This is a genomic window from Shewanella fidelis ATCC BAA-318 (genome assembly GCF_000518605.1).
Lineage (GTDB): Bacteria > Pseudomonadota > Gammaproteobacteria > Enterobacterales > Shewanellaceae > Shewanella > Shewanella fidelis.
Map to the genome: position 1 here is coordinate 1 of NZ_JADX01000026.1, position 41,043 is coordinate 41,043.

At 43.9% G+C, this 41,043-nt stretch carries 33 protein-coding genes; 19 read left to right on the forward strand and 14 right to left on the reverse strand.

Going from position 1 to position 41,043, the window contains the following annotated elements; translation table 11 throughout:
- The 5 genes from L884_RS22070 to hemC form a co-directional block, all read right to left on the reverse strand.
- Positions 1 to 1,808 (reverse strand): retention module-containing protein (locus L884_RS22070; protein WP_037410902.1); only part of this gene is annotated, 1,808 nt, incomplete at its 3' end.
- A gap of 278 nt (positions 1,809 to 2,086) precedes the next feature.
- Positions 2,087 to 3,256 carry a heme biosynthesis HemY N-terminal domain-containing protein gene (locus tag L884_RS0112900; RefSeq protein ID WP_028767898.1) on the reverse strand — a complete coding sequence of 390 codons (1,170 nt, stop codon included), beginning with the start codon at positions 3,254 to 3,256 and terminating at the stop codon, positions 2,087 to 2,089.
- Positions 3,256 to 4,404, reverse strand: coding sequence for a uroporphyrinogen-III C-methyltransferase (locus L884_RS0112905; protein ID WP_028767899.1), 1,149 nt, complete (start codon positions 4,402 to 4,404; stop codon positions 3,256 to 3,258). The genes L884_RS0112900 and L884_RS0112905 overlap by 1 nt, the downstream gene beginning before the upstream one ends.
- A 66-nt stretch (positions 4,405 to 4,470) precedes the next feature.
- Positions 4,471 to 5,202, reverse strand: coding sequence for a uroporphyrinogen-III synthase (locus tag L884_RS0112910; RefSeq protein ID WP_028767900.1), 732 nt, complete (start codon positions 5,200 to 5,202; stop codon positions 4,471 to 4,473).
- Positions 5,203 to 6,135 (reverse strand): hydroxymethylbilane synthase, encoded by a 933-nt coding sequence (gene hemC / locus L884_RS0112915; protein WP_028767901.1) that lies wholly within the window; start codon positions 6,133 to 6,135, stop codon positions 5,203 to 5,205.
- Between the two features lie 198 nt (positions 6,136 to 6,333).
- Between hemC and L884_RS0112920 the strand changes: the two genes are divergently transcribed.
- Entirely contained in the window at positions 6,334 to 8,757 is a 2,424-nt protein-coding gene (locus L884_RS0112920) for a class I adenylate cyclase (protein ID WP_028767902.1), read from the forward strand.
- 77 nt (positions 8,758 to 8,834) lie between these two features.
- Here the strand turns inward: L884_RS0112920 and cyaY are convergent, their stop codons facing one another.
- Entirely contained in the window at positions 8,835 to 9,164 is a 330-nt protein-coding gene (gene cyaY / locus L884_RS0112925) for an iron donor protein CyaY (RefSeq protein ID WP_028767903.1), read from the reverse strand.
- A 409-nt stretch (positions 9,165 to 9,573) separates the two neighbouring features.
- Between cyaY and lptM the strand changes: the two genes are divergently transcribed.
- The 7 genes from lptM (at position 9,574) to L884_RS0112965 (ending at position 14,732) form a co-directional block, all read left to right on the forward strand.
- The gene (lptM, locus tag L884_RS23175) at positions 9,574 to 9,750 is read left to right on the forward strand and encodes an LPS translocon maturation chaperone LptM (RefSeq protein WP_169731789.1); all 177 of its coding nucleotides are present in this window, start codon (positions 9,574 to 9,576) and stop codon (positions 9,748 to 9,750) included.
- 5 nt (positions 9,751 to 9,755) lie between these two features.
- Complete coding sequence (gene lysA / locus L884_RS0112940) at positions 9,756 to 11,000, forward strand: diaminopimelate decarboxylase (RefSeq protein ID WP_028767904.1); 1,245 nt, start codon at positions 9,756 to 9,758, stop codon at positions 10,998 to 11,000.
- A gap of 64 nt (positions 11,001 to 11,064) precedes the next feature.
- Positions 11,065 to 11,892 carry a diaminopimelate epimerase gene (gene dapF, locus L884_RS0112945; RefSeq protein ID WP_028767905.1) on the forward strand — a complete coding sequence of 276 codons (828 nt, stop codon included), beginning with the start codon at positions 11,065 to 11,067 and terminating at the stop codon, positions 11,890 to 11,892.
- Entirely contained in the window at positions 11,889 to 12,521 is a 633-nt protein-coding gene (locus tag L884_RS0112950; protein WP_028767906.1) for a DUF484 family protein, read from the forward strand. Before dapF ends, L884_RS0112950 begins: the two co-directional genes overlap by 4 nt.
- 12 nt (positions 12,522 to 12,533) lie before the next feature.
- A complete protein-coding gene (gene xerC / locus L884_RS0112955; RefSeq protein WP_037410905.1) occupies positions 12,534 to 13,448 on the forward strand; it encodes a tyrosine recombinase XerC in 915 nt (304 codons plus the stop codon).
- Positions 13,445 to 14,161, forward strand: coding sequence for an HAD-IA family hydrolase (locus L884_RS0112960; RefSeq protein ID WP_028767908.1), 717 nt, complete (start codon positions 13,445 to 13,447; stop codon positions 14,159 to 14,161). The genes xerC and L884_RS0112960 overlap by 4 nt, the downstream gene beginning before the upstream one ends.
- Before the next feature lie 106 nt (positions 14,162 to 14,267).
- Positions 14,268 to 14,732 (forward strand): Sbal_3080 family lipoprotein, encoded by a 465-nt coding sequence (locus tag L884_RS0112965; RefSeq protein ID WP_028767909.1) that lies wholly within the window; start codon positions 14,268 to 14,270, stop codon positions 14,730 to 14,732.
- Positions 14,733 to 14,783: 51 nt separating this feature from the next.
- Here the strand turns inward: L884_RS0112965 and ric are convergent, their stop codons facing one another.
- Positions 14,784 to 15,512 carry an iron-sulfur cluster repair di-iron protein gene (gene ric, locus L884_RS0112970; RefSeq protein ID WP_028767910.1) on the reverse strand — a complete coding sequence of 243 codons (729 nt, stop codon included), beginning with the start codon at positions 15,510 to 15,512 and terminating at the stop codon, positions 14,784 to 14,786.
- 343 nt (positions 15,513 to 15,855) lie between these two features.
- On the opposite strand from ric, the gene L884_RS0112975 reads away from it, so the two are divergent.
- From L884_RS0112975 to L884_RS0112990, 4 genes are all read left to right on the forward strand, one after another.
- Positions 15,856 to 16,266: a hypothetical protein gene (locus L884_RS0112975; RefSeq protein WP_028767911.1), complete on the forward strand. Its 411-nt coding sequence runs from the start codon at positions 15,856 to 15,858 to the stop codon at positions 16,264 to 16,266.
- Positions 16,267 to 16,378: 112 nt separating this feature from the next.
- Positions 16,379 to 17,761, forward strand: coding sequence for a TolC family protein (locus L884_RS0112980; protein WP_028767912.1), 1,383 nt, complete (start codon positions 16,379 to 16,381; stop codon positions 17,759 to 17,761).
- Positions 17,758 to 18,822, forward strand: a complete 1,065-nt coding sequence (locus L884_RS0112985; protein WP_028767913.1) for a biotin/lipoyl-containing protein — start codon at positions 17,758 to 17,760, stop codon at positions 18,820 to 18,822. The genes L884_RS0112980 and L884_RS0112985 overlap by 4 nt, the downstream gene beginning before the upstream one ends.
- 12 nt (positions 18,823 to 18,834) lie before the next feature.
- Positions 18,835 to 21,981 carry an efflux RND transporter permease subunit gene (locus L884_RS0112990; RefSeq protein ID WP_028767914.1) on the forward strand — a complete coding sequence of 1,049 codons (3,147 nt, stop codon included), beginning with the start codon at positions 18,835 to 18,837 and terminating at the stop codon, positions 21,979 to 21,981.
- A gap of 443 nt (positions 21,982 to 22,424) precedes the next feature.
- Here L884_RS0112990 and L884_RS0112995 read toward each other — a convergent pair whose 3' ends face one another.
- The 4 genes from L884_RS0112995 to prmA form a co-directional block, all read right to left on the reverse strand.
- A complete protein-coding gene (locus L884_RS0112995; RefSeq protein WP_028767915.1) occupies positions 22,425 to 23,957 on the reverse strand; it encodes a leucyl aminopeptidase in 1,533 nt (510 codons plus the stop codon).
- Between the two features lie 393 nt (positions 23,958 to 24,350).
- Positions 24,351 to 24,656: a DNA-binding transcriptional regulator Fis gene (gene fis / locus L884_RS0113000; protein ID WP_012153658.1), complete on the reverse strand. Its 306-nt coding sequence runs from the start codon at positions 24,654 to 24,656 to the stop codon at positions 24,351 to 24,353.
- 17 nt (positions 24,657 to 24,673) lie between these two features.
- Complete coding sequence (dusB, locus tag L884_RS0113005; protein ID WP_028767916.1) at positions 24,674 to 25,642, reverse strand: tRNA dihydrouridine synthase DusB; 969 nt, start codon at positions 25,640 to 25,642, stop codon at positions 24,674 to 24,676.
- Between the two features lie 151 nt (positions 25,643 to 25,793).
- A complete protein-coding gene (prmA, locus tag L884_RS0113010; protein WP_028767917.1) occupies positions 25,794 to 26,675 on the reverse strand; it encodes a 50S ribosomal protein L11 methyltransferase in 882 nt (293 codons plus the stop codon).
- 408 nt (positions 26,676 to 27,083) lie between these two features.
- Between prmA and L884_RS0113015 the strand changes: the two genes are divergently transcribed.
- The 4 genes from L884_RS0113015 to L884_RS0113030 all read left to right on the forward strand — a co-directional run bounded on the left by L884_RS0113015 (position 27,084) and on the right by L884_RS0113030 (position 31,720).
- Positions 27,084 to 27,803 (forward strand): fumarate reductase cytochrome b subunit, encoded by a 720-nt coding sequence (locus L884_RS0113015; RefSeq protein WP_028767918.1) that lies wholly within the window; start codon positions 27,084 to 27,086, stop codon positions 27,801 to 27,803.
- A gap of 133 nt (positions 27,804 to 27,936) precedes the next feature.
- Positions 27,937 to 29,934 carry a fumarate reductase flavoprotein subunit gene (locus L884_RS0113020; RefSeq protein ID WP_028767919.1) on the forward strand — a complete coding sequence of 666 codons (1,998 nt, stop codon included), beginning with the start codon at positions 27,937 to 27,939 and terminating at the stop codon, positions 29,932 to 29,934.
- Positions 29,935 to 29,942: 8 nt separating this feature from the next.
- On the forward strand, positions 29,943 to 30,674 hold the full coding sequence (locus tag L884_RS0113025) for a fumarate reductase iron-sulfur subunit (RefSeq protein WP_028767920.1): 732 nt from the start codon (positions 29,943 to 29,945) through the stop codon (positions 30,672 to 30,674).
- Between the two features lie 131 nt (positions 30,675 to 30,805).
- A complete protein-coding gene (locus L884_RS0113030) occupies positions 30,806 to 31,720 on the forward strand; it encodes a LysR family transcriptional regulator (RefSeq protein ID WP_028767921.1) in 915 nt (304 codons plus the stop codon).
- 63 nt (positions 31,721 to 31,783) lie between these two features.
- On the opposite strand, the gene rho is transcribed toward L884_RS0113030, so the two are convergent.
- Both rho and trxA read right to left on the reverse strand, forming a co-directional pair.
- The gene (gene rho / locus L884_RS0113035) at positions 31,784 to 33,049 is read right to left on the reverse strand and encodes a transcription termination factor Rho (RefSeq protein ID WP_028767922.1); all 1,266 of its coding nucleotides are present in this window, start codon (positions 33,047 to 33,049) and stop codon (positions 31,784 to 31,786) included.
- Positions 33,050 to 33,289: 240 nt separating this feature from the next.
- A complete protein-coding gene (trxA, locus tag L884_RS0113040; protein WP_012278950.1) occupies positions 33,290 to 33,616 on the reverse strand; it encodes a thioredoxin TrxA in 327 nt (108 codons plus the stop codon).
- Between the two features lie 406 nt (positions 33,617 to 34,022).
- Here trxA and rhlB point away from each other — a divergent pair, with 406 nt between their 5' ends.
- From rhlB to L884_RS0113055, 3 genes are all read left to right on the forward strand, one after another.
- Positions 34,023 to 35,333 (forward strand): ATP-dependent RNA helicase RhlB, encoded by a 1,311-nt coding sequence (rhlB, locus tag L884_RS0113045; protein WP_028767923.1) that lies wholly within the window; start codon positions 34,023 to 34,025, stop codon positions 35,331 to 35,333.
- A 13-nt stretch (positions 35,334 to 35,346) separates the two neighbouring features.
- Positions 35,347 to 36,258, forward strand: coding sequence for a Ppx/GppA phosphatase family protein (locus tag L884_RS0113050; RefSeq protein WP_028767924.1), 912 nt, complete (start codon positions 35,347 to 35,349; stop codon positions 36,256 to 36,258).
- A 449-nt stretch (positions 36,259 to 36,707) separates the two neighbouring features.
- Positions 36,708 to 39,701 (forward strand): TonB-dependent receptor, encoded by a 2,994-nt coding sequence (locus L884_RS0113055; protein WP_028767925.1) that lies wholly within the window; start codon positions 36,708 to 36,710, stop codon positions 39,699 to 39,701.
- 55 nt (positions 39,702 to 39,756) lie between these two features.
- Here L884_RS0113055 and L884_RS0113060 read toward each other — a convergent pair whose 3' ends face one another.
- Positions 39,757 to 40,290: a thioredoxin family protein gene (locus L884_RS0113060; RefSeq protein ID WP_028767926.1), complete on the reverse strand. Its 534-nt coding sequence runs from the start codon at positions 40,288 to 40,290 to the stop codon at positions 39,757 to 39,759.
- Positions 40,291 to 41,043: the final 753 nt, after the last annotated feature.

Below are 41,043 nucleotides of genomic sequence, written 5' to 3' on the forward strand. Positions count from 1 at the left end.
AGACTAAAGCCGGCCAATAAGTCTGAGACTTGCTGGGCGGTGAGCGCGACCATGGCTGGGTTCTGCCAAGCAATATCACCGTTATAGCTGGCGCTTAGGGTGAGTACATCATTGTTATCGACATCAAAGGTGGTGATGTCACCGGTGGCAACAAGGCGGTCTGGTGCCACATCAATACTGTTTTCGGTGACGCTACCAGTGTTGGTTACCGTTAGCTCTGGGATGTCATTGGTACCGACAATTGTGATAGTGACTTCTTGTGTGTCTGACAAGCCAAATTGATCTGTTACTGTTATGGTAAATGTTTCAATTGTCGTTTCACCAAAGGCTAGATTATTAGCGAGATCGTTATCTAAGCTAAAGCTCCATTGGCCAGTTACTTCATTTAACGAAAACACACCAAATGGCGTCATTGGGTCGCTAATAAGCTGCCAAGTTAATACTGCGCCGTTGTCTATATCACTCGCGGTGAGTGTGCCTGAGACTTCTGGTGTTCCAGCGGTTTCAATATTGCCGCCAACGAGTACACCTGCCTCTATAACTGTGCCTGAGGCATCTTCTAAAGATGAGGTGATCTGTGGCGCATCATTATCGCCGGTTAAGGTGATTGTCAGAGTTTGGGTGACGGCGTCACCATCGGCGTCGGTTAACACATAATTAAATGTTTCAACTGCTTGCTCTCCGAGCGCGAGCATTTGAACTTCGGGGAGCTGATTATTAAGTAAATAAGTATAACTACCATCGGCAGCAATAATGAGTGAACCATATACACCTGAGATCACTGTATTACCATCTATATCGGTAGTTGTTTGGCTATTAGCTATTTGTGTGACAGTTGCAGAATCGGCGCCTAAGACATCATTAGTTAGGACGTTGCCCGAGACTCCTACCTCATTGCCTTGAGTGATTTCATTGCTATCATCCAAGCCGCTTGGCGCATCATCAATAACGTTGGCATTGACAACTGAAGTGACACTTCGACCGTCATTATCGGTAAGCTCCAATAGGAAGATTTCAGTTAACGTATCTGAATCAGTATGATTAAAATTGGCAGATAAAGTATAGCTATAGGTCAAAGTAGAGGTGGCTGGATCGTAGTCACTGAATGTCAGTACACCTAGCTCAGTTGTTATGCTAACAGGGCCAATAAACTCACCATTAACGAATATGGTTTGGCCATTAATTGTTAGGGAGTTAATGCCAGCAGGAACCGTTACTGAAACGCTCTCGGCTTGTGATAGCAGGGTTGTTTCAGGAGCGCTACCTTGCGCTAAATGTTGTTCGTAAAGGGTTACAGTACTTGATGTGATAGTCGGCAGAGGGAATTGAGCCAAAAAGCTTTGTTGCTCTTCGATAATCGGTGTCGTAGTTTGCTCAAATCCCACAGTATCATGACCTGCAGCGGCAATGGTTTCGTCACCTATACGGCTAACCGCAATATAACCGCCACCTTCATTACCCGTTTGTGAGGCTTCACCTGCTGCGGTATCTGGTAGGTTTTCACTCGGATCTTCGCCCGCTTCAATGAGAGATTGTAATGCGCTAATTTCAGCGTCTATCGCTGTTTGACTCTCATTGGGAGACTGGTTTTGATTATTAGCTGTTGCAATATCGTCTTGGTTAACTAGGCTACCGTCACTGTATTGCAAAAGGAATGTTGCACCCACGGTAATACTATAAACACTGTTTGGCGTTAGCGTATCACCGACTTTAAGCGATGTTTCTACACCTTGGCCATTGACTGTGTTTATTACACCAGAAAGCTCAAGAACTTTGGCATCCTGCTTTGGAATAAATTTATCCATCATAAAATACTCTAACTAGCTCATCCATGAGTTAAATGAAGGATTATTAGCACTTAATCATTTTTTATTTTTGCGCTAACAGTACAAATTCTGTACTGCATTGGAGCGTTGTCAAATTAGGGGAAGTCAAGCTTTAGGGGGGAGTTAAACCACAGTTTAATTTGATTGGATTTTACGAATTAGTTATCAACTACTTAAGTTAGCCTTAGTGATTACATTCTTGCCTGTAAATAACTAAAGGCCGTTTTGATAACGGCCTTTAGTTGAAAAAGGTATAAGAGTTAACTGAGCTTAGCCGCGTTGCGTCGGGTTTGTAGAGCTCGGTTCAGTTCCCCTAGATGCTCTTGAGCATCAGCTAAAGCATGCAGGTTATCGTGATCATCTTTTAAATAGCAGGCTTTTTGCCACCAAATCTTGGCTTGATGAAAGTCATGATTTTTTTGATATAGCTTAGCTAAGCAAACTTGGTAATCGAGATTGTCTTGATATTGGGTTTCTAACGCTAATAACTGCTTTTTAGCTTCTACGTCTGCAGGAGTTAGCACTTCTGCTAAGGCGTGTAATATCGCAGCAGACGGTGTGGATTTAACTTGCTTTAGTAAGAGCTTTTTCGCTTCATCTCGACGTTCAAATCGATTTAAACCCGTGGCATAAAGTGCAATATACTCAGGTTGTTTTCGCTCTGCTCGAGTTAGCCAATGCCAGCATTTTTCCAACTCTTGCTCGTTAGCTAAGATCGCCTGGTTTAATAGGGCGGTGTTAGTTGTGAGTGATAGTGCTTGTAGCTGCTCATCGGCCAACACTCGTTTTTTAGCTAATATTGGCAATAGTAATTTAAGTGCTTGCCAGTCTTGTTGTGCTTGATACAACTCGATAGCCAGCTTAAGTACCGGAAACTTACTTTTGCTAGTTGGATTGAGTTTATCTAGCTCCGCTCTCGCTGCGGTTAGCTCACCTTGCTGAAGTAAGTAACGGGTTCTCGTCGTACTAACGGCCTTAACCGCTTGCGGTTCTAGTTCAGCTTTTGCAAGGTATTCATCACGATTTTCAAAGTTATTTTGGTGATGTGCTGCACGAGCTGCTGCAAGTAGGTTAAGTGCAGGGATCTCGCCTTTTTCTGCACCTTTAGCCATGGCTTTTTCTGCTGCGGGCCAGTTTTCTTCTGCTAACGCGAGTGCACCAAGTAAAGTGTGTTTACGTGCTGCATTTCTGCGCCAGCGCTCTGGTAAATAGCGACTGTTTAACACTAAATTAAATAGCCATACCAATACAAACTCAACGAGTTGTAGCAAGCTATAGAAAATAATGAGACCAATAACAGCAAAAAAGATACTGGTTTCAATTTGGTAGTCACCAATTGCTAGGTATAGGTAACCAGTATTACCAACGAGAAAAGGACTAAGACATAGTCCAATTAAGATGATGACTAGATAGACTAAGGCGCGGATCATTATTGCGCCTCCTCAGTCATTAAATTACCGTAAGTGACTAACTGATTAAGCATATTTGATGCAGCAAAACGTTCGATACTTACTGATTGAATTTTCAATGTTTCTAACGCATCTAATGTGGCTAGTGTGTCTATTGTTTGCTGATCTTTTAAGTCGAAATACTCAAAAATCCACTTTCTAGCAAGCTTAATTGAATTACGGTAATTGACTTGATCTTGGCGGTACAAAGCTAATTGGGCTTGTAGCAATTTATTTTTAGTATTTTCCACTAAATACCATTGCTGATCTGGCTCTAGCAGCGGTGCTGCATCGGTTGTACGTTTTCTGATAATAACGAAGTCATCAATTAAAGCTTGCCAAGATTTCGCTAGGTTAGACTGCCAATCATCCAAAGATTCTGAAACTTGATTATCAGCCAGTTCTTCAGCTGAAAAATGGGTTTCTGCACGGTTAAGTGGCAGCTTATCTAGATTGTCGATAATGGCATCTAACGTTAAAACGGTACCTGAAATATCAGTATTCTTAACTGAGGCTACAGCTGCGATATCTTTTGATAAGGCTTTTCGCAATGGCATAAGTGAAGGATCACGCATGGATTTGATACGTTCATCAGCTGCTTTTAGAAGACTCGTTGCGGTGTTTGGATCTTTCTCTAACCATAATTTTTGGCCAGCTAGTCGTACTAAATACTTAGCTTCTTCAGCACGCCAATGATTAGGGTTACGTTGAGCAATGATAGATACGCGCTCTTCTAGCTGAGTTTGTTGCTCAAGTGATTGCGCCATTGCACTTTCAACACTCGCGGCGAATTGCCCTTGCTGTTGCTCAAGTGACGCAATACGCTGATTTGGCTCGACTAGTGCGGCTTGAAGCTTTTGATTTAATTTTGCCGCCTCAGCTTGCTGAGCTTGTAATTGTTGGTAAAGATAATAACCACCGGCCATTGAGGCAAAAGCAACAATGAGTAGTAAAAAGAGGGTGATAATCACTCCCCAAGGAGTTGAATTTGGCTGTGAAGCTTGTGGCTGAACTGTACTTTCATTTTGGGGAGCTTCTGCTTCTGACGGAGTGTCGATAACAGGCTGAGCTAACGTTGTTGACTCAGTTGTTGCTTCTGAAGCGTTAGCGTCAGTATTTTTGGTTTCCATTAAACAGTCCTTGAAAGCGATGATGCTGCAGTACGTTGCGAGTATGAGCGTAAACTTAGCTGCGGACTATTTTAGTGATAACGCAGCCAACATGGCATTAGTATTGGCAGCGGTTGCATTGCTTACATGCGCAAGTCCATATGCCTTAGCTTTTTCAAATACTCGGGAGCTTGGGACTATAATATGACAAGTTTGCAGCCAAGCAAATAGCTCTTTTGGTACTGTTTTGACTAGGTTATCGAGTATTCCGCCACTGGTAATGATAATAGTGTCAATGCCAAAGCTTTGCCATTGTTGGCAAATATCGCTGGCATCAATTGCTGGGCAGCCACGTTTATAGACCTCCCAATAATTGAGTTTTGCGCCTCGATTAATAAGCTCGTTAGCTAAATCTTCGCGACCGCCTCGACCACGTACAATAACAATCTGCTTATTATTGACTTTGGATAAAGATTCGAGAGTCAGTAAGCCTTCAGTTTGTTGGCAATCTTCAGGGGCTTTTTCGGCATCAATACCTAAACCTATCAACGCGTCATGTGTGGCATCGCCTACAGCAAGGTAGTGGGCGTTTTGCGGCCATTGATTAGTGATAATCTGTGAGGCAAAGCTAACAGCATTGGTGCTGATAAAAATGATGATATCAGCTTGTTTGAGCGTCTGTTCAATTTCAGCACTGTTAAGGTTTGAAGTAGATTGAACATTAAGTAGAGGGGTAACAAAGTAAGAGACGTTACGCTGAGTTAACGCCTCTATCATTGACTGATTGCGCCCTTCTGGGCGCGTCAGCAACACTTTCATTTACGCGTTCGCGTAAACTGCATCAAGAATGGTTTTTGCGCCTTTCTCAAGCAGTTCTTCAGCTAGTGCGATACCTAATTTTTCAGCGTCGGCTGTGCTACCAGATTTGGTACCAGTGATGATTTGGCTACCATCTGGGTTGCCCACTAAACCACGTAGATTGATAGTGTCACCATCGATTTCGGCATATGCACCAATTGGTACCTGACAACCACCTTCAAGGCGGGTGTTCATTGCACGTTCTGCGATAACACGCATGCGTGTTTCGGCATGCTCAAGTGGAGCTAAAAGTGCTTTAACACGAGCATCGTCAGTGCGGCATTCAATACCTACAGCGCCTTGGCCGTTTGCTGGCAGTGATTGCTCTGCTGAGATAAAGCTAGCGATTCTTTCTTCAAGCTTTAGACGCTTAAGGCCTGCTGCTGCAAGAATAATTGCATCGTAATTGCCTGCATCAAGCTTAGCTAGACGAGTACCAACGTTACCGCGAAGATCTTTAATTACTAGATCTGGGCGAGCAGCACGGATTTGGCATTGACGACGTAAGCTCGAAGTACCAACAACTGCGCCTTGTGGTAGCTCTTCAATGCACTTATAAGTATTTGAAACAAATGCATCACGTGGATCTTCACGTTCACAAATTACTTCAAGACCTAACCCTTCAGGAAACTCAACTGGAACGTCTTTCATTGAGTGAACAGCGATGTCAGCTTCGCCTTCTAGCATAGCGACTTCAAGTTCTTTAACGAATAATCCTTTACCACCCACTTTGGCAAGTGGTGTGTCTAAGATGATGTCACCTTTAGTGCTCATCGGTAGCAATTCAACAGTGAGGCCTTCATGGATTTTTTCCAGTTCTGCTTTCACAAATTCGGCTTGCCACATGGCAAGAGGGCTCTTACGTGTTGCGATACGGATCAGATTTTGAGACATGAACGATATTCCATCTTAGAACTTAGTTGCGCTAATGCTAACATCGCCAGAATATAGATGTAACATTATGCTGCTGATTCTTTGAAGTCTACCCACTTATAATCCCATAAAAACAGTGATCTTGATCACATTTGCTTGCCGCTATCAAGTTTGCCATATACATTAGGTAGGCAGTAATTTTTTTAAAGGTCGAATCATTTGCCTCATGAGCTTGGTAAACAAGAGCAAGCAGCTCAGCGATTAGATGTTATCAGGTTTGCTAGAGCGATAGCCTTGCTGTCGCCATTAAAGCGTCACCTGTTGCGGTTGATTGCGGTCTTTTTACATCACCACTCTGCAAAATTGCCTGGTTACAACGGCCCTTTAACGCCATCTGGCGTGATTGATTTTGAACTCGACTTTGATACCCAAGATGCCTGCGAAACGCTCAATATCGATATAAGTAGTTTCGAGTCGGTAACAACACCCCGTATCGAGGGGGTATACAGTATGGGCAGTACGGCGAGTTTTGGGCAAAACCCTCAAAGTGATATTGACGTTTGGCTTGTTCATAGTGCAGAACTAAGTCAAAGTGGCTGTCAATTGCTTGCTGAAAAAGCTTTATTATTAACAGCTTGGTTTGCTCAATTTGATTTTGAAGTTAATTTTTATTTAGTTCATCCGCAGCAGTTTATTCAGGAGCAAAGCCGTCCGGCTGATCTATATAACAGCATGGGGCAAGAGCATAGCGGTAGTGCTCAGCATTGGTTGCTATTAGAAGAGTTTTACCGCAGTCAGTTTCGTCTTGCTGGAAAGCCTATTGCTTGGTGGCCAAATGCTAAGCCAAATCCGTCACTGTTATCTTTGGGGGATACTAACGCCTTACCGGCTAGCGAATATTTTGGTGCATCGCTATGGCAGTTATATAAAGGAGTTGAAAAGCCGCATAAGGCATTACTTAAGGTGCTTTTATTAGAGGCTTATGCAAGTGAATACCCTCACACTCATCTTGTTAGTGAGCATATTTGGCAGCACACTTTAGATGGTGACTTTTCTGCAGCCAATGATGCGTATTTTTTGCTTTATGAATCAATAGAAGCCTATTTGCTTAAGCGTGGTGATGTTAGACGGCTCGAAATTACTCGGCGCTGTTTTTATTTAAAGTGCGGCGTAAAGTTGAGCCAACAAGATCGGGCTGTGGATTGGCGTCATTTTAAAATGCAAAAATTGGTAGCAGACTGGCATTGGTCTGACAGTTTACTGCGTACGCTAGATAACTGTGAAAATTGGCATTGCGGCCAATTACAATGGTTTAACGAGCAGCTTAATGAGTTGATGTTAGGCAGTTATCGAACATTACTGCAGTTTGCTTCAACTCACCAATTGAGTGAAAGCTTACGCATCTCAGAACTCGGATTATTAACCCGTAAGCTGCATACCTATTTCAATGAAGATGCTCATCAGATCATGCGTTTAAACCCGTTATGGAGTCGCTCTATCTTGGAGCCCCATTTATCGGTGATCTACAGTTCAACTGATCAGTGCTATTACCTATATCGCTGTGGTCCAAATCCAAGAAATTTTCTTGAGCACAGCTCAGTGTTTCACTCTAAAAGCAAAGCCAAATTGTTGATTTGGGCCTGTTTAAATGGTGTTGCTAATAATCAAACCCGTTGGCATGAAATTAGACAAAGTAAGCGCAAGTCTAACTATTTAACTCAGGCAGCAAGTCGCGTAGATGGTTTAATTGTTAATGAATCTATTAGAGTGTCAAAAATGGCGCTATATCAGCCATGGCATTTCCGTAAGTTGGTGTTCTTGCTAAATTTCAATAGCGATCCTACCGAAAGCTGGCCTGGGCAAGACATTATGGTTGATTATATGAATAGCAATGTTTTCTCGATTGGACGTGGCTATCTGAATATGGTCGACTCGATAGATGTTATTAGCTTAAATAGCTGGGGCGAATGGCATTGCCATCATTTTGAAGGCGATAAAAGTATTTTGGATGCATTGTCATTTGTAACCCCGGGTATGAAGCGCGCAAATGTAGCTGTGAGTGTAGATGTTATTAGTTGTTCGCTGAAGTTACGTTCGCAAACTGAGCGTACAGTAAAAGATCTGCTTTACCGTGCCGTGCGTTTAAGCCGGCAAGCACAAAGTTCTGCGACGTTAGCGCATGCACTGCAAGTCGGTAAGGTACGCTATGGTCTTTTCTTCAATAATCGTGGCATGCATTACGAGAATTTGAGCGATGCTAAATCTTTCTATCAGCAACTGTCTCAACGCAAATTGCTAGAGTTGCCTCGACCGAGTTTGGGTGATGAGCCTTTTGCTAAACTACCGGCAATTATTCAAGATTATGCAGCTAAAGGCGCAATTCAGTATTTCTTACGTCAGCGCAAGCAAGGTCTGGATGTGTTTATTTTAGATGAAGCCAATGAGCTTAATCACTACGTACAACAAGGGATAGATGTGAATACATTAGTGAATAAACTCAGTCACTACCATACTTTTGAAGACCCACATTTGACCAAAGAAAATTTTAATTTACCGCAGTTTTTTAAATTAGATCGGGTAAGAGGTGAGTTGATGGCGGTGCCGTTTGGCGTCACTCATGAGTCGATTGAAGCGGACTTTTAAAACATCTTAAAACAATAAAGGGAAGTGACTCTTCCCTTTATCTGCTCAATATAGAACGCTCAGCGCTATGCTGTAAGTTAAATATCTAGCTTGTAACCGCTTTGCTTGAAGATAGATTCAATGACAAATGGCATAAATTCATTGCCGTTGCGTTCGTCCATCCACTTACCATCGACATAAGCAAAGTGGTAGCCACCAAACTGCGTTGCTAACCAAATCTCATGTAATGGCTCTTGCTTGTTCATTACAATCGTCGATGAACCATTAAACTCTAATTGCAGTACATTGCCTGAACCATCAACATCAATATCTGCATCTTGCTCGTCAATGAGTACTTCTAATGCGTTATCAATTGTTTGAAATATTTCATCAACCAATTGATGAAATTCGAAATCTGTTAGAGCCATGCTAATTATTCCTCAGATTTAGTTAATAACTGCATATTACCAATCGTCACGATGATTACCAATCACATTAATTTTGTGGTTAATAGATTACTAATTAAAAAATTGCTGATAAATAATTGAAAATATATTTATATCAGTGGTTTAGGTTTATGTATCTGTAAGTGTGATGATCATAGTTTAGATCGATTTAGCCGATTTATTTTCTCTTTAGGCGTTTTTTAGCCAACAAGTTGCTATTTCAGTCAATTAACTTAGCTGTTTTAGGCTTAACCAAGGCGATATTAGTTGTAATAAAGCCGCCATATATATGCGTTAGAGGGTTGACGCATAGCGGGCTGTCTGCAAACATCAGGATTAACAATTTTCGCCACATAGCAAGCCATAGTGCTATTGCTTAAAGGGTCAGCTGATGTTGAATAAAATGAGACTGTTTTTGCTAGTAGGGCTTGGTAGCCTAGTACTTTTGGGCTGTGGGCAAAAAAGTGCGTTATACCGAACGCCACCACAGGAAGTTAATCAGCAGGCAACTGATAAGCAGGTGTCTGACGCAGAGCACAAGCAAAGCGAACAGAGCAAAAAGGACTAAAGACGTTGGATCATTTTTTATATCAAGCAGATGAGCTTTATGCAGAGCAGTGCCAGGTTGCCGAACTCGCAAAACAGCATGGAACACCGCTATATATATATTCGCGAGCAACATTAGAGCGTCATTGGCATGCTTTTGATAATGCCGTGAGTGATCACCCACATCTTATTTGCTATGCAGTAAAAGCGAATTCAAATATTGCCGTTTTGAATGTATTAGCACGTTTAGGCAGTGGTTTTGACATTGTTTCTGGTGGTGAATTATCGCGGGTGATAGAAGCGGGTGGTGATCCTGCAAAAGTCGTGTTTTCCGGCGTAGGAAAAACCGTTGCCGAAATGGAAATGGCACTGAATTTAGGGATTTACTGCTTCAATGTTGAGTCAGCCGCTGAGCTTGAGCTGTTAAACCAAGTCGCTCTGCGCCTAGGTAAAGTTGCCCCTGTATCACTGCGCGTTAATCCAGATGTTGATGCGGGTACTCATCCGTATATCTCAACAGGTTTAAAAGAGAATAAGTTCGGCATCGCAATGGAAGGCGCCGAAGCGATTTTTGCTCGTGCTCATGAGCTAGCTGGGTTGGAAGTTAAAGGGGTTGATTGCCATATTGGATCGCAATTAACTGAAATTAAGCCCTTCCTCGATGCGATGGATCGTATGCTAGCGCTTATCGATCGTTTAGCTGAGCAAGGCATTGAGATCAAACACTTTGATGTGGGTGGTGGTTTAGGTGTTACCTATGACGATGAAGTGCCGCCACAGCCCGATGTGTATGCAGCAGCATTACTTGATCGTTTAGGTGGGCGCGATCTCAAATTGATTTTTGAACCTGGCCGCGCGATTGCTGCAAACGCAGGGATCTTTGTGACTCAAGTGCTCTATCTTAAAGAAAACAGCGACAAGCGTTTTGCATTAGTTGATGGTGCGATGAACGATCTGATCCGCCCGTCACTTTACAGCGCATGGCAAAAGATCATACCTGTGATTGAACGTGCTGGTGCAACTCAAAGTTATGATGTTGTCGGCCCTGTATGTGAAACCGGTGACTTTTTAGGTAAAGATCGTCAGTTAAACGTGCAGGCGGGGGATTACCTCGCAGTACGTTCATCGGGTGCTTACGGTTTTACAATGGCGTCAAATTACAACTCTCGCCCACGCGCAGCAGAGTTAATGGTTGATGCAGATAACGCTTATGTCATCCGCGAGCGAGAAAAAGTGGCTCAGTTGTGGCAAGGTGAGCAGATCCTACCGTAAACTAGAATAATACTAAGGTAGCGGATCATCGATCCGCTATTGATACTTTTTAAGGATATCGAGCTTGATCCAATTCACTAAGATGCATGGCTTGGGCAACGACTTTATGGTCGTGGATGGAGTAACACAAAACGTGTTTTTTTCACCAGATCAAATTAAGCGCTTAGCCGATCGGAACTTTGGCGTGGGATTCGATCAGTTACTACTGGTCGAGCCGCCTTACGATCCCGATTTAGATTTTCATTATCGCATCTTTAATGCTGACGGTAGCGAAGTTGAACAATGCGGCAATGGTGCACGCTGTTTTGCACGATTTGTACGAAACAAAGGCCTTACCTATAAGCACAAGATCCGAGTCAGTACCTCATCAGGCAAAATTACCTTACGTCTTGAGCGTGACGGCAAAGTGACCGTGAATATGGGCGTGCCAGTATTAGAGCCGAGTAAGATCCCTTTTACGGCTAAAAAGCTCGAAAAAACTTATCTACTAATGGCATCGAGTGGCACTTATCTTTGTGGTGCTGTCTCTATGGGTAACCCACACTGCGTGATTGAAGTAGACGATGCCGCAGCAACTGATGTTGATAGCATAGGCGCTGAACTGACCCATCATGAGCGTTTTCCAAAAGGGGTTAACGTTGGCTTTATGCAAGTTGTTAATTCTGGCCATATCAAGTTGCGAGTGTATGAGCGTGGCGCGGCAGAAACCCTTGCTTGTGGTACAGGAGCATGTGCGGCTGTAGTAGTGGGGATCCAGCAAGGTAAGCTAGATCGTAATGTTAGAGTCGATCTTCCTGGTGGCACGCTGATGATCAATTGGGAGGGCGAAGGCAAGCCGTTGTGGATGACCGGCCCTGCAGAACATGTTTATGATGGACAGATCGCGCAATGATAGATAATCCAAATCCCAATGTGCCTTTCGACGAGATCTTGATCCGCGAATATTTGCTAGATAACCCTGATTTCTTCGCTCGTTATCCTGAATTACTGCTGGCGATGCGTATTCCCCATGCAGAGCGTGGCGCAGTATCCTTGGTTGAACGCCAGCAGGAGACATTGCGCCAGCGAGTTAAACAGTTAGAGGAAGAGATCACCGCTTTACTGGCTATGGCATCACGCAATGAGCAGATCTACATGTTTAACAGTGCATTATCTATGCAGCTGCTAAAATGTGAAGATATGGGTGAGTTACGCCAAGTGTTATCTAGTGGCTTGAAGGAGCAGTTTAATTTTACCCATGTGCGGTTGATAACGGTACATGATCTCGATAGTGAGTTATCGCAGATCTGGAGTAAGCGTTTAGACTCTGGTTACTATTTTGGCCGTTTGACCATCGAAGAGTCTAAGCGACTATTTGGTACCGAGGTCGGCTCAGTGGCGTTATCACGTTTATCTAAAGAGTGCGGTCAGGTAATTTTTGCGATCGCTAGCCAAGATCCTATGCATTTCCATCCAGAAATGGATCATTTGCTACTATCACAGCTTAAACAGCTACTTGATCATCAGTTAACCAAAATTTAGTCGTGAGGCTCTATGGTGGCTATAGCGTTATCAGCTCAACAAGTTTGGATCGCTGATTTTGAGCGATACTTGCGTACTGAACGACAAATGTCGGCGTATACGGTACGTAATTACCTGTTTGAGCTTAAGCGGTGTGAGAAGCTTTTTGCTGAAAGCGAAACATGGCTATCGCAGCAGCATGATTCTTTGCAGGCACTATTAGCCAAATTACACCGTAAAGGTTTAGGTCCACGATCACTTTCGTTGACGCTGTCTTCATTAAAGCAGTTTTATGAGTTTTTACTGCGTGAACAGCATATCCAGCTTAATCCGGCAACAGGGCTTAGCGCACCTAAGCAAGCTAAACCGCTTCCTAAGAATATGGATGTTGACTCTGTAACCCATTTGCTAGAGATCGACGCCAACGATCCCTTAAGCTTACGCGATAAAGCCATCATGGAGCTGTTCTACTCATCAGGTTTACGCCTTGCTGAATTAGCAGCGCTCAATGTCGCCGATATTCAGTTTTCACTGGCACAGGTCAAAGTGTTAGGTAAGGGCAGTAAAGAGCGCATAGTTCCAATAGGGAAAATGGCACTGCAAGCGATTAATCAATGGCTGGATCTAAAGCGTAATATAGCTTGTGAAGATGATGCCTTGTTTGTTACCGCCAAAGGCAGACGTTTAGCGCACCGCAGTATTCAAGCTCGCCTAGCCAAATGGGGCCAAGAGCAAGCACTAGGCGTGAAAGTGCACCCGCATAAGCTGCGCCACTCGTTTGCTACTCATATGCTAGAGTCCAGTGCCGACTTACGTGCAGTACAAGAGCTTTTAGGCCACGCCAATTTGTCGACCACGCAGGTTTATACCAGCTTGGATTTTCAGCATCTTGCCAAGGTATATGACGGTGCGCATCCGAGAGCTAAAAAGCGAGGCAACAGATCATGAAGATCTACATTCGTCCACAAGCCTTTCAAGTAATCAGCTTTGATTTAGACGACACCCTTTATGATAATCGGCCGATTATTGTTGCTGCTGAATCTGAGCTGCTGAGCTTTTTACAGCAACACTATCCTAAATCTACAAAGTGGCAGTTTGCTGATTGGCGTAGACTGAAACTAGCTCTATTTAAGGAGTCACCTGAGCTGCGTCATGATACGACCGTTGCGCGATTGACAATGTTGGAGCGTGGTTTGTTGCAATTGGGTTATGACGCTCAAACCGCAAAAGCTGGCGCTAAAGCAGGTCTTGAACACTTTGTGAAGCATCGTAGTCACTTCAAAGTGTCGACAGAGGTTATTGAGTTACTCGCTCAGCTTAAGCAGAAATATCGCTTAATCGGCATCACCAATGGCAATGTCGATCATCAAAGGATTGGCCTAGAGGGATTATTTGAGTTCGTATTGCACCCAGGGCTGGGTCATCCGCAAAAGCCAGCGGCGACCATGTTTGAGCTGGCTGGCAACAAACTGCAGTTACCTTTAAATAAAATTCTGCATGTGGGGGATAGTGCAAAAAGCGATGTCTATGGAGCAAGGCGAGCCGGTTGCCAAGCTATCTGGCTTAACCCTGGCTTTGGTGTGATTGATAAATCGAGCGCCTACGGGGTACTACCTCATATCGAAATATCCTCAGTGCTGCAGTTGAGACAGTTATTGTAATTTATTGAATGAATAGTTGTTTATGACTTGTTCTTTTTCATTGTCTTGATATGCTCTATTCGTTGAAAATTTAACAATAACAAAGTTTTATAGGATAGGGATTATCATGAAAAAACTATTTGTTGCGCTATCAGTTTTATTACTCAGCAGTGGCTGCTCAATTAAGCAGCGTGTTGATCCGGCTCATGTGAACGACAATGCTGAAGTATGTATTCAAAAGAACCCCGACGTGAGGGATGGTTTTTTGCAGGAGATGGAGAAGATCCTTGCAGAGAAACAGATTCAATATCGCATCATCGAAGAGTTAGATGCGAGCCAGCAATGTGAGTGGACCGCTACCTATACCGCGAATTGGCGTTGGGATCTTGCGTTATACATGGTTTACGCAGAGATTAAGGTATTCCACCAAGGGCGTTTAGATGGGGAAGCAATTTATGATGCCCGAAGCGGTGGAGCCAATATGAACAAATTTATTGATGCGGAACCTAAAATTCGTGAGCTAATAGAACAGCTTATCCAGCAAAAGCAAGCTTCAATAGCTTGGTCACCACTGCAGCAAACCGCGATTTAATAGAAAGGCTCACAATGGTGAGCCTTTTTGCTTCTTAGCTATAAAAACTTATCAGGCGGTCAGCGCCAATGCTTTTGGGAACAAGATATGGTTCTCAAGATAGATGTGTTGTTTTAAGTCAGCTTCAAATTCTGCCAAGCTGGCGTAACAAACTCGCCAAGTGGTGCAAGCATGTGCAGGTGGAGTAAAGCCATTAGTGAGTTCACTGATTTTTTCAAAGATTTGCAGTGCGTCATCGTGCTCATATTGCATGGCATTAATCGGATTGCCGATATGACCAAAACAAGTTTGCATTTCCACTTGATTGTATAGGCCTAAGATAGCGGGAAATAGGATCTGTTCCTCTTTCATTAAGTGCGGCACTAAATCATCAACGAGTGCGCGGATCCAACCTGCTAGCGGTTTTATCTCACTATGATTGTCGCCATGGGCGCGAACCATTTTCTGGCTATATTCCAGTAAGAGCGGGGCTTTTTCTCTTACAAAAGTATGGTGTGTCGATTCAATGTAATTGAGTAGATCGGGCAGCGGGAGTTGTTCTAATCCTTGTTGTTTATCGCCTTGTGCTGCCAGTGCTACTAGTGCATTAAGCAGTGCATCTTCATCGGCATTGAAACGTTTAATTGCTCGCGCTAAAGAAATGCCACCGCCACAACAAAAGTCAATTCCATATTGGCTAAAAAGATGGGCACTACGGAAGTCATTGGCAACGAGTTCACCGACGCGAGTGTTGAGTAAGTTGGCTTTTTGTTGAGATTGATCAGCTTGAGACTGAGGCATACGCTGCTCCAATAAACGCAATTTATTTACATGTATATTATTTACACCTTTAAATGGGTTCAATGATTACTTGAGTAAAATGCTCGGGTAATCACATTTTTTGCACCAAATTAACTCAATGTAGGTAGGTCTTACACGGCGGTAGCTGTATGGGGAATTCAAATGGAACTATTGAATTGATCGATTCTGTTGCAGGAAACTGATGTGATTTGAGTCTTGAAACAAGGTTTTAATATAGTGTTTTAATTTCGATTAATTTACACTAACCTGCAGCAAACTAAGATATTAGTCATCATAAATCTATTGATGATTAGTAACATAATAAGGATTGTAGTTAGTCATAATGTTTCACCTAGCTCGTTTTATTCACGCATTTATCTGCTCTCCAGCTAAGTTGGGGCGGGTATTGTTGATCGTGATTTTAACGATGCAATCTATGGTGACTATGGCTGATGATTGCACTTCTGCTCATCAAGATTGTGGAAGCGCTACAAGCCATGTTGTTGAGCAAATTAATACTTTTGCTGACAATACATCCCAATGTGATGAGGTTGGCGATAGCAGCCATGTAGAAGACGATTGTGCAGACTGCAGCAATAACTGTTGCTCATGCTGTATGACGTTAATGCATCCAATGTCTGCGATGCAAACAGCACAGGCTTACCCAAATAGCTTCGTGTTATCTGTTAACTTCACTTCTGTTGAAGCACCTTACTATTCGCTTTTGCGTCCGCCCAAAGCCTTACTCGTTTAATCAAAATATTATTAATTTAGCCAGCTTTTGAAGCTTGCTAAAGATCTGTTGCATCTTTTCAGATTGAGCTAGCAGATCTGTATTTTTGTATTAAATCGAGGCTTATTCTCTGATGTTTTATAATACTTATATCAGCAACGATGCCACAAAAGTGGTTATACGTTGTCTTGGACGAGGACTTTTTAGCACCCTCGCAATCATTACTCTGCTATTTGCCGTCCCGTTTTTGGCAAAGGCTGAAACGCAAGCTGATACGCTGTCGTTAGCTAAGGTCATTGAGCGAGTACAACAGCAACATCCTACTCTGAAGGTGTTTCAGTTTAGAGCCAATGCACTTGACGGCGCGGCACAAACTCAGGCACTTACTCCTGGCTATGAGATTGGATTTGATGTCGATAATGTTATTGGCACTGGCGAGTTCCAAGGCATTGAGAGCGCGGAGTTCAGTGTGTCACTATCATCGGTGATCGAACTCGGTGACAAGTTAGCCGCACGTAAAGGCGTTGTCAGTGAGCAGCGCGCTGTACTTGAAGCGGAAAGAAAAATCACTGCGCTTAATTTATTAGCTGAAACCACTCGTCGCTACATTGATGTATTAGCCGCACAATCTCAGTTACAGTTGGCGATAGATGGCTTAATGCTTGCGGAAGAAACCCAAACTGTTGTGGCAGAGCGAGCGCAGGTTGGAGTGACTTCAGATGCAGAACTTAAGCGCGCTCAAGCAGCCGTGTTTAATGCAAAATTGGTTGCTGAAACTCAGCTACAGCAGCTTGACTACGCGAAATTAGCATTGAGTATGATGTGGGGAGAATCTAAAGTTAGCTTTGACTCTCTGCAGGGCAATTTATTTGCATTTACTGATGATGTAGCGCTTGAGCCGCTATTTGAAAAAGTAAAATATAGCCCGGCAATCACTGCTTTTTTAACTCAAGCACAGCTTAAAGAAGCTGAGCTGCGTTTTGCCAAAACTCAATCGAGTAGCAACATTAGTTGGTCAGTTGGAGTCAAGCAGTTACAACAGACTAACGACATGGCACTCACCGCTGGTTTTAGTATGCCGCTATTTAATAGCGAGCGAAATGCCGGTGAAATCATCTCTGCTCAAGCAGCTAAAGAACAAGTTTTGGCTAATCGTGAAGTGGCATTGCTTGAGCTATATGGTCAGCTATACCGCGCTTATGCCAGCCGTAAGCAAGCGATAATCACAGTAAACCGTTTGCAATCGAGCGTGATCCCTACCTTAACTTCAGCCCTTGAAGACACCAAACGCGCTTATGAGCAAGGCTTGTATAGCTACCTTGATTATTTAACTGCCCGTGAAGAGCTGCTATTTGCCCGCAGAGCCCTGATTGATTCAGCTGCATCTGCATTACGCTATGGCGTTGATATTGAGCAACTGATTGCCGAGCCACTACCTGCTTCACAACATACTTTTTTCAATGACTTTTCAGAGCCAGCAGGCTTTTCTAACGCAGCTAAAGGACACATAAAATGAGCGCTAACACATTAACAAAATTTTCTCTCGTTCATCTTGCTGTCACTGCGGCCATTGCAGCTTGCATGCTTGTTACGCCGGTGAATGCTTCAGATGATCACGCCCATGAGCTTGAACATCAGCATCAAGCAGAGCGTCATGACGAGCACAACCATGATAAGCATGAAGACGACCACGGCCATGATCAGCATGAGGATGAACATGGTCATAAGGATGAGCATGGGCATGATGAACACGGTCACGATGAGCATGAAGAGGGTAAAGTGCATATTAGTCCAGAGCAGATGCAGCGCTCAGGTATTGCGACTCAAATTGCTCAAGCGGGGGATATTAAGCAGACCGTTACCGTGTATGGCCGCACCGTATTGCCAGAAGCCGCCAGCAGCCAAATCAAAGCTCGCTTTGCTGGTTTAATTACGCAAATGAAAGTTAACGTAGGCGACAGGGTTAAAGCTGGACAAGTTATCGCTGAAGTTGAGTCTAACTCAAGCCTAAAACGTTACTCAATCAAAGCACCTATTTCAGGCATGGTGGTTGAACGCAACGCCAATGCAGGTGAAATGGCAAACGATAATGTATTGCTAAGCATTATCGATGACACTCGCCTTTGGGCTGAGTATCAGATCTTTCCTGCACAAATGCGCAGTGTTGCGCTGGGTCAGCAGCTATTGGTCACTGGCACACAGCAGCAAGCTGATTCGAAGCTTGAATATTTATTGAGTGCGCCACAAGGGCAGTTATATCAGCTTGCACGTGCACCGCTTGATAATACTAACGGCCAATGGCCGCTGGGGAGCCTCGTGTCTGGTTACGTCACCTTGAGCAAGCAAGCTGTTGGCTTGATGATCGACAACCTTGCGCTGCAAGAAATGGAAGGTCAGCAAGTGGTATTTGTGCGCACTGCAGAAGGCTTTGAAAAACGTGTGGTTGAACTTGGGTTACGTGATAGCCAAATGACAGAGGTGTTGTCAGGACTTTCAGCCGGCGAAGAGTATGCGGTGCAAAAGAGCTTTTTGTTGAAGGCTGATCTTGAGAAATCAAGCGCTGGCCACGTGCACTAAAAGGAGACGACAATGATTGAATCTATATTGCGTCTCTCGATAAATAGACGCTGGATGATGATGTTCCTTGCCATGCTGCTAGTCGCGGTAGGGCTATGGAGTTATCAAAAGCTGCCAATTGATGCTGTTCCAGATATAACTAATGTGCAGGTACAAATTAGTACTCGCGCTGAGGGATATTCACCGCTAGAAACTGAACAGCGAATTACTTACCCGATCGAAAATGCGTTAATGGGGATCCCTAAGCTCTCTTATACCCGCTCACTATCGCGTTATGGTTTATCGCAAGTGACTGTGGTGTTTGATGAGGGTACAGATCTGTACTTTGCCCGCAACTTGATCAATGAGCGTTTAAACGCGATCAAGGGTAAGTTACCCAGTGATATCGAGCCGGAGATGGGACCGATCTCTACTGGTCTCGGCGAGATCTACATGTACACCATTGAAGCGCTACCGGATGCTAAACAAGCCGATGGCAGCGAGTTTGATGCAACCGCGCTTAGAGAGATCCAAGATTGGATCATTAAACCGCAGTTAGCTCAAGTGCCGGGTGTTACCGAGATCAATACCATTGGTGGCTATGATAAGGAATACCATATCACGCCGTTACCAACGAGCATGCTGCAATACGGTGTGTCTTTGGTCGATATCAAGTTAGCTTTGCAAACCAGTAACAATAATCGTGGTGCAGGCTTTATTGAACGCGAAGGGCAACAGTTAACAGTTCGTTCGGCTGCGCAGCTCAAGACCATTAGTGACATTGAGCAAGTGGTTATTAAGCATATTGATAGCGCGCCTGTCTTTATTAGTGATGTCGCCAAGGTAGGCATAGGTAAAGCACTGCGCACCGGCGCGGCGACTCGTGACGGTAAAGAAACTGTACTGGGTAGCGCCATGATGCTGGTGGGGGAAAACTCACGTCAGGTGTCGCTGGCAGTTGCCGCTAGGCTTGAAGATATTAAAGCCTCATTGCCTGAGGGGATTAAAGTTGAAGCTGTGTACGATCGCACCACTTTGGTTGATAAGGCGGTATATACAGTACAGAAAAACCTAGTTGAAGGCGCGCTACTGGTTATTGTGGTGTTGTTTATTCTATTGGGTAACGCACGAGCAGCACTTATCACCGCAGCGGTAATTCCGCTAGCAATGCTAGCGACTATGACAGGCATGGTGCAAGCTGGGGTTTCGGCGAATTTAATGAGTTTAGGCGCACTCGATTTCGGTTTGATCGTCGATGGCGCGGTGATTATTGTTGAAAATGCCATTCGCAGACTCGGCCATGCACAAGTGCAAAATGGTGGGCAGTTGTTATCACGCAAGCAACGTTTGCAGGTGGTGTTTGCTGCCACTAATGAGGTGATCCGCCCAAGCTTATTTGGTGTGCTGATCATTACCGTAGTTTACATTCCGTTATTTAGCTTAACAGGCGTTGAAGGCAAGATGTTCCACCCTATGGCTGCAACCGTAGTGATGGCTCTGCTTGCTGCTCTGGTTATTTCGTTAACGCTAGTTCCAGCTGCCGTTGCCCTGTTTATGACTGGTAAAGTGACTGAAAAAGAGAGCCGCGTGATTACCGCGACTAAATCAGTTTATAAGCCGTTACTTATTGCGGCAATGAAACTGCGTTGGTTAGTACTCGGTGCGGCTATGGCGTTAGTGGGCTTCTCTATCTGGTTGGCAACGACGCTAGGATCTGAGTTTATCCCGCAGCTCAATGAAGAAGATATCTTGCTGCAAGCGATCCGCATTCCGGGAACCGGTCTAGAGCAATCAGTAGATATGCAGATGCAGTTAGAAGATCGCATTAAGCATTTCCCACAGGTGTTAAATGTGTTCTCTAAGATCGGTACGCCAGAAGTGGCTAACGATCCTATGCCACCAAATATTGCCGACACTTTTATTATGCTAAAACCGCGTAATGAGTGGCCTAACCCTAAGATGAGTCACGATGCTCTAGCGGCTGATATTGTTGACGCTGTATCAGGTCAGCCTGGTAATAACTTTGAGCTGACACAACCAATTGAGATGCGCTTTAATGAGCTGATCTCAGGTGTGCGCGCCGATCTGGGTATTAAGGTTGTGGGTGATGATCTCGATCAGTTGTTAGCGTCAGCTAATGCGATCCATGAAGTGCTAGAAAAGATCGATGGTGTTGCGGATCTGCAAGTTGAGCAAGTCACTGGTTTACCAATGCTTACGATCCAGCCTGATCGTATGGCGTTGGCTCGCTTTGGATTAAGCGTCGATCAGTTACAAGACTTTGTCGCAACGGCCATTGGCGGTGAACAAGCTGGCATTATCTTTGAGGGCGATCGCCGCTTTAAAATGGTCGTACGTTTGCCAGAAGCTATTCGTCAAGACGTTGAGCGCTTACATGAGTTGCCAATCGTGTTGCCATCAGGCGAGTATGTGCCGCTATCTGAAGTAGCAACACTTGATATAGCGCCGTCACCTAATCAGATTGGTCGCGAAAACGGTAAGCGTCGAATAGTGGTAACCGCTAACGTGCGTGGTCGTGATTTAGGGACTTTTGTCCGTGAAGCTAAACAGCAAATTGCTGCGCAGGTGGATATGCCTGCGGGTTACTGGCTTGAGTATGGTGGCACCTTTGAGCAACTTGAATCGGCAAGCCAGCGCTTATCGATTGTGGTACCGCTGACCTTAGCTATTATTTTAGGTTTGCTAGTGATGGCATTTAGCTCGGTCAAAGACGCTTTAATTATCTTTACTGGTATTCCATTAGCACTGACTGGCGGCGTGATTTCACTGTGGATCCGAGATATGCCACTGTCGATTTCAGCAGGAGTGGGCTTTATTGCACTCTCTGGTGTTGCCGTGCTGAATGGCTTAGTGTTGCTGAGCTTTATTCGTCAGCTTTATCAAGAGAAAGGTGAGCTGGTGAGCGCGATTATCGATGGTGCGCTTATTAGACTACGTCCTGTATTGATGACAGCCTTAGTAGCAGGTCTAGGTTTTGTACCTATGGCACTGAATATTGGGACTGGTGCAGAAGTACAGCGTCCAATTGCTACAGTGGTGATTGGCGGCATTATCTCATCGACTATCCTGACCTTGTTTGTGTTGCCAATTTTGTACCGCATGGCACACCAGCGTGATGAGAATAAGCATAAAGCTGCTGATGAAGCGACGACTATCTAAGCGCTAACTCTTATCGCTAAAGAGCGGCACGATTGGCTGGCCGCTCTAACTTATACCAATCAGTATAAACATTTAGTCACTCAGCGAGAGTTTAGCGGTTTTGAGGCAAGGCAACGAATGAAGAGCATAGTTGAACTAGGTTCAAGTTCCCTCTTTGTTTATTAAGAGTCACAGCATCAGAATCGCTAAAACTCGCCATTCTGGAACGTTTTTGGCTACCTACTTCTGCGTTGAATAACTTCACAAGGGAGCAACCATTCTTTCAGTTATTCGCCTTGAATTAGATTGCCAAAAATCGTTCTGAGTTGATCAAATTCTTATACTGATTGGTATTAGATTACTCGTTGTAGCGAGTTCAATCCGACTGTAAAACAAAAGCCCTGCTCAAGCAGGGCTTTTTTATGACTTGCTATCATCTAAGTTATAGATGCTGTACCAAAAGCTTATTTGCTTTGAGTCATCAGCCAGTTACTAAGTAAACGTACACCATGGCCTGTACCGCCTGCTGGGGTGACGCCTTTGTCTTTTGCGGCTAATGCACTACCTGCAATATCTAAATGCGCCCACTTAGTATCGCCAGTGAATTGCTGTAAGAATACTGCTGCTGTGGTAGCCCCTGGGCCGCCAAAGCCGGCATTCTTTAGATCTGCAATTGGGCTTTTTAGTAAGTCATCGTAGGCAAGCGGTAAGCGCCATAGTTTTTCATCAACCGCTTGGCCAGAGAAAGTGAGTTCATCGACTAGGGCATCGTCTTCACTAAATACCGCAGTGTAGCGTTTACCTAGTGCACGTACCTTAGAGCCGGTTAGGGTGGCAACATCAACCATGACTTGTGGTTTGTAGTATTCACGGGCGTACCACATACCATCAGCTAAGATTAAGCGGCCTTCAGCGTCAGTATTAAGCACTTCAACACTTAAGCCTTCAGCAGTCATTAATACATCGCCAGGTGCTAGAGCGGTTTCAGATACCATGTTAGCCGCCATTGGCATCACTGCTACCACGTTCACATCCGCTTTTTGTAGTGCCATAGCTTTAACTGCCCCTAGCACTGCAGCCGCACCAGCCATATCTGACTTCATACGCGAGATAGAGTCGCCTGATGCCTTAATGTTATAACCACCAGAGTCGAAGGTGATGCCTTTACCTACAAGCGCGATAGGAGCGTCATCATTACCTTCCCAGTGGGCAACCACAAGGCGAGCACCTTCTTCAGAGCCACGGCCTACAGCATGCAGCGCCCCCATGCCTAACTTGGCGATTTTTTTAGGCTCAAGCACAGTGACCTTGACGCCCAGTTTTTTCAGCTCCTTTGCTGCTTTAGCAAAGTCTACTGGTGTCATTTCAGTTGGGGTTTCAGAGGTTAAATCACGCGCTAGAAATACACCTTGTTCAATTGCTGCTAATTGAGTGTATAGCTTGTCAGTGTCTTTCGCTGCGTCGACGGCGATGATGTAGTTCTTCTCAGTAGGCTTTTTCTCTGAAAAGTATTTATCAAACTTGTAAGCGCGCAGGTTAATGCCGTGCGCAAGTTCTGCAGCAAAGCTAGCGTTGCTGGTGGCATCGCTAATGCCATCGGTTAATACTTGAATATCTTTGACTTCAATACCGTTGAAATGGGCTGTGATTTCCGCACCAAGCTTATTTACTTCACCCGGAGTCAGCTCTGCTTGCTCACCCACACCGATAACGACAAGGCGCTTAGCATCAATGCCATTAGGCATTAAAATCTCAACGATTTGCTTCTTTTCACCAGTAAATTCCTGCAAGGCTAAGGCATTGCTAATTTGTTGATTAGATTGTTTGTCTAGCTTGTTAAGCGCACTTGATGCATTTTCGCCAGCTTGAAAGACCACTAAGGTGTCAATGTTATTTGCTTGCTTTTCAACAAAATCAAATGTTTCAGCATGTGCTGAAAAATGGGTTAATAGACCTAGGCTTAATGCACTGCTTAGTAGGGTTTTCTTGGTTAGCATAATGTCCTCTATCGGGATTTAGTTCTGCGTACTGGTTTTGCCAAACGGGCCGCAGCTTCTTTTTGTTGTATTGGTATTGATAGTTATTGAGTTAGTCGCACTGGATTGGATTATTACCAGTGGGTCGTGAAATTTATCACTTTTAGCATTAACAACTAAGTTAAAACTTGTTAGAAATTGTCACATGGTTTGCGAGTCTACAAGGTGAAAATTAGCCGAAGCTGAAAGCGCTGTGCAGTTTGAGGTTTATTTGGTTGATTTACAAAGCAAGCAGATGTGAATTGAGTAAGGGCATTAGACCGCCAGAGGGACATATGAGGGGACATATAAATGCAAAACGGGCTTTCCATTGCTGGAAAGCCCGTTTTAATACAACACGTTAAGACGTTAGTCTTAGTTCATGCCGTACTTCTTTAATTTCTTGCGTAGTGTACCACGGTTGATACCTAGCATGTTGGCAGCGCGAGTTTGGTTGCCACGAGTGTGTTGCATGATGATATCTAGCAGAGGTGCTTCAACTTCGCTTAACACCATTTCATATACTTCTTCAGCTTCTTGCCCGTCCATTTGAGCGAAAAAGTTAGTGACAGCACGCTTAACCGCATCACGTAGTAATTGTGGCTTGATTGCGCCACTTGCGGTTTCGATTTTGCCAACAGTAAGTGGGTGAACTTCAGTGTGAGTAGTCTGATCAAACATTCGTATTCTGCTCTTTATTAATTTGCAACAAATTCATCAAAATAGCGTTCCACCATGGAACATTGTTCTTCAACGGTTTCGAGTCGATTAAATTCGGCTCTGAAAGGTCGTTGATGTTCTTGGTCTAGGTACCAACCAACATGCTTTCTTGCGAAGCGGATGCCCTTATAATCACCATACAATTCGTAAAGTGCTTTCAGGTGTTCAAGCATAACTTGACGCTTTTCATCCATCTCAACGGGCGCTAGCTTATTACCTGTATCCAGGTAATGTTGGATTTCCCTAAATATCCAAGGCCTTCCTTGTGCTCCTCGTCCAATCATCAGGGCATCCACACCAGTATAATCCAACACAAAACGTGCTTTCTCTGGCGTTAAAATGTCTCCATTGGCGACAACGGGGATCGAGATCTGTTTTTTAATTGCTTTGATTGTGTCGTACTCGGCATCGCCTTTGTACATGCATTGCCTCGTTCTACCGTGAACGGCTAGTGACGCAATACCGCAATCTTCTGCAATCTGGGCGATATGAACACCGTTCCTGTGCTCTGGAGCCCATCCCGTTCGAATTTTTAGCGTAACAGGCACATCAACTGCTGCGACAACAGCACGTAGAATTGCTTCTACTTGTACTGGATCTTGTAGCAAAGCCGACCCTGCAAGCTTCTTATTCACTTTTTTCGCTGGACAGCCCATATTGATGTCAATGATTTGTGCTCCCTGTTGTACGTTGACAACAGCGGCATTGGCCATTAACTCAGGATCTGCTCCGGCAATCTGAACCGAACGTATTCCATCTTCACCTGCGTGTGTCATACGCAAGCGGCTTTTATCTGTATCCCAAACCTCAGGATTAGACGAAAGCATCTCCGACACGGCTAAGGCTGCGCCATAACGTAAGCAGAGATTTCTAAAGGGTTGGTCTGTGACACCTGCCATTGGTGCCACGATCAACTGATTTTTCAGGTGATAGGGGCCAATCTGCATTTATCAAAACACCTTGCTCGTCAAAGGGGCGCTATAGTACGCCTTTTTCAAGCCTGTGAAAAGGTCAATAAATGACCTAGAGGCAACTTTTTTGCTTGACTTTTGTTGACTGAGAAGTCTGTCGCGGCGCAGAAAGCGCCGCGGTTTACCGCTATTTGCGTATACCTGTCAAGCGACTCCAGTCGTCTTTGTGAGCCGGTGCATCCATATCGAACCACTGACTGTAGAAAGCTGAGATTTCTTCAGCTTGTTCTTGTAAAAGGCCTGATAACGCTAATTGCCCACCTGGTTTTACTTTTTCAGCAATGAGTGGTGCTAGTTCACGCAGTGGGCCTGCAAGAATATTAGCGACTAAGATATCTGCTAACAGATCGGCTGGTTGATCTTCAGGTAGGTAGAGATCGAGTTTGTCTTCTACACCATTACGTTCTGCGTTTGCTTTTGATGCTTCAATCGCTTGATAGTCGATATCGATACCAGTTACGCGTTCAGCACCTAGCTTAAGTGCGGCAACGGCTAAAATGCCTGAGCCACAACCAAAGTCGATAACATCTTTGTTGGTGTAATCTAGACCGTCTAGCCACTCTAAGCAAAGTGCAGTTGTTGGGTGGGTACCTGTACCAAATGCAAGACCGGGATCTAAAATTACGTTTACTGCTGTTGGATCTGGGATTTCACGCCAGCTTGGGCAGATCCATAGGCGATCACCAAATTGGATTGGGTGGAAGTTATCCATCCATTCGCGCTCCCAGTCTTTATCTTCAACTTGTTCAATCTTATGGCTGAAGTTTTCGCCTAGGTAAGGTAGACCTTTAAGCATTGCCACTACTGGTGCTAAATCGTAGTCAGCTTCAAATAGTGCGGTCAGCACAGTGTGGTTCCATAGCGGAGTTTCACCTAGGTTTGGCTCGTAGATAGGGGTATCTTTGCCATCTTCATAGGTAATAGATAGTGAACCAAGATCCATAAGCATATCGCTTAGGGCATCGGCGTGCTGGTTGTCGGTGTCGACTTTTAATTGGATCCAAGGCATGGGATCGTCTCTGTAGCTAAATATAATGGCGTTATTGTAAACCATCTGCTCGATTTACGTCAGCGCCAAGCGTAAAAAGCTCTGCTTTTTGTTGTAAGGTCGCTTAAGCGTACACTTGTGACTAAAAATAGTGTCGATTTTTTCGGTATATTTGTTGGATTTTGTTCGACTAAAGTCGTAGCTTGTTAAGCATGTTAGTGTTTACAATTTCTTTTCAAGTTATTGAATTTTGGCGGTAAAATGGTTTGACCAGTGTTTGGTTTAGATGTGGTTGTTTGTGATCACTGTCAAAGAGTGGTGTGTTGGTTGGTGAGCAAGTTCACGCTTTAAAGTGGCGAATATTTGTAGGGTAAATCTTCCTGTTATGGTGTAAGTCCCGACAATAGGCACTATAAAAGAAAAATAACCGTGAGAACCCTAACCGACACAACAGCTCTATTTAAACAAAAAGTGGCTAGCGCTTGGTCTGCTAAAGCTGACCGTTTGCAAAGTGCTACCGGCATTCTATTAGGATGCTTTCTATTGGTGCATCTGCACTTCGAATCTAGCATTTTATTTGGTAAAGAAGCTTTTTATCATGTAGTGCAGTTCCTTGAAGGCGGTATGTTCAGCGAAACTGGCCATGGTTACCCGCTATTAACCAGCATATTTTCTACCTTCTTATTAGTTGTTGTGTTAGTGCATGCAGCATTTGCATTGCGTCGATTCCCTGCGCAAATTGGTCAGTGGCGCGCACTTCGCAGCCAAATGCAAGTGGTGAACCATAGCGATACTCGCGTGTGGTTCTGGCAACTCGTAAGTGGTTTCATCTTATTCTTCCTTGTGCCTGTGCACTTGTACACCATGATTGCCACTCCTGAGATTGGCCCACACTTAAGTGCGGAGCGTGTCTATCATGACAACGCTTGGCTTCTGTATATCGTATTACTGCCAGCCGTAGTTGTGCATGCCATGTTCGGTTTATACCGTGTTGCGGTGAAGTGGGGCATTAGTGCTAATCGCACAGGTCTTCGTAAATTAGCTCATATCTTAGTGGTGTATTTAATGGTGATCGGTTTGTTAAGCCTAGGCCAGTACATGATGATTGGTAGTGAGTTAACGCTCCCTATTGAGCCGTTTCGCCCTTAAGGCGCACGATAAGCAAATATTAGATGTCGAAATTATTCGGCATCAGTAAATACCATAAAAATAGCGCTGCGGGTGGCTAAAGCTACAACACAGCGCAATAGAACATCGACCTATTCCTATTTAAGGAGCAAGCGTGAAACTCATATATACCGATTCTTTAGTCGTGGGCGCCGGTCTGGCTGGACTAAGGGTCGCCATCGCCTCGAAAGAGAGAGGGCTCGACACTGTTGTGCTATCTCTGATCCCTGCTAAACGTTCACATTCTGCGGCTGCGCAAGGTGGTATGCAGGCAAGCCTTGGTAACACTGTTAAAGGCATGGGTGATGATGAAGATGTGCATTTCCAAGATACCGTAAAGGGATCTGACTGGGGGTGCGATCAGGACGTCGCTCGTATGTTTGCTCACTGTGCACCTAAAGCTGTGCGTGAATTGGCTAACTGGGGAGTACCTTGGACGCGTATTACCAAAGGTCCGCGTCAGGTAGTAGTTAATGCTGAGAAAGTGACAATTGAAGAAGCAGAAGAGGCGCACGGATTAATTAACGCCCGCGACTTTGGTGGTACTAAAAAGTGGCGTACTTGCTACACGGCTGACGGTACGGGTCACTCGCTGTTGTATGCGGTAGATAACAAAGCCATCTCGATGGATATTCCGGTACATGAGCGTATGGAAGCGTTATCGCTTATTCATGACGGTAAACGTTGCCACGGTGTGGTTGCACGCTGCTTAATTACCGGTGAGCTGATAGCCTATGTTGCCAAGTCAACAACTATTGCAACGGGTGGCTATGGCCGAATTTATGAAGTTTCTACCAACGCAATTATTTGTGAAGGTGTAGGCCAAGCGTTAGCACTGGAAACCGGAGTTGCCAAGCTAGGTAATATGGAAGCGGTACAGTTCCATCCTACTGCGATTGTGCCTGTAGGGATTCTAACCACTGAAGGTTGTCGTGGTGACGGTGGATTATTGCGTGACAAAGATGGTCATCGCTTTATGCCTGACTACGAGCCAGAAAAGAAAGAGCTAGCATCACGTGACGTGGTATCGCGTCGTATGACTGAGCATATGCGTAAAGGTAAGGGTGTCGATAGTCCGTACGGCCCGCATCTATGGCTAGATATTACCTTGTTAGGCCGTAAGCATGTTGAAACCAACCTACGTGAAGTTAAAGAGATCTGTGAGAACTTCCTTGGGATTGACCCGGCTAAAGATTGGATCCCAGTAAGACCAACTCAGCATTATTCTATGGGCGGTATTCGTACTGACGCTACCGGCCAAAGCCCGCACCTCAAAGGTTTATTTAGTGTGGGTGAGGCTGCATGTTGGGATATGCACGGCTTTAACCGTTTAGGTGGTAACTCACTGGCTGAAACTGTGGTTGGCGGCATGATCATCGGTAAGTATGTGGCTGATTTTTGTGAGCAGAACACGCTTGAAATCGACACCAATCTCGTTGAAAGCTTTGTGGCTAAGTTGCAAACCGAAATTGATCAGTTGATCGATGGTGAAGGCACTGAAAACCCATTTGAGCTTAAGCAGCAGATGCAACGCATCATGATGGATTACGTGGGTATTTTCCGTAATGGCCCAGAGCTTGAAAAGGCGGTGAGCGAGCTGCAAGATTTGCTTAAGCGCGCCAATGCGTTAGGTCTTAAATGTAAAAAGCGTCACGCTAACCCTGAACTTGTAGAAGCGCTGCGTGTTAAGCGCATGCTGAAAGTCGCACTGACTGTTGCTGCTGGTGCTGCTGCACGTACAGAGAGCCGCGGTGCACACGCGCGTGAAGACTTCCCACAACGTAACGATAAAGACTGGTTAAATCGTACCTTATCAAGCTGGCCAGATGCTAATAGCTTGTCACCACAGCTTGAATACGAGCAGTTAGATGTAATGAAGATGGAATTGCCACCTGGTTACCGGGGCTACGGTATTGATAATGCTATTGCACACCCAGATACCGAAAAGCGTGAGCAGCAAATTGCAGACATTATCAGCCAGCTTGGTCCAGATGCTGACAGACATCAAAAGCAAGCGGCATTAATGCCATTTGACGTACCAGAATCATTAAAACCAAAGAACGAACGTTTGAGTGACACACTAAACTCGGGCGCAGGAGAGATCGCTAAATGAGCCAACAAATGGCTAAGGGCCGCACCTTAACTTTCAGTATTTTCAGATATGATCCGCAAATGCCGGATGATAAGCCGAAGATGGTGGATTACCAGATTGAAGAAGCGCCTGGTATGACGGTCTTTATTGCGCTAAATCAGTTACGTGAACAACAAGATCCGTCACTGCAATTTGACTTTGTTTGTCGCGCCGGCATTTGTGGTAGCTGCGCGATGGTGATTAACGGTATGCCGACGTTGGCTTGTCGCACGTTAACCAGTAAGTTTGCAGATGGCAAAATCAAATTAATGCCGCTACCAGGCTTTGAGTTGATTGGCGATCTATCAGTAAACACTGGTAAGTTTATGCGTGAAATAGCCGAGCGCTTAAAGCTATGGCTACATCCAAAAACTGGCGATGATGATATTCACCGTCTTGAAGCACCTATGTCACCGGAAGAGGCGGCTAAGCTTTACGAGCTGGAGCGCTGTGTTGAGTGTGGCGTGTGTGTGTCAGCGTGTGCAACTAAGCAGATGCGCGATACTTTTGTGGGTGCTGTTGGGCTAATGAAGATTGCTCGTTTTGAGTTAGATAGCCGTGATGCACGTAGTGCAGATGACTTCTATCATGTGATAGGTAACCAAGATGGTGTATTTGGTTGTATGACCTTGTTAGGTTGTCAGGATAACTGCCCGAAAGACTTACCACATATGCAGCAGATTGCTTATCTGCGTCGTAAAATGGCGGTAACCTTGGTATAAGTTTCGTCAGTTTATCGCTAAGTAACTTCGAAAAGCCTGCATAATGCAGGCTTTTTTGTGGGTGACGTTTAATCCTTGTTTATCTACAGTTAGATTATAATAAATGTATCTTTATATACGGAATATTGATAATGCAACTGAATGATCTGAAGCTGTTTGTACGGGTTGCTGACTGTGGCAGTTTAACTGCGGCTGCAGTTGAGCTCGATATTTCCTCTGCGGTGGCCAGTGCTGGTTTAAAGCGGCTCGAGAAAGAGCTAGGCACAGCCTTATTTATTCGTAGTACCCGTAGCTTAAGGTTAACCGATGCGGGCGAGCGTTATTTGATCCATTGTCGCCGTGCTCTGAGTGATCTTGAAGTGGGTCAGCGTGCCATTGAAAGCAGCCAAGATAATATCTCGGGGACAGTCAGTTTATCTGTTCCTTCAGATGTCGGCCGCAATGTTTTACTGCCTTGGTTAGATGATTTTTTATTAACGCACTCCGAGCTTAAGCTTAGATTACATATTGGTGATAATTTGTCGGATTTTTATCATGACAAAATCGATGTAGCGTTACGTTCAGGAGTTCCTAAAGACTCATCGCTGGTGGCTTTTAAAATTTGTAGTTCACGTAGAGTGCTTTGCGCTTCACCTGAGTATATCGCAGGCTTTGGCCAGCCGAACTCCATTGAGCAATTACCTGAACATAACTGTTTGTTTTTTATGTTAGATGAGCGTACACATGACCAGTGGGTTTTTCATAAAAATAGTCAGCAATATAAAGTTCGGGTCACGGCTAACCGTACTTGTAACGATGCTGACATCGCTCGGCGATGGGCGGTAGCAGGGCAAGGCTTAGTGTATAAATCCTGGCTAGATTTGACCGATGACATCGAGACTGGCCGCTTAGTGCCGCTATTAACCGGTTACCAAGGCGAAGATGCTGATCTGTATCTTGTGTGTCCCGGCCGTGAACATGTGACTCCGGTGATCTTACTGCTTAGAGATATGTTACGTGAGCATTGTAAGCAGCGTTTAGCTAGAGTGAAGCACTTGATGGAGTAAGGCACAAAAAAACCGCTCGAAAGCGGTTTTTAGTTTAACGTTGCATGGAGCTGTAAGATGCAGTTAGCTCTTAGCGCGTTTCATCGCAGTGAAGAACTCATCGTTAGTTTTGGTCATTGCCAATTTATCGATAAGGAATTCCATGCCTGCAACTTCATCCATTGGATTGAGGATCTTACGTAGGATCCACATTTTTTGCAGTTCGTCAGGTGTCGTTAGCTTCTCTTCACGACGAGTTCCTGAACGGTTAAAGTCGATTGCTGGGAATACGCGTTTTTCAGCAGCTTTACGAGAAAGGTGTAACTCTTGGTTACCTGTACCTTTAAATTCTTCGTAAATTACTTCATCCATCTTAGAGCCTGTATCAACAAGCGCGGTTGCGATAATCGTTAAGCTACCGCCGTTCTCGATGTTACGTGCAGCACCAAAGAAACGCTTTGGACGGTGTAGAGCATTGGCGTCGACACCACCGGTTAGTACCTTGCCTGATGAAGGAATAACCGTGTTGTATGCACGTGCAAGACGCGTGATTGAGTCAAGTAAGATCACAACGTCTTTCTTGTGCTCTACTAGACGTTTCGCTTTTTCAATCACCATTTCGGCAACTTGTACGTGACGGCTAGCTGGTTCATCGAAGGTTGAAGCAATAACTTCACCTTTAACCATGCGTTGCATTTCAGTTACTTCTTCAGGACGTTCGTCAATTAGCAATACCATTAACACCACTTCAGGGTTGTTGTTGGTGATGCTTTGCGCCATATTTTGCAGCAATAAAGTTTTACCGGCTTTCGGCGGAGCAACAATCAGACCACGCTGACCTTTACCGATTGGTGAGCACAAATCTAAAATACGTGAAGTGATATCTTCGGTTGAACCATTACCACGCTCCATACGAAGACGATCTTCCGCATGTAAAGGTGTTAGGTTTTCAAAAAGGATTTTGTTGCGAGAGTTTTCTGGCTTGTCGAAGTTAACTTCGGTTACTTTTAGCAGGGCAAAATAACGTTCGCCTTCTTTTGGTGGACGGATTTTACCGAAAATCGTGTCACCGGTGCGCATGTTAAAGCGTCTAATTTGGCTCGGTGATACGTAGATATCATCAGGACCCGCTAGGTATGAACCATCAGAGCTACGAAGGAAGCCGAAGCCGTCTTGTAAAATCTCTAAAACGCCACCACCAAAAATATCTTCACCGCTTTTAGCGTGGGCTTTAAGAATAGAGAAAATAATGTCTTGCTTGCGAGCACGAGCCATATTATCAAGCTTCATGTCCTGCGCAAGCTGGACTAAATCTGATATCGAGGTGTTTTTTAATTCTGATAAATTCATCTTGGTGGGTCTTGTTTTGTACGTGACAATGCCATCTTCGATCGACAGTTTTGTAGCTTAGTGAGTAGCGATCGGATAGCGAGAAGTGGGTTAATTTGAATGATTCTGGTTATTAAAGTAGCACTAACAGGGCGAGGCGTCTAGAAGTTTAGTTAAACCCGACACATTTTCTTATTGAAGCTGTGTCGGGAGTCACTTATATACCGCTTAATCTAGTATAAAGCGGCATTTTTTAGTGATTTAAAGTTGTGCGTCGATGAACTCTTTTAGTTGAGTCTTTGACAGTGCACCAACTTTAGTCGCCGCTAGCTCACCAGCTTTAAATAGTAATAGTGTAGGAATGCCACGAACGCCATATTTAGCTGGCGATACGTTGTTTTGGTCAACGTTCAATTTCGCGATAGTGATCTTACCTTCGTATTCTTCAGCTACGTCATCTAAGATTGGGGCAATCATCTTACAAGGACCACACCATTCAGCCCAAAAATCAACCAGAACTGGTAGTTCTGAATTAATTACGTCGTTTTCAAAGCTATCGTCGCTTAGGTATACAATCTTGTCGCTCATATCGTTCTCCAGTTTGGTTGCCATTGCTGGTTTGTTAATGGCTTAACCTGTATATTGGGTCGGTAAAATAACTTTTCAAGCGAAAAGTTATGCAAATATTACAGTCGGCACTCTTGAGTTTGTGAAAACGTTTTAGACAACTCGCTGATTTACAGGCATAGTTAGCCTACGTCAACGACGTTTAACGCTTGATGCGTTTAAAATTGTCCTAAGAGAACGCGGTAATCACGCTTAAATTTCATTGCATCATAAAAATATATTGAGGGAATAAATCATTCCGTCACTGATGCCAAAAATATCGTGGTAAACGTTTCTCCGAGAGTGCACCAATTTTTCGTGATAAAATGCCATCGCTATTTCAATCGATCGAGTTTTTTATTGCAACCTTTACAGGTAAGCCTGCGCTATGAGCGAAACACATTTATCTACACAAAAGTTTGCTGACTTCCCATTACATAATGAAGTACAACAAGCACTTAACGAAGCTGGATTTGAATTTTGTACTCCAATTCAGGCTTTATCGTTACCGATTTTATTAGAAAAAAAAGATATAGCTGGTCAGGCACAAACAGGTACAGGTAAAACGCTGGCCTTTTTGGTAGCAACCTTTAATCACCTATTATCAACTCCCATCCCAGCAGAGCGTCAACTAAACCAGCCTCGTGCGATTATCATGGCACCAACGCGTGAGTTGGCTATCCAAATTGCTAAAGATGCTAAATTATTGGCTAAACATACTGGCTTAAAAGTGGGGATTGTTTATGGTGGTGAAGGCTACGAGCAGCAGTTAAAAGTCTTGGATAAAGGCGTTGATGTGCTTATCGGCACCACTGGGCGAATTATTGATTATGTTCGTCAAGGTGTTGTGAACGTGAGTGCTATTCAAGCTGTAGTGCTAGATGAAGCCGATCGTATGTTCGATTTGGGCTTTATTAAAGATATCCGTTTCTTGTTTAGACGTATGCCTGATGCAAAGTCACGCTTAAACATGTTGTTCTCTGCAACGCTTTCTATGAAAGTGCAAGAGCTTGCTTATGACCACATGAATGACCCTGAGAAAGTAGAGATTGCGCCAAACGAGAAAACATCAAAGAACATTAAAGAGGAGATCTTCTATCCATCGATGGAGGAGAAGATGCCTTTGTTATTGTCTTTACTTGAAGAAGACTGGCCAGAAAAAGCCATCGTGTTTTCAAATACCAAGCACAGTTGCGAAAAAGTCTGGTGTTGGCTTGAGGGAGACGGACATCGCGCAGGCTTGCTAACTGGTGATGTACCACAAAAGAAGCGCTTACGTATTCTTGAGCAGTTTACCAAAGGTGAGATCGATATCCTGGTTGCAACTGACGTAGCAGCCCGTGGATTACATATTTCAGATGTATCACACGTGTATAACTACGATCTGCCTGATGATTGTGAAGACTATGTACACCGTATTGGTCGTACTGGTCGTGCGGGTCAAAAAGGCGTGTCAGTGAGTTTTGCTTGTGAAGAGTATGCGCTTAACTTACCAGCAATCGAGACTTATATTCAGCACTCGATTCCGGTCACTTCATACGACAGCAGTGCCCTGCTAGATGATATTCCACCACCAGTGAAAATTCATCGTAAGCCTAGCACTCATACTCGGAATACGCGTGCCCAAGGCAATAGCCGTCCTCAAGGTGGCCAGCGCAGTGGTCAGCGTCGTCATGACAGAAACCGTAGACACTCATAGGCGATAACACGTAATGACAGCACCTCTTTATGCAGCCATTACTTTGGGCTCAAATAGTTTTAATATGCTGGTTGCACAAACCGTTGGTCAGCAACCTAAAGTTATTGCTAAGTACAAACGTAAAGTGCGCTTGGCTGAAGGGATCCAAAAAGATGGTTCGCTCAGTGAAGAGGTGTTATTACGCGGTTTAGATTGTCTTGCCATGTTTGCAGATATGCTCAAAAAAGAGGGGGTATCTGCAGGCAATGTTGCGGTGATTGCTACTGCAACATTACGTAAGATCTCAAATTCAGATGACTTTTGTCGTCGTGCTTTACCCGTGCTGGGTTATCCAATAGAGATCATTTCTGGTATGCGTGAAGCTGAGCTGATTTACCAAGGCATGGTCGCTACTACAGCGGGAGAAGGAAGGCGGCTTGTTATTGATATCGGCGGTGCGAGTACCGAATTTATTATCGGTGATGGCACAAGCATCCTGCTAAAAACTAGCTTACCTATGGGCTGTGTGACGTTTAATGAGTCATTCTTTAGCCATTTCCCTATGCAACAACTCGACTTTGATGATGCTAAAGCCAGAGTAAAGACAGTGCTCGGTGAACAGTTATCAGCACTTAAGCGCTTGGGTTGGCATTGTGCAGTTGGCGCTTCAGGTAGCGTGCAGTCTGTGGTTGAGTTACTTAATCACCGTGGTTTATCGAGCGTGATCACCTTAGAGGTCTTATCTGATTTAAAACGAGAGATCTTGTCCCAATCCGATGAGTCAATGTTGAGTATTTCAGGCTTGAACCCTGAAAGAGCGCCAACATTTGCAGCCGGAGTTGCCATTCTATTGGCATTGTTTGAGTTGCTGGAGATTGAAAAGCTTTATCTTTCAGGTGGGGCCTTGCGTGAAGGTGTATTGCAGTTACTCGCCTGCCAATCTTGATTTGATATCAACAATCACTCTGATTGCCAAAATCTAAGTATACCTATAGTTCTACTCTTCTATCCGTATATTTTACTTAAGACATTTGTAACTTTTGAGTCTTGATGTCCTAGCCCTATCAGCCAGGTGATTACGATTGCTCTCGTATAAGCAACGTAACTCTTAAAGTTGGCTAATTTTTTCTTAATGATTTGTAACTAACAAGTTTTAGCTTCCTCTTTGTAATTTCAATAACAAATATAAGCTGTTAGCTGCCTCGTCTCTTACTTATTTCATGCAGTCTCCTTTTTATACCCTCCTAGAACAATAATTTTTTTGCATAAAGCATATTGTATAAAATATGTGATAAGTGTTAAGGTTTTGTTGCGCTTGGTTGTTTTTCGTTCAAAACCACTAATGAATATTTTGGCTGAGCGCTAACTAAAAGAAGATTTAAGGGAGAGTAAACTATGTCAGGAAGTAACGCTTTGGCGCGATTTTCGCCGAAAAAGACGTTGGCCGCACTTGCGGTGGGCTCAGTGCTATTTGTGTCCGCACCTGCAGCAATTGCCTCGGATACCAGTATTGTTAAAGGCCACATTGTCAATGCATCTGGTAGTAACCTATCTAACGCAACTATTACGCTAAAGCATAAAACTAAGGGCTTAGTGTTTACGGTTGAGACCAATGAGAAAGGTGACTACCTTTTGCGTAATGTTCCAGTTGGTGAATACGATATTACGATCAGCAAAAATGGTTATGAGCAAAGTCAGGAGAATGGGGTAAGGGTTAGCATTGGTCAATCCGTTATTCTTGATGGGCAATTGTACGATGCAGGTACAGATAATGTTGAACGAATAGCAGTTACGGGCAGCATGATCCGTAGGGTTGATACAGCATCTTCAACTTCAGGTTTAACCTTTAGCCAAGATGAGCTACAAAGAATGCCAGTTAACACTGGCTTTGAGAGTATTGCGCTATTAGCTCCTGGTACTGCCGCTCCTGGTGGCTCAGCTTTCAAGGGAGCGTCTAGTTTTGGTGGTTCATCTGCTGCTGAGAATGGTTATTACTTTAACGGCCTTAATGTAACAAGTATCAGAACGGGATTGGGATCGATTCGTTTACCTTGGGAAGCTATATCGCAAACTCAAGTTAAAACTGGTGGAGTAAGCCCAGAGTTTGGTGGTGCACTTGGTGGTATTGTTAATGCGGTATCTAAGTCAGGCGAAAATGAGTTTAAGTTCGGTGCAGAAGCTCGTTGGGATCCATCATCTTTACGTGCTAGTCAAGATAGCATTTACCAATCTAACGGTGAGATAGACACTAATACACAGCAGGATAGCTATGATTTTAAAGAGTTACAGTTATGGGCTAGCGGTGCGATAGTTGAAGACTCGTTGTTCTTTTATGGTTTATTTGCACCAAGACGAGAAGAGTCGGAGTGGGCAGGACAAACTACAAAAACTAGTAAGGACCGTGAAGAGGATCGCTGGTTTGCTAAGTTAGATTGGTACATGACAGATGATCATTCTATTGGTTTCTCTGCAATGAATAATAAGCGCACTTGGACCAATAAGACTTATGCATACGATTGGGAAACAAATATAGTAGGTGAAAAGCAAGGTGTTGATGCTCCAGGTGAAGATGGTGGCAAAGTCTATAGTTTGAACTACAACGGATACTTGTCTGACACCTTCTCTGTATCAGCAGTGGTTGGCCGTGTTCAAGAAGATGTAGAGAACGTTGTAGCTTCAACCGATCCTGGTGTCTGGGATTTCCGAGATGGCACCACCACGCTCAGTCAGCATACTAATTCTTCAGTTTCTGAGGAGCATTATACTCGTGATCAAGCACGGGTTGATTTCAGTTGGGATCTAGAAGACCACTCTATTCAATTTGGTGTTGATTACACAAAGGTTAAAGTTGATTACAGCTCTTCGCAAAATGGTATTGGTGATGCGCAGGGGTGGTGGTCAGTTTACACCGCTGGTGCAGACGATAATTCAGGTCAAGTTGAGGGTGCAGATTATATTGAACGCCGTGTTAGAGAGCGCTTTACCGACTCTGATGTAACATCAATGGCTTTCTATATTAATGATTCATGGCAAGCGACAGATAACTTAGTGCTTAATTTAGGACTGCGTTATAGCGAATTTGAAAATACCGTATCTGATGGTCGCTCATATGTGAAAATGGAAGATCAATTCGCTCCTCGTGTTCAAGCAATTTATGACGTATTTGGTGATGGAGAAGCAAAAGTTTTTGCGACCTATGGTCGTTATTTCCAGCCCGTATCGGCAAACATGAATATTACTCAGGGATCGTCGTCTATTGAGTGGTTTGAATATTTTGAACTTGATCAGTTGGATAGCGATGGTCACCCTGTGATTACAGCTGATGGTTCTCCAAGCCGTGGTGCAATGCTACGTGATCGTTGGTATCGTCAGAAAGGAATTACCGAACCTGGTTTAATTGCCTCTTCTTCACTAAAGTCTATGTATTCAGATGAGTTCACATTGGGCTACCAGCAAGAAGTATTTGACACTATGACCGCTGGTGTTCGTGGTATTTATCGTGATCTTGGGCGTAGTGTCGAAGATACAGATGTTGGTCCAGTATTATCTAAAAAACTTGCTGAGTTAGGAATTACCGACAATGTCGGTCAAAGTTCTTACTATGTTCTGCTCAATCCGGGTGAAGATGTCGCTATTTCTTACGATTTTGACGGCGATGGTAATGTTGATAATGTCAACTTAAGCGCCGCTGAAATGGCGTTGCCTGAAGCAGAACGTAAGTACCTTGCGTTAGAGTTTACTTTAGACGGTTCGGTGACTGATGATTTACGTATTAACTCTTCATACACTTGGTCTCATAGCTACGGTAATACTGAAGGCTTAGTTAAAACCGATAATAACCAAGCGGATCCAGGCTGGACGACATCATATGACTATGGTGACTTGATGGATCATGCATATGGTGACTTACCTAATGACCATCGACATGCCTTTAAGCTAAGTGGTGCGTATGATATTACAGAAGAATTGATTTTTGGTTTTGTTACTCGCGTAACTTCGGGTCGACCACAAAGTTATTTCTCGGTGCACCCTGAAGGAGTTGATAGCTGTGCAGCTGGTAATCCATGGGATGATTGTATCAGTCGTTACTATGGACAAGCATCTCATTATGATGAAAATGGTAATCCAGCTCCTCGTGGTAGTGCAGGTAATTTACCTTGGGTAACGAACATCGATCTATCATTAACATATATGACGGAGATCTTTGAAGGTGACTTCACGATTAAAGGGACAGTTTATAATGTTCTTAACTCTGATTCAGCTACAAATATCAATGAAGAAAGAGCTCGTTATGGAGACTCTGGTCTTGAGCTAAACCCTGACTATGGGATGGTGACAGACCGTCAAGAAGAACGTTACTTCTCGTTGGTTGCACGCTACGAGTTTTAAGCAACTTCGAAATAAAAAAAGGCCGCTGTTGCGGCCTTTTCTATAACTGTAAGGTCTATTTTAAAATCTTAGCCAAGTCTGCTTCTAGTGAGACTTCAGGTCTTTCAACAATGCGTCCAATTTCTTTACTATCTTGTTCAATAATAAAGGTAGGAATACGAGTGAACTCATAGTTGGCCGCTAAGCCTTCAGGGTCTTGCTTAGCTCTATCTACTCCAATATAAGTTACCTTAATATTTGGATTATTGATCTGGTCGATGATACGAATAAACCTAGGTGTTTCACGGTGACAATCTGGACACCATGTTCCGATGATGACTGTGATGTCAGTCGGTGTATCAACTTGCTGCAATTGAGCGATAACATTGGCATCAGATTTGTAGTTTGCATATTCATCATGAAACCAGTCGAATTCATCAAGCTGTTGATGTGTTACAGCACCAGTTAAAATCACTTCTTGTTTCTCCTCACTGCATGTTGCTAGAAAGCCGTCTTGTTTATCTTCAAATCCACAGCCACTATTTGCCATACTTTGGCTGCTAAAAAATAATAGTGTGGTTGCGAGTAATGCTTTGACGTTATTGTGCATGATAATACCTTAACCAAGAAGAAATGATGTTGCTTTATTCAAACATGCTCAAACCCATGGGTGAAGCTAACAATTACCGCAGTGTTAAAGGGATCACTTTATTAATCAGAAAATCATTATGAATAGTTAACTAAACTATGAAGTCTTAAAACTGTCTGAAACAAACCTCAAAATCTGTTTGTGCTAGCTTAAGGAAGAGCAATGTTAAATGTAGTAGTGCAGTGATTGCTGATTAAAAGAAATGACGTAGAGATAGGCAGAGTCATATAGAATTAATTAGAGTTAAGTGAGTATGGTTGATAAGGTCTACGGTATCGCGATAGATAGGTAAAGTGATCTGGCGCTATTCTCAATATGCACTATATAAGTACGTTTTTACTCTTGGCGCTTAATTGGAACTGTAGCGCTGTAACTATACTAATGGAAAAGAATCATAATCTGTTTTCTTACAACAACGAAAAACAAAAAATCGAAACTAAATAATCAGATCTGCTTAAAATAATTCGTGCAACAATAAAATACTGTACTAGACTCAATATCCCGGCGGATAAATAGTAACCACAATATCACTATTTGTGGATAACTCTGGGGGTATGTGGTGTGTATGGTGTGCTTATAATATCTTTTTGAAAAAACATGATTTTTCTTTCAAAAAGCGCTTGCACTGAGATCAAAACTCCCTATAATGCGCATCCACTGACACGGCACAGCAGGCCAGCTAGCTAGCGTAACGCTAGATAGCACGGGACTTGC

Bases quoted from the DNA above. Each gene is read 5' to 3' on its own strand.
- L884_RS0113055 (WP_028767925.1), top strand. From the start codon at position 36,708: ATGTCAGGAAGTAACGCTTTGGCGCGATTTTCGCCGAAAAAGACGTTG.
- cyaY (WP_028767903.1), bottom strand. From the start codon at position 9,164: ATGGCTCTAACAGATTTCGAATTTCATCAATTGGTTGATGAAATATTT.
- L884_RS0112985 (WP_028767913.1), top strand. From the start codon at position 17,758: ATGAGCGCTAACACATTAACAAAATTTTCTCTCGTTCATCTTGCTGTC.
- hemC (WP_028767901.1), bottom strand. From the start codon at position 6,135: ATGTCTCAAAATCTGATCCGTATCGCAACACGTAAGAGCCCTCTTGCC.
- L884_RS0113030 (WP_028767921.1), top strand. From the start codon at position 30,806: ATGCAACTGAATGATCTGAAGCTGTTTGTACGGGTTGCTGACTGTGGC.
- L884_RS0112900 (WP_028767898.1), bottom strand. From the start codon at position 3,256: ATGATCCGCGCCTTAGTCTATCTAGTCATCATCTTAATTGGACTATGT.
- L884_RS0112975 (WP_028767911.1), top strand. From the start codon at position 15,856: ATGTTTCACCTAGCTCGTTTTATTCACGCATTTATCTGCTCTCCAGCT.
- L884_RS0112910 (WP_028767900.1), bottom strand. From the start codon at position 5,202: ATGAAAGTGTTGCTGACGCGCCCAGAAGGGCGCAATCAGTCAATGATA.
- fis (WP_012153658.1), bottom strand. From the start codon at position 24,656: ATGTTTGATCAGACTACTCACACTGAAGTTCACCCACTTACTGTTGGC.
- ric (WP_028767910.1), bottom strand. From the start codon at position 15,512: ATGCCTCAGTCTCAAGCTGATCAATCTCAACAAAAAGCCAACTTACTC.
- lptM (WP_169731789.1), top strand. From the start codon at position 9,574: ATGTTGAATAAAATGAGACTGTTTTTGCTAGTAGGGCTTGGTAGCCTA.
- trxA (WP_012278950.1), bottom strand. From the start codon at position 33,616: ATGAGCGACAAGATTGTATACCTAAGCGACGATAGCTTTGAAAACGAC.
- L884_RS0113050 (WP_028767924.1), top strand. From the start codon at position 35,347: ATGACAGCACCTCTTTATGCAGCCATTACTTTGGGCTCAAATAGTTTT.
- L884_RS0113060 (WP_028767926.1), bottom strand. From the start codon at position 40,290: ATGCACAATAACGTCAAAGCATTACTCGCAACCACACTATTATTTTTT.
- L884_RS0112905 (WP_028767899.1), bottom strand. From the start codon at position 4,404: ATGGAAACCAAAAATACTGACGCTAACGCTTCAGAAGCAACAACTGAG.
- prmA (WP_028767917.1), bottom strand. From the start codon at position 26,675: ATGCCTTGGATCCAATTAAAAGTCGACACCGACAACCAGCACGCCGAT.
- L884_RS0112965 (WP_028767909.1), top strand. From the start codon at position 14,268: ATGAAAAAACTATTTGTTGCGCTATCAGTTTTATTACTCAGCAGTGGC.
- dusB (WP_028767916.1), bottom strand. From the start codon at position 25,642: ATGCAGATTGGCCCCTATCACCTGAAAAATCAGTTGATCGTGGCACCA.
- L884_RS0113025 (WP_028767920.1), top strand. From the start codon at position 29,943: ATGGCTAAGGGCCGCACCTTAACTTTCAGTATTTTCAGATATGATCCG.
- L884_RS0112980 (WP_028767912.1), top strand. From the start codon at position 16,379: ATGTTTTATAATACTTATATCAGCAACGATGCCACAAAAGTGGTTATA.
- rho (WP_028767922.1), bottom strand. From the start codon at position 33,049: ATGAATTTATCAGAATTAAAAAACACCTCGATATCAGATTTAGTCCAG.
- L884_RS0112990 (WP_028767914.1), top strand. From the start codon at position 18,835: ATGATTGAATCTATATTGCGTCTCTCGATAAATAGACGCTGGATGATG.
- L884_RS0112995 (WP_028767915.1), bottom strand. From the start codon at position 23,957: ATGCTAACCAAGAAAACCCTACTAAGCAGTGCATTAAGCCTAGGTCTA.
- xerC (WP_037410905.1), top strand. From the start codon at position 12,534: ATGGTGGCTATAGCGTTATCAGCTCAACAAGTTTGGATCGCTGATTTT.
- L884_RS0112950 (WP_028767906.1), top strand. From the start codon at position 11,889: ATGATAGATAATCCAAATCCCAATGTGCCTTTCGACGAGATCTTGATC.
- L884_RS0112960 (WP_028767908.1), top strand. From the start codon at position 13,445: ATGAAGATCTACATTCGTCCACAAGCCTTTCAAGTAATCAGCTTTGAT.
- rhlB (WP_028767923.1), top strand. From the start codon at position 34,023: ATGAGCGAAACACATTTATCTACACAAAAGTTTGCTGACTTCCCATTA.